The 55,046-nt window shown below is 61.1% G+C and carries 58 protein-coding genes, 1 tRNA gene, 2 rRNA genes and 2 pseudogenes (2 of these 63 cut by a window edge); 43 read left to right on the top strand and 20 right to left on the bottom strand.

All coding sequences use genetic code 11. The features are described from left to right. The 3 genes from ABDK75_RS13305 to ABDK75_RS13295 all read left to right on the top strand — a co-directional run. A 23S ribosomal RNA gene (locus ABDK75_RS13305) occupies nt 1-1,236 on the top strand (it extends 1,501 nt beyond the left edge of the window). 80 nt (nt 1,237-1,316) lie between these two features. Beyond that, nucleotides 1,317-1,431: ribosomal RNA gene (gene rrf / locus ABDK75_RS13300) — 5S ribosomal RNA — on the top strand. Nucleotides 1,432-1,479: 48 nt separating this feature from the next. Further along, nucleotides 1,480-1,556, top strand: a tRNA-Met gene (locus ABDK75_RS13295). Here the strand turns inward: ABDK75_RS13295 and ABDK75_RS13290 are convergent. Then, a complete protein-coding gene (locus tag ABDK75_RS13290) occupies nt 1,513-3,246 on the bottom strand; it encodes a recombinase family protein (protein ID WP_346006188.1) in 1,734 nt (577 codons plus the stop codon). The two genes, ABDK75_RS13295 and ABDK75_RS13290, sit on opposite strands and share 44 nt — an antisense overlap. 12 nt (nt 3,247-3,258) lie before the next feature. Then, entirely contained in the window at nt 3,259-3,453 is a 195-nt protein-coding gene (locus ABDK75_RS13285) for a hypothetical protein (protein ID WP_048846582.1), read from the bottom strand. Between the two features lie 393 nt (nt 3,454-3,846). On the opposite strand from ABDK75_RS13285, the gene ABDK75_RS13280 reads away from it, so the two are divergent. Continuing rightward, nucleotides 3,847-5,904 (top strand): ParB/RepB/Spo0J family partition protein, encoded by a 2,058-nt coding sequence (locus ABDK75_RS13280; protein WP_048846583.1) that lies wholly within the window; start codon nt 3,847-3,849, stop codon nt 5,902-5,904. A 93-nt stretch (nt 5,905-5,997) separates the two neighbouring features. Here ABDK75_RS13280 and ABDK75_RS13275 read toward each other — a convergent pair. Further along, nucleotides 5,998-6,723: pseudogene (locus tag ABDK75_RS13275) on the bottom strand (hypothetical protein). A 224-nt stretch (nt 6,724-6,947) separates the two neighbouring features. Here ABDK75_RS13275 and ABDK75_RS13270 point away from each other — a divergent pair. From ABDK75_RS13270 to ABDK75_RS13250, 5 genes are all read left to right on the top strand, one after another. Further along, the gene (locus ABDK75_RS13270) at nt 6,948-7,208 is read left to right on the top strand and encodes a type II toxin-antitoxin system RelB/DinJ family antitoxin (RefSeq protein WP_003618686.1); all 261 of its coding nucleotides are present in this window, start codon (nt 6,948-6,950) and stop codon (nt 7,206-7,208) included. After that, nucleotides 7,205-7,498, top strand: coding sequence for a type II toxin-antitoxin system RelE/ParE family toxin (locus ABDK75_RS13265; RefSeq protein ID WP_003618711.1), 294 nt, complete (start codon nt 7,205-7,207; stop codon nt 7,496-7,498). Before ABDK75_RS13270 ends, ABDK75_RS13265 begins: the two co-directional genes overlap by 4 nt. Nucleotides 7,499-7,628: 130 nt before the next feature. Continuing rightward, entirely contained in the window at nt 7,629-8,891 is a 1,263-nt protein-coding gene (locus tag ABDK75_RS13260; RefSeq protein ID WP_003618713.1) for a sodium:proton antiporter, read from the top strand. Beyond that, on the top strand, nt 8,891-9,574 hold the full coding sequence (locus tag ABDK75_RS13255; RefSeq protein ID WP_003618716.1) for a YoaK family protein: 684 nt from the start codon (nt 8,891-8,893) through the stop codon (nt 9,572-9,574). Before ABDK75_RS13260 ends, ABDK75_RS13255 begins: the two co-directional genes overlap by 1 nt. Before the next feature lie 254 nt (nt 9,575-9,828). Continuing rightward, nucleotides 9,829-10,902, top strand: a complete 1,074-nt coding sequence (locus ABDK75_RS13250; protein WP_003618718.1) for an alkene reductase — start codon at nt 9,829-9,831, stop codon at nt 10,900-10,902. Between the two features lie 500 nt (nt 10,903-11,402). Here ABDK75_RS13250 and ABDK75_RS13245 read toward each other — a convergent pair whose 3' ends face one another. The 12 genes from ABDK75_RS13245 to ABDK75_RS13190 all read right to left on the bottom strand — a co-directional run bounded on the left by ABDK75_RS13245 (nt 11,403) and on the right by ABDK75_RS13190 (nt 21,637). Next, on the bottom strand, nt 11,403-12,587 hold the full coding sequence (locus tag ABDK75_RS13245; protein WP_346004482.1) for an IS91 family transposase: 1,185 nt from the start codon (nt 12,585-12,587) through the stop codon (nt 11,403-11,405). Between the two features lie 25 nt (nt 12,588-12,612). After that, nucleotides 12,613-13,524, bottom strand: a complete 912-nt coding sequence (locus ABDK75_RS13240) for a tyrosine-type recombinase/integrase (protein WP_346004483.1) — start codon at nt 13,522-13,524, stop codon at nt 12,613-12,615. A 134-nt stretch (nt 13,525-13,658) separates the two neighbouring features. Then, complete coding sequence (gene mazF / locus ABDK75_RS13235; protein ID WP_003618720.1) at nt 13,659-13,988, bottom strand: endoribonuclease MazF; 330 nt, start codon at nt 13,986-13,988, stop codon at nt 13,659-13,661. Beyond that, on the bottom strand, nt 13,989-14,231 hold the full coding sequence (locus tag ABDK75_RS13230) for an AbrB/MazE/SpoVT family DNA-binding domain-containing protein (RefSeq protein WP_003618721.1): 243 nt from the start codon (nt 14,229-14,231) through the stop codon (nt 13,989-13,991). 425 nt (nt 14,232-14,656) lie between these two features. Further along, complete coding sequence (locus ABDK75_RS13225) at nt 14,657-15,841, bottom strand: IS91 family transposase (RefSeq protein WP_346004482.1); 1,185 nt, start codon at nt 15,839-15,841, stop codon at nt 14,657-14,659. A 25-nt stretch (nt 15,842-15,866) separates the two neighbouring features. Further along, nucleotides 15,867-16,778, bottom strand: a complete 912-nt coding sequence (locus ABDK75_RS13220) for a tyrosine-type recombinase/integrase (protein WP_346004483.1) — start codon at nt 16,776-16,778, stop codon at nt 15,867-15,869. Between the two features lie 210 nt (nt 16,779-16,988). Then, the gene (locus ABDK75_RS13215; protein WP_003618723.1) at nt 16,989-18,068 is read right to left on the bottom strand and encodes an ArsO family NAD(P)H-dependent flavin-containing monooxygenase; all 1,080 of its coding nucleotides are present in this window, start codon (nt 18,066-18,068) and stop codon (nt 16,989-16,991) included. A gap of 8 nt (nt 18,069-18,076) precedes the next feature. Continuing rightward, on the bottom strand, nt 18,077-18,775 hold the full coding sequence (gene arsH, locus ABDK75_RS13210) for an arsenical resistance protein ArsH (protein ID WP_003618725.1): 699 nt from the start codon (nt 18,773-18,775) through the stop codon (nt 18,077-18,079). A 21-nt stretch (nt 18,776-18,796) separates the two neighbouring features. After that, nucleotides 18,797-20,092: an arsenic transporter gene (locus tag ABDK75_RS13205; RefSeq protein ID WP_048859141.1), complete on the bottom strand. Its 1,296-nt coding sequence runs from the start codon at nt 20,090-20,092 to the stop codon at nt 18,797-18,799. Then, on the bottom strand, nt 20,092-20,514 hold the full coding sequence (arsC, locus tag ABDK75_RS13200) for an arsenate reductase (glutaredoxin) (protein WP_048859140.1): 423 nt from the start codon (nt 20,512-20,514) through the stop codon (nt 20,092-20,094). The genes ABDK75_RS13205 and arsC overlap by 1 nt, the downstream gene beginning before the upstream one ends. Beyond that, the gene (locus ABDK75_RS13195) at nt 20,511-20,864 is read right to left on the bottom strand and encodes a helix-turn-helix transcriptional regulator (RefSeq protein WP_003618728.1); all 354 of its coding nucleotides are present in this window, start codon (nt 20,862-20,864) and stop codon (nt 20,511-20,513) included. The genes arsC and ABDK75_RS13195 overlap by 4 nt, the downstream gene beginning before the upstream one ends. A 77-nt stretch (nt 20,865-20,941) precedes the next feature. Then, nucleotides 20,942-21,637 (bottom strand): VIT family protein, encoded by a 696-nt coding sequence (locus tag ABDK75_RS13190; RefSeq protein WP_035379753.1) that lies wholly within the window; start codon nt 21,635-21,637, stop codon nt 20,942-20,944. Nucleotides 21,638-21,833: 196 nt separating this feature from the next. Between ABDK75_RS13190 and ABDK75_RS13185 the strand changes: the two genes are divergently transcribed. The 6 genes from ABDK75_RS13185 to ABDK75_RS13160 all read left to right on the top strand — a co-directional run bounded on the left by ABDK75_RS13185 (nt 21,834) and on the right by ABDK75_RS13160 (nt 28,109). Further along, nucleotides 21,834-22,403 carry a cytochrome b gene (locus tag ABDK75_RS13185; RefSeq protein ID WP_040511740.1) on the top strand — a complete coding sequence of 190 codons (570 nt, stop codon included), beginning with the start codon at nt 21,834-21,836 and terminating at the stop codon, nt 22,401-22,403. 164 nt (nt 22,404-22,567) lie between these two features. Next, entirely contained in the window at nt 22,568-23,788 is a 1,221-nt protein-coding gene (chrA, locus tag ABDK75_RS13180; protein ID WP_003618732.1) for a chromate efflux transporter, read from the top strand. A 312-nt stretch (nt 23,789-24,100) separates the two neighbouring features. Next, nucleotides 24,101-25,303 carry a DUF932 domain-containing protein gene (locus ABDK75_RS13175; RefSeq protein ID WP_146892212.1) on the top strand — a complete coding sequence of 401 codons (1,203 nt, stop codon included), beginning with the start codon at nt 24,101-24,103 and terminating at the stop codon, nt 25,301-25,303. An 82-nt stretch (nt 25,304-25,385) separates the two neighbouring features. Further along, the gene (locus tag ABDK75_RS13170) at nt 25,386-25,826 is read left to right on the top strand and encodes a hypothetical protein (RefSeq protein WP_003618738.1); all 441 of its coding nucleotides are present in this window, start codon (nt 25,386-25,388) and stop codon (nt 25,824-25,826) included. Continuing rightward, complete coding sequence (locus tag ABDK75_RS13165; RefSeq protein WP_003618742.1) at nt 25,813-26,859, top strand: toprim domain-containing protein; 1,047 nt, start codon at nt 25,813-25,815, stop codon at nt 26,857-26,859. Before ABDK75_RS13170 ends, ABDK75_RS13165 begins: the two co-directional genes overlap by 14 nt. A gap of 323 nt (nt 26,860-27,182) precedes the next feature. Then, nucleotides 27,183-28,109, top strand: a complete 927-nt coding sequence (locus tag ABDK75_RS13160) for a DUF2493 domain-containing protein (protein ID WP_048858928.1) — start codon at nt 27,183-27,185, stop codon at nt 28,107-28,109. A gap of 9 nt (nt 28,110-28,118) precedes the next feature. On the opposite strand, the gene ABDK75_RS13155 is transcribed toward ABDK75_RS13160, so the two are convergent. Further along, complete coding sequence (locus ABDK75_RS13155; protein ID WP_346006110.1) at nt 28,119-28,406, bottom strand: hypothetical protein; 288 nt, start codon at nt 28,404-28,406, stop codon at nt 28,119-28,121. 85 nt (nt 28,407-28,491) lie between these two features. Here ABDK75_RS13155 and ABDK75_RS13150 point away from each other — a divergent pair, with 85 nt between their 5' ends. Beyond that, nucleotides 28,492-28,932: a hypothetical protein gene (locus tag ABDK75_RS13150; RefSeq protein WP_003618753.1), complete on the top strand. Its 441-nt coding sequence runs from the start codon at nt 28,492-28,494 to the stop codon at nt 28,930-28,932. A 33-nt stretch (nt 28,933-28,965) separates the two neighbouring features. Here the strand turns inward: ABDK75_RS13150 and ABDK75_RS13145 are convergent, their stop codons facing one another. Next, nucleotides 28,966-29,124, bottom strand: coding sequence for a hypothetical protein (locus tag ABDK75_RS13145; RefSeq protein WP_206752373.1), 159 nt, complete (start codon nt 29,122-29,124; stop codon nt 28,966-28,968). Nucleotides 29,125-29,523: 399 nt separating this feature from the next. Here ABDK75_RS13145 and ABDK75_RS13140 point away from each other — a divergent pair, with 399 nt between their 5' ends. The 9 genes and pseudogenes from ABDK75_RS13140 to ABDK75_RS13100 all read left to right on the top strand — a co-directional run bounded on the left by ABDK75_RS13140 (nt 29,524) and on the right by ABDK75_RS13100 (nt 34,556). Further along, on the top strand, nt 29,524-29,850 hold the full coding sequence (locus ABDK75_RS13140; protein WP_034931914.1) for a DUF736 domain-containing protein: 327 nt from the start codon (nt 29,524-29,526) through the stop codon (nt 29,848-29,850). A gap of 339 nt (nt 29,851-30,189) precedes the next feature. Further along, nucleotides 30,190-30,342, top strand: coding sequence for a hypothetical protein (locus ABDK75_RS13135; RefSeq protein WP_170213666.1), 153 nt, complete (start codon nt 30,190-30,192; stop codon nt 30,340-30,342). Nucleotides 30,343-30,499: 157 nt separating this feature from the next. Further along, nucleotides 30,500-30,784, top strand: a complete 285-nt coding sequence (locus ABDK75_RS13130; RefSeq protein WP_026200050.1) for an XRE family transcriptional regulator — start codon at nt 30,500-30,502, stop codon at nt 30,782-30,784. A gap of 11 nt (nt 30,785-30,795) precedes the next feature. Further along, on the top strand, nt 30,796-31,086 hold the full coding sequence (locus ABDK75_RS13125) for a DNA -binding domain-containing protein (RefSeq protein WP_346006109.1): 291 nt from the start codon (nt 30,796-30,798) through the stop codon (nt 31,084-31,086). 111 nt (nt 31,087-31,197) lie between these two features. Next, nucleotides 31,198-31,578, top strand: coding sequence for an IS66-like element accessory protein TnpA (gene tnpA / locus ABDK75_RS13120; RefSeq protein ID WP_346006108.1), 381 nt, complete (start codon nt 31,198-31,200; stop codon nt 31,576-31,578). Next, nucleotides 31,575-31,922 (top strand): IS66 family insertion sequence element accessory protein TnpB, encoded by a 348-nt coding sequence (gene tnpB, locus ABDK75_RS13115; protein ID WP_346006107.1) that lies wholly within the window; start codon nt 31,575-31,577, stop codon nt 31,920-31,922. The genes tnpA and tnpB overlap by 4 nt, the downstream gene beginning before the upstream one ends. Nucleotides 31,923-31,986: 64 nt before the next feature. Then, nucleotides 31,987-33,576 carry an IS66 family transposase gene (gene tnpC, locus ABDK75_RS13110; protein ID WP_346006106.1) on the top strand — a complete coding sequence of 530 codons (1,590 nt, stop codon included), beginning with the start codon at nt 31,987-31,989 and terminating at the stop codon, nt 33,574-33,576. A 214-nt stretch (nt 33,577-33,790) separates the two neighbouring features. Next, nucleotides 33,791-33,931: pseudogene (locus tag ABDK75_RS13105) on the top strand (transcriptional regulator domain-containing protein); the annotation flags it as partial. Beyond that, nucleotides 33,870-34,556, top strand: coding sequence for a DUF2285 domain-containing protein (locus tag ABDK75_RS13100; protein WP_239016127.1), 687 nt, complete (start codon nt 33,870-33,872; stop codon nt 34,554-34,556). The pseudogene ABDK75_RS13105 and the gene ABDK75_RS13100, both read left to right, overlap by 62 nt. A gap of 363 nt (nt 34,557-34,919) precedes the next feature. On the opposite strand, the gene ABDK75_RS13095 is transcribed toward ABDK75_RS13100, so the two are convergent. Then, nucleotides 34,920-36,374 (bottom strand): SulP family inorganic anion transporter, encoded by a 1,455-nt coding sequence (locus ABDK75_RS13095; RefSeq protein WP_003618757.1) that lies wholly within the window; start codon nt 36,372-36,374, stop codon nt 34,920-34,922. A 662-nt stretch (nt 36,375-37,036) separates the two neighbouring features. Here ABDK75_RS13095 and ABDK75_RS13090 point away from each other — a divergent pair. From ABDK75_RS13090 to ABDK75_RS13050, 9 genes are read left to right on the top strand one after another with little or no spacing between them, the layout of a single operon-like run. After that, a complete protein-coding gene (locus tag ABDK75_RS13090; protein ID WP_003618758.1) occupies nt 37,037-37,321 on the top strand; it encodes an AlpA family transcriptional regulator in 285 nt (94 codons plus the stop codon). Beyond that, complete coding sequence (locus ABDK75_RS13085; RefSeq protein WP_048858929.1) at nt 37,321-38,376, top strand: replication initiator protein A; 1,056 nt, start codon at nt 37,321-37,323, stop codon at nt 38,374-38,376. Before ABDK75_RS13090 ends, ABDK75_RS13085 begins: the two co-directional genes overlap by 1 nt. Beyond that, a complete protein-coding gene (gene parA / locus ABDK75_RS13080) occupies nt 38,373-39,011 on the top strand; it encodes a ParA family partition ATPase (protein WP_003618761.1) in 639 nt (212 codons plus the stop codon). Before ABDK75_RS13085 ends, parA begins: the two co-directional genes overlap by 4 nt. Beyond that, on the top strand, nt 39,008-39,751 hold the full coding sequence (locus tag ABDK75_RS13075; RefSeq protein WP_003618763.1) for a site-specific DNA-methyltransferase: 744 nt from the start codon (nt 39,008-39,010) through the stop codon (nt 39,749-39,751). The genes parA and ABDK75_RS13075 overlap by 4 nt, the downstream gene beginning before the upstream one ends. After that, nucleotides 39,748-39,990 carry a hypothetical protein gene (locus tag ABDK75_RS13070; RefSeq protein WP_003618765.1) on the top strand — a complete coding sequence of 81 codons (243 nt, stop codon included), beginning with the start codon at nt 39,748-39,750 and terminating at the stop codon, nt 39,988-39,990. Before ABDK75_RS13075 ends, ABDK75_RS13070 begins: the two co-directional genes overlap by 4 nt. Continuing rightward, the gene (locus tag ABDK75_RS13065; RefSeq protein WP_048858930.1) at nt 39,987-40,451 is read left to right on the top strand and encodes a DUF2840 domain-containing protein; all 465 of its coding nucleotides are present in this window, start codon (nt 39,987-39,989) and stop codon (nt 40,449-40,451) included. The genes ABDK75_RS13070 and ABDK75_RS13065 overlap by 4 nt, the downstream gene beginning before the upstream one ends. Next, complete coding sequence (locus ABDK75_RS13060; protein WP_003618770.1) at nt 40,448-40,990, top strand: S26 family signal peptidase; 543 nt, start codon at nt 40,448-40,450, stop codon at nt 40,988-40,990. Before ABDK75_RS13065 ends, ABDK75_RS13060 begins: the two co-directional genes overlap by 4 nt. Nucleotide 40,991: 1 nt before the next feature. Beyond that, a complete protein-coding gene (locus tag ABDK75_RS13055; protein WP_003618772.1) occupies nt 40,992-41,330 on the top strand; it encodes a DUF736 domain-containing protein in 339 nt (112 codons plus the stop codon). Beyond that, nucleotides 41,317-42,018 (top strand): lytic transglycosylase domain-containing protein, encoded by a 702-nt coding sequence (locus tag ABDK75_RS13050; RefSeq protein ID WP_003618774.1) that lies wholly within the window; start codon nt 41,317-41,319, stop codon nt 42,016-42,018. Before ABDK75_RS13055 ends, ABDK75_RS13050 begins: the two co-directional genes overlap by 14 nt. Nucleotides 42,019-42,234: 216 nt before the next feature. On the opposite strand, the gene ABDK75_RS13045 is transcribed toward ABDK75_RS13050, so the two are convergent. Further along, the gene (locus ABDK75_RS13045; RefSeq protein ID WP_346006105.1) at nt 42,235-42,612 is read right to left on the bottom strand and encodes a hypothetical protein; all 378 of its coding nucleotides are present in this window, start codon (nt 42,610-42,612) and stop codon (nt 42,235-42,237) included. Between ABDK75_RS13045 and ABDK75_RS13040 the strand changes: the two genes are divergently transcribed. From ABDK75_RS13040 to ABDK75_RS13000, 9 genes are all read left to right on the top strand, one after another. Beyond that, a complete protein-coding gene (locus tag ABDK75_RS13040; RefSeq protein ID WP_346006104.1) occupies nt 42,586-44,019 on the top strand; it encodes a DUF3363 domain-containing protein in 1,434 nt (477 codons plus the stop codon). The genes ABDK75_RS13045 and ABDK75_RS13040 overlap by 27 nt on opposite strands. 89 nt (nt 44,020-44,108) lie before the next feature. Next, the gene (locus tag ABDK75_RS13035) at nt 44,109-44,381 is read left to right on the top strand and encodes a type II toxin-antitoxin system ParD family antitoxin (RefSeq protein WP_019086914.1); all 273 of its coding nucleotides are present in this window, start codon (nt 44,109-44,111) and stop codon (nt 44,379-44,381) included. Then, the gene (locus ABDK75_RS13030) at nt 44,378-44,671 is read left to right on the top strand and encodes a type II toxin-antitoxin system RelE/ParE family toxin (protein WP_346006103.1); all 294 of its coding nucleotides are present in this window, start codon (nt 44,378-44,380) and stop codon (nt 44,669-44,671) included. The genes ABDK75_RS13035 and ABDK75_RS13030 overlap by 4 nt, the downstream gene beginning before the upstream one ends. Before the next feature lie 162 nt (nt 44,672-44,833). Next, a complete protein-coding gene (locus tag ABDK75_RS13025) occupies nt 44,834-45,034 on the top strand; it encodes a hypothetical protein (RefSeq protein WP_019086912.1) in 201 nt (66 codons plus the stop codon). Between the two features lie 47 nt (nt 45,035-45,081). Further along, nucleotides 45,082-47,064, top strand: coding sequence for a conjugal transfer protein TraG (locus ABDK75_RS13020; protein ID WP_346006102.1), 1,983 nt, complete (start codon nt 45,082-45,084; stop codon nt 47,062-47,064). Between the two features lie 5 nt (nt 47,065-47,069). Then, nucleotides 47,070-47,522: a CopG family transcriptional regulator gene (locus ABDK75_RS13015; RefSeq protein ID WP_346006101.1), complete on the top strand. Its 453-nt coding sequence runs from the start codon at nt 47,070-47,072 to the stop codon at nt 47,520-47,522. A 142-nt stretch (nt 47,523-47,664) separates the two neighbouring features. After that, nucleotides 47,665-48,576: a tyrosine-type recombinase/integrase gene (locus ABDK75_RS13010; RefSeq protein WP_346006100.1), complete on the top strand. Its 912-nt coding sequence runs from the start codon at nt 47,665-47,667 to the stop codon at nt 48,574-48,576. Between the two features lie 19 nt (nt 48,577-48,595). Further along, entirely contained in the window at nt 48,596-49,786 is a 1,191-nt protein-coding gene (locus ABDK75_RS13005) for an IS91 family transposase (RefSeq protein WP_346006099.1), read from the top strand. A 515-nt stretch (nt 49,787-50,301) separates the two neighbouring features. After that, nucleotides 50,302-52,587 (top strand): ATP-binding protein, encoded by a 2,286-nt coding sequence (locus ABDK75_RS13000; protein ID WP_346006098.1) that lies wholly within the window; start codon nt 50,302-50,304, stop codon nt 52,585-52,587. Between the two features lie 101 nt (nt 52,588-52,688). Here the strand turns inward: ABDK75_RS13000 and ABDK75_RS12995 are convergent, their stop codons facing one another. Then, nucleotides 52,689-55,046: the 3' portion of an AAA family ATPase gene (locus ABDK75_RS12995; RefSeq protein WP_346006097.1), read on the bottom strand. 405 nt of this gene lie beyond the right edge of the window; only the last 2,358 of its 2,763 coding nucleotides appear in the window; its start codon lies beyond the right edge, outside the window; it ends in the stop codon at nt 52,689-52,691.

Below are 55,046 nucleotides of genomic sequence, written 5' to 3'. Positions count from 1 at the left end.
GGACTGGTAGAGAATACCAAGGCGCTTGAGAGAACGATGCTGAAGGAACTAGGCAAATTGCTCGTGTAACTTCGGGATAAACGAGACCCAATCGTGGGCAACCATGGTTGGGTGGCACAGACCAGGGGGTAGCGACTGTTTAGTAAAAACACAGGGCTCTGCGAAATCGTGAGATGACGTATAGGGCCTGACGCCTGCCCGGTGCCGGAAGGTTAAGAGGAGATGTGCAAGCATTGAATTGAAGCCCCGGTAAACGGCGGCCGTAACTATAACGGTCCTAAGGTAGCGAAATTCCTTGTCGGGTAAGTTCCGACCTGCACGAATGGCGTAACGACTTCCCCACTGTCTCCAGCATCGACTCAGCGAAATTGAATTCCCCGTGAAGATGCGGGGTACCCGCGGTCAGACGGAAAGACCCTATGAACCTTTACTGCAGCTTTGCAGTGGCATCAGGAAAATCCTGTGTAGGATAGGTCGGAGGCTTTGAAGCCGGGGCGCCAGCACCGGTGGAGCCACCCTTGAAATACGACCCTGAATTTTTCTGATGTCTAACCGAGACCAGTAAGCCTGGTCCGGGACCCTGCATGGTGGGCAGTTTGACTGGGGCGGTCGCCTCCCAAAGTGTAACGGAGGCGCGCGATGGTGGGCTCAGGCCGGTCGGAAACCGGCTGTCGAGTGCAATGGCATAAGCCCGCCTGACTGCGAGAATGACAGTTCGAGCAGAGACGAAAGTCGGCCATAGTGATCCGGTGGTCCCACGTGGACGGGCCATCGCTCAACGGATAAAAGGTACTCTAGGGATAACAGGCTGATCTCCCCCAAGAGTCCACATCGACGGGGAGGTTTGGCACCTCGATGTCGGCTCATCACATCCTGGGGCTGGAGCAGGTCCCAAGGGTTCGGCTGTTCGCCGATTAAAGTGGTACGTGAGCTGGGTTTAGAACGTCGTGAGACAGTTCGGTCCCTATCTGCCGTGGGTGTAAGAGACTTGAGAGGATTTGTCCCTAGTACGAGAGGACCGGGATGAACATACCTCTGGTGCACCGGTTGTCACGCCAGTGGCACAGCCGGGTAGCTAAGTGTGGACGGGATAACCGCTGAAAGCATCTAAGCGGGAAACCCACCTCAAAACGAGGTCTCATAGAGCCGTGACAGACCATCACGTTGATAGGCCGGGTGTGAAAGTGCAGTAATGCATGCAGCTAACCGGTCCTAATCGCTCATACTTCTCACATCAAACACATGCACAGAAATCAGCCACACTCATAAAACACCAACCTCCACCCACTCTCAAAAAGACTGGGTGGGCTAGAAGACCTGGTGGCCATTGCGAGGGCCCTACACCCGATCCCTTCCCGAACTCGGCCGTGAAATCCCTCAGCGCCTATGATACTGCACCTCAAGGTGCGGAAAAGTCGGTCGCCGCCAGGTCCCCTAGCCCACTCATCACTCCCAAAACACCAACATCACCATTACCACCGCGGGGTGGAGCAGCCCGGTAGCTCGTCAGGCTCATAACCTGAAGGCCGTAGGTTCAAATCCTACCCCCGCAACCAACGACGCTTGCGAATGACCATTCGCCACATTTCGCCGTGATCGTAGTGTGCGGTTCCCCGCAACCAACGATACTTGCGATACGAACGCATCGAGAACGCCACTGTCCGGATGGACCGTGGCGTTTTTCTTGTGCGCCGCGAACTGCAGGATCGCCGCTAGGTCGCCGCGCAGGATGATCGTCAGTTCGCCGTCGGTCGGCTGGAGCGTGATCTGCGAGACCAGTGTGCGCAGGCGCTCGGCAGCCTCGGTCTTCGTCTCTTCGGCCTGAAGGCTCTCATAAAGAGACGTGATCCGCTGCTGGTAGATCTCCGCCATGTTCGGATGGAGAAGGGGAGGCGGCTCCTCGGTATTGGCGACTTTCTGTTCCAGTTCCTCCTTGCGGGCTTCGAGCGTCGTCATTTTTTTCATGACCCGCTTGGATGCCTCAATGTCATCTGAGGCAAGGATAAGATTCAGAAGCTTATCCAGTTCTCTGTCGATGCGGGGAATTTCATTCCGCATTGCTGCGAGATCGGCACCCAGTTCCATGCGCAGTCGGTTCACCTCGCGGGTGAACTCGTTGCAGAACTCCTTGAACAGGTCCGGTTCCATCAGATGCGTGCGCAGCCCGCTCAGCACTGATGCTTCGAGGGCGTCGCGACGGATGTTGAGCCGATTGTCGCAGGTGCCCTTGTTGCGTGCTGTCGAGCAGCCGAGCAGATCTTTTGAGATCATGCTGTAACCACCACCACAGCAGCCGCAGCGGATCAGCCCGGCAAAGAGATGGCGGGGACGCCGTTGCGCGCTGAGGGCCTCGTTTCCCCGTGCCGGCTGGCTGAACGTCGTTTCGGCCTGGCGGGCCTTTACGGCATCCCACAGATCCTGTTCGACGATCCGTAATTCCGGCACCTCCTGGATCACCCATTCGGATTCAGGATTGAGGCGTGAGACGCGCTTGCCGCTATCCGGATCCTTCAGATAACGCAGCCGGTTCCAGACCAGGCGCCCGACATACATCTCGTTGTTGAGGATACCGGTGCCGCGTTCCCGATTGCCGTGAATGGTGGACGGTCCCCAATCACGTCCCTGCGGACCCGGAACGCCGTCCCGGTTCAATTCCATGGCGATCGTGCGGGACGACTTTCCCCGTGTGTAATCGGTGAAGATCCGTCTGACTGTGCGGGCCTCCTCCTCGTTGATGGTCCGGTCGCCCCGGATGCGCTCGCCTTTCGCATCGAACTGGCGCACGACATCATAGCCATAGGAATTGCCGCCGCCGGACTTGCCGTCCTCAATACGCCCGCGCAGCCCCCGCCGAACCTTCTCGGCCAGATCCTTGAGGAACAGGGCATTCATGGTGCCCTTGAGGCCGATATGCAGGTGGGTAACGTCGCCCTCGGAGAGGGTGATGATCCGCACGCCAGCGAACGTCATCCGTTTGAACAGGCCGGCGATATCTTCCTGGTCGCGCGACAGCCGGTCCATGGCTTCGGCCACGATGATCGTGAAGCGGCCGCGCGTAGCGTCCTGGATCAGTTCCTGAATACCTGGGCGGAGCAGGGAAGCACCGGAGATGGCACGGTCGGTGTAGCTGTCGATGATCGTCCAGCCCTGTTTCTCCGCATGAAGCCGGCAGAGGCGCAACTGATCCTCGATCGACGCATCGCGCTGGTTGTCGGATGAGTAGCGGGCGTAGAGCGCGACTTTCACAATCCCATCTCCTTAATCCTGGAGATCGCGTCGCCTCGCGGCCTCCACTTCAGCGTTGACGAAATCCCGTGCGGCCTGACGGGCCAGAAGCCGGACCAGACTGACCAGCCGAGGATCGGCTCCATTGCGTAATGGTGTCACGTTGGCCTCCGGGGCGTCGAGAACGAGCCGCACCTTGCCCGCTATCGTATCGCGTTGGCGTGCCATCTTCCCGTCCTTTCTGCATGGACCTGTGAGTGGTTCTGACAGCACTGTGGAGGTCGGACGGGATAGGCGTGAACAGAAAAATACGTGGAAACAGGGAGATGCGCCGTGCAGAGAGGGCTTGGGGATACGCGCGAACATTCGCGGCTATCATGGTCGGCACTATCACAAATCAGTGATTGAACGACTATAATGGTCGTATTTTATCGTGACGCGTGTCGACTCGCAGATCGACTGGAGCAGATGTAGCTTCCGTAAAGTCGTGTCCGTGCCATTCCGTGGATGCGGTTTGACCTCTCGTGGGGCCGGGAGAGAGGAAGAGGGACGTGGGGTTTTTCGTGACGGATTCAGGGGTGGGAGAGAGGCTTCCGCCCGTCCGTTACGGAGTGTCCTGCCATGGCGAGCGCCATCCAGAAAATCGCCCTCAATGCGTCCCGTGATATTCCTTTCAACAAGCTGGTGCTGTCGCAGTCCAATGTGCGGCGTGTGAAGTCCGGTCTGTCGATCGAGGAACTGGCCCGCGACATCGAACGCCGCGGCCTGCTGCAGAGCCTGAACGTCCGTCCCGTCCTGAATGGTGAGGGGGCGGAAACCGGTGCCTACGAGGTGCCTGCTGGAGGGCGCCGGTTCCGCGCCCTCGAACTGTTGGTGAAGCAGAAGAAACTGGCGAAAACCGCCCCGGTGCCTTGTGTCGTGCGTGAGGCAGGATCGGCCATTCTCGCCGAGGATGATTCCCTGGCCGAAAACGTCCAGCGCGTGGCCCTGCATCCGCTGGACCAGTTTCGGGCTTTCCGTGACATGCTGGAGAAGGGCATGTCCGAGGAAGAAATCGCGGCCGCGTTCTTCGTCGTGCCCACCGTGGTCAAACAGCGTCTGCGCCTGATGACCGTGTCCGACAAACTGCGCGAGATCTACGAGCAGGATGGCATGAAGCTCGACCAGCTCATGGCCTTTTCGATCAGCGATGACCACACCCGTCAGGAACAGGTCTGGGAGATTATTGCCCAGAGCCACAATCGCGAACCCTATCTGATCCGCCGCATGCTGACGGAGAAAACCGTGCGGGCGTCAGATCGCCGGGTGCGCTTTGTCGGGCTGGACGTCTATCTTGCCGCCGGCGGTCCCGTCATGCGTGACCTGTTCGAGGCAGACGACGGCGGCTGGCTGCAGGATCCGACCCTGCTCGATCAGTTGGTGATGGAAAAGCTGCAGGAGGCGGCCGAACAGGTCCGTGCCGAAGGCTGGAAATGGGTCGAGACGGCGCTATCCTTCCCCTGGGGGCACACACGGCACTTAGCGGAGATCGACGGTGTGCCAGTGGTGCTCTTGGAAGAAGAAGCCGCCCGCCTGACCGCGCTGCACAGCGAGCAGGAAACGATCGAGGCGGAATACGCGCAGGCCGATGAATTCCCCGAAGACGTTGATATCCGCCTGGGCGAGATCGAGCAGGCCATTGAGGCGCTGGAAGAACGCCCTGTGTCCTTCGATCCGGTGGACATGCAGCGAGCCGGCGTCTTTGTCAGTCTCGATACCGACGGCACGTTGCTGGTCGAACGGGGCTTCGTTCTGCCCGAGGATATGCCGGTGGAGCCCGAGGATGGTCACGATGAGTCCGAGGGATATGATGACACGGTCGTTCATCACGGCACGGGTGACGATGTCGAAGGAATTGGGATGGAAGATACCTTCGATACCGAGCCCGAAGAAGAAGACGGACTCAAGCCGCTTTCCGACCGCCTGCTGACCGAACTGACGGCCTGGCGCACGCTGGCCCTGCGCGATGCGTTTGCCGGCAATCCGCATATCGCGCTGACGGAACTGCTCCACACGCTGATGCGCGACCTGTACTGGCAGGTCTCGGGCGCGGACTGCCTGGAAGCCTATGTTCGGGAAATCTCCCTGCCGGTGCATTCCCCCGACATGCCGGGCAGCCTGCCGGCTCATGCGCTGCGCCAGCGCAACGAAGGTTGGAAGCACGATCTGCCGGAGGATGAGGACGCGTTGTGGCGCTGGATCGACGGACTGGATGACACCAGCCGTCTGGCCCTGCTGGCGCATTGCCTGTCTTTCGGGATCAACGCGTTGCATGAATCGTCCCATGGCCCGTCTCTGGCACGCAGCGTCAGGGAACGGCTGGCGCGAGCCGACCGCCTCGCCACTGCGCTTACGCTTGATCTGGTCGAAGCGGGCTGGCAGCCGACGGTGGAGAACTATCTGGGCCGCGTCACCAAGGCCCGTATTCTCGAAGCCGTGCGCGAGGCGCGGGGAAGTGAGGCAGCCGAGCGTATTGCACATCTGAAAAAGAACGACATGGCGCAGGCGGCCGAAAGGCTGCTTGAGGGCGCCGGCTGGCTGCCCGAGGCTCTGCGGACGGCGAACGTGCCGGAGCGAACTGAAAGGGAAGAAGGGGCGGCGCGTATGACCGATAGTCATGATGCGGTCGCAGCCGAGTGAGATCTGTCGATGAATATCATGGGCGGCTTCCGGTCTCCGGGAGCCGCCTTTTGTATTGGAGCGATATCGCGCCGGAGTGGAAGCCGGCAGTCGTTAGTGATGGGTCACCGGTTGCAGGTGACGGTCCGTTTCAAGGCTGAGGGCTACTGGCCATAAAGGCGTTTTGGTATAGAAATCCGGTCTGCTGAAGCCGGAGCCTGTTCGGTGCTCGTTGAGCAGTCCTGCCCAGCACAGCGGTCGCAGGACATGGACGTAAAGACTGGCGGTCAGCTTGAAATCCCGGCGACGGATATCATCTTCCTCGCCCCCGTAGAGAACCGAACACAGCCGCTCTTCGGTGACGGCAACCTGAGCTTCGATATTAATGACGTTGAGAAAGATGTCCCAGTTGCCGAGCAGTGGCTCTTCGCTTCGGGTGTATGGACTGTGGTCGATGACAAAGAGAAGATGAGTCGTCAACAGCATCCAGAGCCGGGCTGGCTCCGATTTGAGCTTTCTCGCCAGGTCGGTCAGCCGCAGGGTTCCCTTGAAATGCCTTGCGAGCTTCGCACTGAGCAGAACCTCATGCAGGATCACCAGCGGCGGGAAATCATGTTCATTGAGGACTTTATTGACGGCATAGAGGTCTTCAACCGTATAGCCGGGCCAGTCAAATGCCTCGGCGGCTCATGCGACAAAATAGCGTTTCAGCGCCTTGCTGGGCGTGAGGCCGATCGGGCCGTGTTCCTCGATATAGCCGATCGTCAGCAGCGCGGCCTTCAGTATGAGGGCATGCGACAGGGGGAGGTCGCCGTCGTTGGGTGAATGGAATGGCCGCATCGGGTAAACAATGAACCAGACTGGTGCGAGTTGCCAATCTGGATTTGTGACGTGGAGCTCATCTCAGCTCAGTCTCCGTCGTCGTAATGTCGGCTTACGCCTCTTTTCTGCCGTTTCCGCAACCGATCAGGTTTCTCGAATGCAGACATCAGCATCGACCATCTTTCGCTTCATTTGTACCAACAACTGTGATACATATGTGCATACACGCAAGGAGGCTTTGTATGTCTGCTGTTACATTCCGGGTAGATGAAACGCTGAAGGCAGCCGCAGTTAAGAAGTTGTCGGCTCAAGGCATTTCACTTTCTGACGCACTGCGCGATACGCTCGCGTATATTGCTGAAACGGGTCGCTCTCCCGTCAAGCGGAGGCTTGTCACAGACGAGGATGCGGAGCTTATCGAGATTGTGCGCGAACGCCTAAAAAACCCTGCCCAAAAGCATCGTATGACTTTTGCAGAGCTTAAGAACCGTCATCGCGAATGAAAGAGTATTGTCTTGAATTCGACGACAGAGCGCTCAGAGAGTGGGATGCTCTTGACGGCAGCGTGCGTAAGAAATTTGAAAAGAAGCTGGAAAAGCTGATCTGGAACCCTCACTCTCCAGGAAACGAACTGCATCGCGACCTATCAGGGTTTTATAAGATCAAGCTTCTGAAAGATGGTTACCGCCTTGTTTATCAGGTCATCGACGAACGGATCGTCATCTATGTAATTGCCGTTGGCCGGAGAGCCGATAATGAGATTTATGAACTGGCTTCGAAGCGAACAGAGTGAATTTACTTTCTTGGTAGAAAGTCAGCTCCCGCCTCATTTTTGTCATTCAATGCCCGGTTAAGCTTCTCGAATAGCGGACTATTTTCGGTTTTTCTTGACGTAAGGAGCCTGAGCAGTCAGCGGTGAGGTCATGGATACCATCAGCCTTCTTGCTCTACTCCTGACGCTCTCGGCAGGCTTCAGCATTCTCAACCACCATACGTTGCGTGTTCCTGTCACGATCGGCGTTCTGGTCTTCTCATTGCTGACCTCGCTTCTGGTCATGATCCTGAACCCTCTGATCCCGGCCTATGACCTTCAGGCTCTCCCACGGTCTGTACTCGGCGCGATCAATCTGCCTGCGGCACTTCTGAACGGTGCCCTGTCGCTGCTGCTTTTTGCGGGAGCCATGCAGGTGGATGTCGGGCATCTGCGAGCAAAGCTGATGTCTGTGACCGCTCTCTCCATTCTGGGAACCGTTCTGGCCGTGGCGTTTCTGGCGGTCGCGGCGTGGTGTGTTTTCCCGCTGCTGGGCCATGCCGTTCCCTTTACATGGTGCATCGTGCTCGGCGCTATCCTCGCTCCGACAGACCCGGTTTCGGTCGTGGGAATGCTGAAACGTCTGGGACTGCCAGGACCGCTACAGGCCGTCTTTGCGGGCGAGAGCCTGTTCAATGACGGCGTGGGCGTCGTCATTTTCGGTGTGACGATCGGGCTGGCGACTGGAGACAGTCAAGGGGTGGGCGCTTCTGAGATTGCCATGAGCTTCTGCCGCGAAGCGCTCGGTGGTGGTCTTCTTGGAGCGATAACCGGGTGGATTGCTCTTCGTGTGCTCAAGGGACAGCGTGACCCGCATATTGATCTGCTGACCTCGCTGGCTCTGGCGACCGGAACCTTCAGCATCGCCAATCAGTTGGGGATGTCCGGTGCGATTGCCGTCGTCGTGGCCGGTCTCTGCTTCGGAACCAGCTACAGCCATTCCATTTTCGATGAAGTATCGCGCAAGGAACTCGACATTGCATGGACGCTGATTGACGAAGTGCTGAACGTCCTGCTGTTCATGCTCATCGGCTTTGAAATACTGGAGATCACGCCGCATCTGTTCACGGTTCTGGCGACGCTTGCCGTGATCCCGCTGTCCATTGCCGTGCGGGCATTGAGTGTGCTGTTCTCCACCCTGCCGGTTCATCTCCGGCAGTGGGAGCGGGGCCGTGTCCTCGGCATCCTGACATGGGGCGGCCTGCGTGGCGGCATCTCGGTTTCTCTGGCGCTTGGCCTGCCGCACGGAGACCTGCGTGATCTGCTGCTGCCTGTCTGTTACGGTGTCGTGGTGTTCACCATCATCGTGCAGGGGCTGACCATGGAGCGGGTCGCCCGCAGGCTCTATCCGTCAATCGTCTCCCGGCCGCAGTAATGCCGTCTTCCCTTCTTCCCGTCTCGATTTCCGCCCGGCGGGTTCTCATTCTCGGGCTTGTCGCAGGCTATGTGGATGCCCTGAGTTTCGTCGATCTGAGCGGTGTCTTTGCCGGCGCGATGACCGGCAATACCACGCATATGGGCGCCTCGTTTATCAGTGGGAACTGGCAGCACGGCCTGCTTCTGATGGGTGTGCTGGGCGTATTTTTTCTTGCCGCTATTCTGGCCAGCCTGATGCGGCTGTTATGGTCGCCAGCTTGCGGGGTCATGGTCATGACGATCTTCATGGTTCTGGCGCAGGCGGTTCAGGGATCGTCCCTGCGTTACTGGGGAGAATTTCTCGTGCTTCCGGCACTTCTGGCCGTGCAGGGCGAAACGATCGCGAAATTCTCCGGCACGCCCATGCCCACGATCGTCGTGACGACAAACCTGTTAAAAGCCGCATCGGGAATTGCGGAATGGATGGCGTCATGGATTGCGCCGGACAGGAACATTCGCCCTATCGCAGGAAGCATTTTTCTGCCGCTACTTTCGTGGGGGGCTTTTCTGGCAGGCGTGATGGCCGCCGCTACGGGGCTGGCCCTGCACGGTAGTTTTCCGTTCCTCTGGCCCGTCCCTTTCCTTGTCTTTCTATACCGGGATATCTGGAAAACGGAGCGTTCCGGGCAGGACGATAATTGAACACCCTGTCTGACAGGTCAGGATCAGACGCAGGACGTAACGCGTTTATGATGCGAATCTGCCTCTCGGTCAGGTCAGATTTTCATGCCTGACAGCCGACATTCAGCTTCCCCCCCAAATCTGCCTGTCGGCTTCACCAATTCAGCAGACAGGCAGTGCTCACCTCAAGTCAGACGAGGTTGTAAGCCTTCTGTTGTATTCCTCGTGAGGCTTCCCAAATTCATAGGAACTGCATCTTTTAAGAAGGATCTGTCATGACCAGCCTGTTTGAGCCGATTGAACTGGGAAGCATTTACGCCAAAAACAGAATTCTCATGGCGCCGCTGACACGCGGTCGGAGCACCCGTGATCATGTGCCCACCCCCATCATGGCCGAATATTACGCGCAACGGGCCGGAGCCGGTCTGATCATCTCAGAAGCGACCGGGATCAGCCGCGAAGGTCTTGGCTGGCCGTATGCGCCGGGCCTGTGGTCGCAGGAACAGGTGGAAGCCTGGAAGCCCATCACCGCCGCAGTTCACGCCAAGGGTGGAAAGATTGTGGCCCAGCTCTGGCATATGGGTCGGATGGTTCATTCCAGCGTGACGGGCCAGCAACCTGTGTCCTGCTCGGCGACAAAAGCGCCTGAAGCCCTCCATACGTACGATGGCAAGCAGGCTCCCGAAGTCGCCCGCCCTCTCACCAAGGAGGACATTGCCCGCATCCTGAACGACTACGAAAATGCTGCTCGCAATGCCCTTCAGGCAGGCTTTGACGGTGTGCAGATTCATGCCGCCAACGGTTATCTGATCGACGAATTTCTGCGGGACGGCACCAATCATCGTTCCGACGAATATGGCGGTTCGCCGGAAAACCGCATCCGCTTCCTGCGTGAAGTCACCGAACGCGTGATCGCAACGATTGGCGCGCACAAAACGTCAGTAAGGCTGTCCCCCAATGGCGATACGCAGGGCTGCATCGACAGTCATCCAGGGCAGGTTTTTGTGCCGGCCGCAAAGCTGCTGAATGACCTCGATATCGCTTTCCTTGAACTGCGCGAGCCCGGACCGAACGGCACGTTCGGCAAGACCGACCAGCCCAAGCTGCATGGTCCGATCCGCGAAGTCTTCAGGAAGCCGCTGGTTCTGAATCAGGACTACACACGGGAAGAAGCGATCGAGACAGTCGCTACCGGTGTTGCGGACGCCATTTCGTTTGGTCGGCCTTTCCTCGCCAATCCGGACCTCGTGCGTCGTCTGGAAGACAATCTGCCCCAGAACAAGGACGATATCCGCACCTGGTACTCGCAGGGTGCAGAAGGCTATACGGATTATCCGCTTGCTCGCTGATACCCTATTTTTCCCGCAAGTTCCTTCCAATGGAAGGAACTTGCATTTGAACTATAGAAAATATTTAGCCGCCGACGTGATACTTGTCGTGAAGTAGGCGAAATCACCTGAATAGTTCTACTCCCTGCCATGAATGTGAACACTGCGAAAGGCTGTTTTCGGTAACTCTATCCCGATAGCCGACTGTCTGTTTCCCTGAAGGGTTTCGGGCGCCGCGAGGCGTACGAAAGTCTGGGAAGAACGAACCCGCGACACCGGGACTCAGTTATGGGGAATTTGCAACTGGTGCGGGCCTGAGGCGCCCTAGAGCGGGGTCACGTGAAGACATTCGTGACGCGATAAAGGGCATTTCCCTCGGATCCTACGGATGATGATGACAGGACCATCGGTTCCAGGTGCCCATTTTCTGCCGTTTTTTCGCATTTTGCGCAGGTCTGTCGGTGTGCCGGAACGAGACGGTTCCGACAGGCATCGGGTCATGCTGTGGTCTCTGCGGGCTGTCATGGTGATCCTCCGGTCGGATCAGTTGTCCGTGGCGGCCCTCGGGGCTGGCACCATCGGGGAAGGATCTGGATGACGATCATCGGACCACCACAGCATGGGCACGGAAGTGGCATGACCGTTTCAGCTTCCGGGATTTCTGACGCTGGTATGACCTTGAGCAGTTCCCGCACTCGGGCGAGGCTGGCCTTGCGGCTGGAACTGGCCAGAAGGCCATAATGGCGGATACGATGAAATCCCCGTGGCAGAACATGCAGCATGAAGCGGCGGATGAACTCATCCGTGGCCAGTGTCATGACCTGCTGCTGATGCGCGGTATCCCGGCGGTAATCCTTATACCGGAACGTCACGCCTCTTTCATCGAACGCCAGGAGACGGCGGTTCGAGATGGCGACACGGTGGGTATAGCGCGACAGGTAGGCCAGCACCGCTTTGGGCCCGGCAAAAGGGGGTTTAGCGTAGACGACCCAGCGTCTGCTGCGCACAGGGGCCAGATATCGCACAAAGGCACGACGCTCTGCCAAAGAGGCAAGCTGCCCCCGAAAGACCAGCCGGTCGGCATCGAACAGTGCGCGCAGCCGGGTCAGGAACAGGCGGCGGAACAGTTTCCCTAGCACACGGACGGGCAGCAGGAAGGCCGGGCGCGATGAAATCCAGCGCTGGCCATCGGGGGACAGGCCGCCGCCTGGTACGATCATGTGTACATGGGGATGGTGGGTCAGCGCCGACCCCCAGCTATGCAGAACGGCGGTAATACCAATGCGCGCGCCCAGATGCCGGGGGTCGGCGGCGATCGTCATCATCGTCTCCGAGGCAACCTGGAACAGCAGGGCGTAGAGAACGGCCTTGTTCTGGAGCGCGATGTCGGCGATCCGCGCCGGCAGGGTGAAGACGACATGGAAATACCCGACCGGCAGGAGATCGGCCTCCCGTTCGGCCAGCCATGTCCGTGCGGCGTTTCCCTGACAGCGCGGACAGTGACGGTTGCGGCAGCTGTTATAGGCGATCCGCCAGTGTCCACAGTCCCCGCAGGCCGCGACATGGCCACCAAGGGCTGCCGTGCGACAGTGTTCGACCGCCGACATGACCTTGAGCTGCTGCAGGGGGAGACGGCCGGCATGGGCTACCCGCCAGGCAGGACCGGCAGCCCTGAAGATATCGCCAAGTTCGAGCGAGGCGGACATGACGGTGCCCACCGAGGCCCAGGGATCAACCGTCGGGCCTCGCCTGCGTGGTCGTCAGCATGCCCAGCCTGTCGAGCGGACTGATGACGGCCCGCACGGTCCGTGTCGCAACTTTTGTATAAAGAGCCGTGGTCTCCAGACGGGAATGACCCAGCAAAACCTGGATCACGCGGACATCGACACCATCCTCAAGCAGGTGCGTGGCAAAGCTGTGCCGCAGAGTATGAGGCCCCACACGTCTGCTGATCGCAGCGGCCCGTGCTGCCTCGACAACCACGCGATGGAGTTGCCGTGTGCTGATGGGCTTCATGGTATCCTGCCCGGGAAACAGCCAGCCTTGAGGGTGCATCACGCCCTGCTGGCGTCCGGCCTTCCACCACTCCCGTAGCAGGAGCAGAAGATCTGCCGGAAGCATGGCGTTGCGATATCGTCCCCCTTTGCCCCGCTCGACCCTGAGCAGCATACGCTCGCTGTCGATATCACTGATCTTGAGAACTGCGACTTCGGCCACCCGCAGACCTGCCCCATAGGCAACCGACAGGGCGGCCTGATGCTTGAGGCATATGGTCGCGTTAAGCAACCGGGCAACCTCATCGCGGCTCAGCACGACGGGCAGGTTGCGGGGCTGCGCCACCCGGACCAGCCTGCGTGCAAGGTCGGGGCGGTCGAGCGTCTGGGTGAAGAAAAACCGCAGCGCGGACACGATGGCGTTCATGGTCGGTGTCGGCATGCCAGCCGCGTTCTGCGCAATCTGAAACTGGCGCACATCCTCGGCTGTTGCCGTATGGGGTGAGCGCCCCAGAAACGTGGCGAAACGGCCAACATCACGAAGGTAATTGCGCTGCGTCTCCCGGGAGAACCGTCGCACCGCCATGTCATCAAGCAGACGCTGGCGAAGGGGACTGATTGCAGCAATGCACAGGGACTCTGTCATCATCCGGCTCCTTCTGGGGGGAAGAAGCCAGAATGCTTGACCAAATCAGGAGAGTTCCAAACAAAACAGATCGCTCACGCCGTGGTGATAGCCTGCACACCGCACCAATCCCGCGCAGCGGGTTCGTTCTCCCCCAGTCACCCGACGAGTAGTCTTGTTCGTTCGCGCACCGCTTCCAGTTCTCTTTCGGAGACCCGACCTTTATGCTTTGCTCGTCTGGCGCGCCAATCAAGACTGCGAACCTGATCAGAGAGAACCACGCTTGTCGGCTCTCCTGTCAAAGGCACTTCAAAGGGATACCCTTTGATTTTTGTCGTTGTCGGGCAACAAACAATCATACCAGATTTTTTGTTGTAACTAACTGGCGAAAGCACCACAGCCGGGCGATGCCCAGATTGTTCACGCCCTGCCTGAGGATCAAACTCCAGCCAGACGATGTCTCCGCAATCTGGCACCCATGCTGACATTTACCAGATCTCTCCGCCAATTTCAGGCCCAAAACTCACTTCACCGTGACGGTTATCATCCGTGATGGCGGCAGTCAGGGTGTCCAGCGAAAGGACAGCAGGGTGAACCGGTTGAATGATGATACGCCCATCTTCTTCCCGGACATCAACAGCCTGATTGATCTGTAGGTGAACCGCTTCAAGGATATTGGCTGGTAGACGGATGGCAGCGCTGTTCCCCCATTTGCGAACGGTCCCATGCATTGGATCTCTCCTTTGTGTGTCTACATTGTAGATACACCTTCGGCCACTTCTGTTTCAAGCTAAAAGTAGCCAATGTCCGCTTCCAATGAGCCAGGTATGCAAACCGGACCTTCTGCATTCCTGAAGGGTTTCGGGCGCCGCGAGGCGTACGAAAGTCTGGGAAGAACGAACCCGCGACACCGGGACTCAGTTATGGGGAATTTGCAACTGGTGCGGGCCTGAGGCGCCCTAGAGCGGGGTCACGTGAAGACATTCGTGACGCGATAAAGGGCATTTCCCTCGGATCCTACGGATGATGATGACAGGACCATCGGTTCCAGGTGCCCATTTTCTGCCGTTTTTTCGCATTTTGCGCAGGTCTGTCGGTGTGCCGGAACGAGACGGTTCCGACAGGCATCGGGTCATGCTGTGGTCTCTGCGGGCTGTCATGGTGATCCTCCGGTCGGATCAGTTGTCCGTGGCGGCCCTCGGGGCTGGCACCATCGGGGAAGGATCTGGATGACGATCATCGGACCACCACAGCATGGGCACGGAAGTGGCATGACCGTTTCAGCTTCCGGGATTTCTGACGCTGGTATGACCTTGAGCAGTTCCCGCACTCGGGCGAGGCTGGCCTTGCGGCTGGAACTGGCCAGAAGGCCATAATGGCGGATACGATGAAATCCCCGTGGCAGAACATGCAGCATGAAGCGGCGGATGAACTCATCCGTGGCCAGTGTCATGACCTGCTGCTGATGCGCGGTATCCCGGCGGTAATCCTTATACCGGAACGTCACGCCTCTTTCATCGAACGCCAGGAGACGGCGGTTCGAGATGGCGACACGGTGGGTATAGCGCGACAGGTAGGCCAGCACCGCTTTGGGCCCGGCAAAAGGGGGTTTAGCGTAGACGACCCAGCGTCTGCTGCGCACAGGGGCCAGATATCGCACAAAGGCACGACGCTCTGCCAAAGAGGCAAGCTGCCCCCGAAAGACCAGCCGGTCGGCATCGAACAGTGCGCGCAGCCGGGTCAGGAACAGGCGGCGGAACAGTTTCCCTAGCACACGGACGGGCAGCAGGAAGGCCGGGCGCGATGAAATCCAGCGCTGGCCATCGGGGGACAGGCCGCCGCCTGGTACGATCATGTGTACATGGGGATGGTGGGTCAGCGCCGACCCCCAGCTATGCAGAACGGCGGTAATACCAATGCGCGCGCCCAGATGCCGGGGGTCGGCGGCGATCGTCATCATCGTCTCCGAGGCAACCTGGAACAGCAGGGCGTAGAGAACGGCCTTGTTCTGGAGCGCGATGTCGGCGATCCGCGCCGGCAGGGTGAAGACGACATGGAAATACCCGACCGGCAGGAGATCGGCCTCCCGTTCGGCCAGCCATGTCCGTGCGGCGTTTCCCTGACAGCGCGGACAGTGACGGTTGCGGCAGCTGTTATAGGCGATCCGCCAGTGTCCACAGTCCCCGCAGGCCGCGACATGGCCACCAAGGGCTGCCGTGCGACAGTGTTCGACCGCCGACATGACCTTGAGCTGCTGCAGGGGGAGACGGCCGGCATGGGCTACCCGCCAGGCAGGACCGGCAGCCCTGAAGATATCGCCAAGTTCGAGCGAGGCGGACATGACGGTGCCCACCGAGGCCCAGGGATCAACCGTCGGGCCTCGCCTGCGTGGTCGTCAGCATGCCCAGCCTGTCGAGCGGACTGATGACGGCCCGCACGGTCCGTGTCGCAACTTTTGTATAAAGAGCCGTGGTCTCCAGACGGGAATGACCCAGCAAAACCTGGATCACGCGGACATCGACACCATCCTCAAGCAGGTGCGTGGCAAAGCTGTGCCGCAGAGTATGAGGCCCCACACGTCTGCTGATCGCAGCGGCCCGTGCTGCCTCGACAACCACGCGATGGAGTTGCCGTGTGCTGATGGGCTTCATGGTATCCTGCCCGGGAAACAGCCAGCCTTGAGGGTGCATCACGCCCTGCTGGCGTCCGGCCTTCCACCACTCCCGTAGCAGGAGCAGAAGATCTGCCGGAAGCATGGCGTTGCGATATCGTCCCCCTTTGCCCCGCTCGACCCTGAGCAGCATACGCTCGCTGTCGATATCACTGATCTTGAGAACTGCGACTTCGGCCACCCGCAGACCTGCCCCATAGGCAACCGACAGGGCGGCCTGATGCTTGAGGCATATGGTCGCGTTAAGCAACCGGGCAACCTCATCGCGGCTCAGCACGACGGGCAGGTTGCGGGGCTGCGCCACCCGGACCAGCCTGCGTGCAAGGTCGGGGCGGTCGAGCGTCTGGGTGAAGAAAAACCGCAGCGCGGACACGATGGCGTTCATGGTCGGTGTCGGCATGCCAGCCGCGTTCTGCGCAATCTGAAACTGGCGCACATCCTCGGCTGTTGCCGTATGGGGTGAGCGCCCCAGAAACGTGGCGAAACGGCCAACATCACGAAGGTAATTGCGCTGCGTCTCCCGGGAGAACCGTCGCACCGCCATGTCATCAAGCAGACGCTGGCGAAGGGGACTGATTGCAGCAATGCACAGGGACTCTGTCATCATCCGGCTCCTTCTGGGGGGAAGAAGCCAGAATGCTTGACCAAATCAGGAGAGTTCCAAACAAAACAGATCGCTCACGCCGTGGTGATAGCCTGCACACCGCACCAATCCCGCGCAGCGGGTTCGTTCTCCCCCCCTAGTCCGCCTGTCTGCTCAGTGATGTAGGAGCAGACAGGCGGCAGTCGCCTACATGTCGGTCGTAAAGAGAGTCGCTCAAGGTTTTGGTAAGCGGACATCCTGTGTCGGCGACGCAAGCCAGCCCGCCAGTTGCCGGACCATGGATCTCGCGACACGGCCCGCCCCCAGGAGGGTTGCGGATGCGGGGCCGCACCAGGAACCATACCCCAGCAGCCACAGGCGTGGCTCCCTGATGGCCTGCTGCCCGTTCACGTGAATCAGCCCGTCCGGCTCGATCACGTCGAGTGGTGCAAATGCAGAGAGCGCGGGACGGAAGCCTGTACACCAGATGATCGCGTCAATGGCTTCTTCCCGCCCGTCGGGCCAGACGACGCCCGTTGCCGTCATGCGCACGAACGGCCGTACCGCGTGGAGTACGCCGCGCGCCTTGGCGGCCCGCACGGGTGGCACCATGACGATATCGCCAAAGCCTCCTGTCGGCATGGCGCCGGCGTTGCCCAAAACACGTGCGGTCGCCCGTTCGAACAGAACCCGTCCGTCCACATCGTCGGGCAGGAATACCGGATCCTCCAGCGTCACCCACGTTGCGTTCGCGAGCAGTGACACTTCCGGCAGGATCTGCGCCCCGGAATTGCCGCCACCGACCACGAGCACGCGCCGACCGGCAAAAGGTGCGGCGCTCTGATAGTGCGCGGAATGGATCTGCGTCCCGCCAAAGAATTCATGCCCCGCGACATCAGGAACGAACGGGACCGACCATGTGCCGGTCGCACCGATGACGGCACGGCTCAGAAAATCGCCCGCGTTTGTGCGGATATTCAGGAATTTCCCACCGGCCCGTTCCACGCGCCCGACCGTTACAGGACGGCGGATCGGCGGCGCATAGCGCGCCTCGTAGCGGTGCAGATAGTCCAACACCTCGTCACGGGTCGGATAGCCGCCATCCGGCGTGTCTGGCATCGGCCAGCCGAGCAGCGAACTGTAGGACGCGGGTGAAAACAGATGCAGGGAGTCCCAGCCATGCACCCATGCACCACCCGCCTGCGTCCCGTTATCAAGAATGACGTAACGCAGTCCGGTCCGTCGTAGAAAATACGACGCGGCGAGGGCCGCCTGACCGCCTCCCACGATCACAACATCGAACTGTTCCGCCATTGCCCGGCTCACAGACTTTCCGGGAGACGGAATTCCGCCTTGCGTTCGCTGTAGCGATCAACGAGGTAGTCGGCCCGGTCGCGCAGCAGCCATGTGAACTTCATCAGCTCCTCCATGACATCTACCATCCGGTCATAGAGGGGAGACGGTTTCATCCGGTCGTCGTCACCGAACTGGGTATAGGCCATCGGCACACTGGACTGGTTGGGGATGGTGAACATCCGCATCCACCGGCCCAGCACCCGAAGGGCATTGACGGAATTGAAGCTCTGCGATCCACCCGAAACCTGCATGACGGCCAGCGTGCGGCCCTGCGTCGGGCGGATCGAGCCTTCGAACAACGGCAGCCAGTCGATCTGGTTCTTGAACACGGCAGTGATGTTGCCGTGCCGTTCGGGGCTGCACCAGACCTGACCTTCCGACCAGATCGAGAGTTTCCGCAGTTCCTGCACTTTCGGATGGGTCGCGGGCACGGAATCCGCTACCGGCAGGTCGGTCGGGTCGAACACCCGTGTCTCGGCGCCGAGGACTTTCAGAATGCGCTCTGCCTCCAGCACCAGCAGGCGGCTGAACGAGCGGGGACGCAAAGAGCCATAGAGCAGAAGGATACGCGGCGGATGGTCCACACGCGGTTGCGGTTCCAGCCGCGCGAGATCGACCGGTTCAAGATACTCCGGATGCAAGGCTGGCAGCTCAGGTTCGGTCATATATATCGGTCCTGTCGTGTATTACGGGTGACTGATCCGGGGCAGCCATAGGGCCAGCGCCGCGAGTGTTGCCAGCAGGACGGGCGGGGTGATCACCAGTCCGACCTTCATATACTGCCTCCATGTGACCCGATGATTTTTGGATGCCAGCACATGCAGCCAGAGCAGTGTCGCGAGACTGCCGATCGGCGTGAATTTCGGCCCGAGGTCGCAGCCGATGATGTTGGCATAGACCATCAGGTCGCGTGTCAGCGGCGTGATGTCGTGAGCCTGCTGGATCGCCAGTGCCCCGACCAGCACACTCGGCATATTGTTCATGATGGACGACAGAACAGCCGCCAGAAAGCCGGCGCCGATGGTGGCGATGAACGGCCCCTGATGGCCAAGCCAGACCAGTGCGGCCGCAAGGTAGTCGGTCAGCCCGGCATTGCGCAGGCCATACACCACCAGATACATGCCCAGCGAGAAGATCACGATCTGCCATGGTGCGCCTATCAGCACCTTGCGAACAGGGATCACCCGGCCATATCCGGCGACGAGCAACAGGGTTCCGGCGGCCAGACAGGCTACAACACAGACCGGGATATGAAACGGCGCTGTCAGGAAATAGGCCGCCAGAACGAGGACCAGCAGCGGAAATGCCGCCCGAAATACATGGTGGTCACGAATTGCCGCAGCGGGTGCTGGCAGTTCGGCGACGGGATAGGTCGCAGGCACCTGCCGCCGGTACCACAGCCAAAGCACAGCCAGCGTCGCGCCCAGCGCCACCAGATCGACAGGGACCATGATCGCGGCATAGCGATCAAACGCAATGCCAAAGAAATTGGCGCTGACGATGTTCACCAGGTTGGAAATGACAAGCGGCAGGCTGGTGGTATCCGCGACGAACCCAGTGGCGATAATAAAGGCCAGCGCCGCGCCATGGCTCAGGCGCAGTTGCGTCAGGATAGCGATGACAATGGGCGTCAGCAGCAGCGCCGCGCCGTCATTGGCGAAAACCGCTGCAATGGCCGCTCCCAGCACCACGATCAGCGGGAATAGCGTCCGGCCTCGCCCTTTGCCCCAGCGTACGACGTGCAGGGCGGCCCAATGGAAGAACCCTGCCTCATCCAGCAACAGCGAGATGACGATCAGCGCGATAAAGGTGAAGGTCGCGTCCCAGACGATGTGCCAGACGACAGGAATATCGTGCCAGTGGATGACATCGGTCGCCAGTGCCACGGCGGCACCGGCCATCGCACTCCAGCCGATGCCGAGACCCCGTGGCTGCCAGATGACGAAGACCAGCGTTGCAATGAAAATGGCGAGGGCCAGCATCAGACGATCCGCTTTCCGGCCTCATCCACGATCTTCTCGCCGTCCTCCCTGGCGAATGCGCCGCGCTGTGGGGAGGGAAGAATATCCAGCACCGTTTCGGACGGACGGCAGAGCGCAACACCGAGTGGCGTTGCGACGATGGGCCGGTTGATCAGGATCGGGTGTGCGATCATGGCGTCGATCAGCGTATCATCGCTCAGGGCCGGATTATCGAGGCCGAGCTCGTGAAAGGGCGTGCCCTTTTCCCGCAGGACCGCGCGCACCGGAACCCCCATACGGGCGATCAGATCGAACAGTTCCGCGCGGCTCGGTGGGGTTTTCAGATATTCGATGATCCTGGGCTCCTCGCCGCTATTGCGGATCAGTGCCAGCACGTTGCGCGACGTGCCGCAGGCCGGATTGTGGTAGATGGTGACGGTCATGGGCAGGAGGCCGGGCTCGGGCTGCAGGAAGACAGGTTCGCGATCAGGGGCGCGCAGAGTTCGGGGCTGCCCGCACAGCAGTCCCTGACGAGGAAAAGCATCAGGTCGCGCAGGCGCGGAAGACACGCACGATAGACGATCAGCCGGCTGTGGCGCTGCGAGGTCAGCAGGCCGGCACGGGTCAGGGTGGCAAGATGGGCCGAGATCGTGTTCTGCGGGACATCGAGATGCCGCGCGACGTCTCCGGCGGGTAGTCCGTCCGGTTCGTGGCGCACCAGCAGGCGGAAGATCTCCAGCCGCGTGGACTGGGACAGCGCGTTGAGGGCCGAGAGTGCGGATTCTGTATCCATAAATCGACGATCACAGATATATGGGATGAAGTCAAGACTACCCAGGACATGCCTCGTTCAGAGCTTGGAACGCGGCTTCACACGCCGAACAGGCGGCCGATCCCGCCCGTGACGATCATTGCCACAATACCCCAGAACGTCACACGCAGTGCTGGGCGCAGAGGCGCTGCGCCGCCGGCAATCGCGCCAACGACCCCCAGAACAGCGAGAACCACGACGGACGTCAGGGACACGCCCCAGGACACCCACGCCACGGGCGTCAGAACCGCCGCCAGCACAGGCAGTAGTGCTCCGGATGAAAAGGCGGTTGCTGAGGCGAATGCCGCCTGTATGGGTCGTGCCGCCGTGGCTTCGGACAGACCCAGTTCATCCCTTGCATGGGCACCGAGCGCATCATGCTTCATGAGGGCAACGGCGACCTTGCGCGAGAGGTCTTTATCCAGCCCTCTCTTCTGATAAATCCCGGCCAGTTCGGTGACTTCGCCCTCCCAGTCCGTGACCAGTTCCTGTTTCTCGCGGGCGATGTCGGCGTGTTCGGAATCGGCCTGGGAACTGACCGAGACATACTCGCCCGCCGCCATGGACAGGGCGCCCGCGACAAGCGCGGACAGTCCCGCGACGAGAATGCTGCCGCGTGTCGCATGAGAACTGGCAACGCCGACGATGAGGCTGCCGGTCGACAGCGTTCCGTCATTGGCGCCGAGAACAGCCGCACGCAGCCATCCCAGTTTCTCGACGGCATGACGTTCGGCCAAAGGATGGAGACGCGACATAAGATGACCTGCTGCTTCTGGTGAATACAAATAAAGGTTAAGATGCATCATTTGCCGCGACAACAGATATTTCATTCTGATATTGCGAGTTATTTTCAATATTGTTTATGTTTTAGGAAAATCTGTTCTGTTCAGAATCCTGTCAGGTAAGCATGATACGGAAGTGGATTCAGGGTTCTTTTTTGCCGAGACGTATATGCCTTATTCAACGCCGGACATCACAGATAGCCTGCTGCGTTACGACAGGCCGACGATCATCCTTCACTGGATGACGGCCTTTCTGGTGCTGCTTCAGTTTGCTCTTGGCGAAACCTGGAACTGGCCAACAAAACCCGTCCATCATCTGATGGTGGTCGCGCATCTGACAGCCGGCATCCTGCTGACCGCAATTATGGTGTTCCGCATTGTCTGGCGTCTGACGAAAGGCCGGCATCTGTCGGACCTTCTCGTGCCTGTGGACCGGGTATTCGCCCTTGGAGCAGAGTACACGCTCTATGTGCTGCTTCTGGCGGAAATCTTGCTGGGCTATCTCTGGCGATGGGGTGCCGGGCAGACGATGAGTTTTTTCGGCCTCCTGATTCCATCCCCGTTCGCGCGGTTCCCGGCGGAAACCGTGACGTGGTTTCAGACGCTACATTACTGGAACGCCTGGTTGATTATGGGTCTTGCGACAGGCCATGGCGCGGCGGCGCTTTTTCATCAGTTCGTCCTGAAGGACAAAGTTCTCGGGCGCATGTTGCCGCAGTGTTTCTTGCTCCGTCAGTGAGGCGGTCAGTATCCTGTCTGATTGTATGACTGGGCACACCGTGATGCTGGGTCGCCAACAAGCCAGAAGTGATGATTTTTTTGTTGTCATCAGCAGCTCCACATGAATGCCGGTTCATGGGAATTGTCTCCTGTCGAACGGGAAAATAAGAAAGTATCGACCCAATGACGATCGTGCCGCGTGGCGTGGGACCAGAAAGACCGGGGTCGGCTCTTGAGGTGCTCCTCATCTTTCTCAGGCTGGGCGTCACCTGCTTCGGCGGGCCGATCGCGCATATCGGGTATTTCCGGGACGAATTCGTCGTCCGACGCCGGTGGCTCAATGAGCGCGCCTATGCCGATCTCGTCGGGCTGTGTCAGTTCCTGCCCGGTCCCGCGAGCAGCCAGGTGGGATTTTCCATTGGCCTGATGCGGGCCGGTTATGCAGGCGGTTTTGCGGCGTGGGCGGGGTTCACCCTGCCTTCGGCACTTATACTGGTCCTCTTCGCCTATGGCGCGAACGCGCTTGCCGGCCCGACTGGTGCAGGCCTTCTGCATGGACTGAAACTCGTCGCCGTCGCCATCGTCGCACAGGCCGTATGGGGCATGGCGCGCACGCTGTGTCCGGACCGGACGCGAGCTTCGATCGCGGTCACGGCCGCGCTCATCGTTCTGTTCGCCATCTCACCGCTTGCCCAGATCGCGGCCATCGTTCTCGGGGGCCTCGCCGGCTTGTGGCTTTGCCGCTCTGTGCAGACGTCAGATGGCGAGCATATTACAGTGCCCGTATCGCATCGTGCAGGGATCGTCGCACTGGCTCTCTTTCTGGCGTTGCTCTTCGGTCTGCCCGTTCTCGCCCGCCATGGCGCACCAGAGGGCGTTTCCCTGTTCGACGCCTTCTACCGGTCAGGCGCGCTCGTGTTCGGTGGCGGTCATGTCGTGCTGCCCTTGCTGCACGAGGCTTTCGTGACATCGGGCTGGGTCAGCGACGACACCTTTCTCGCCGGTTATGGCGCGGCACAGGCGGTTCCGGGGCCGCTTTTCACGTTCGCGGCCTATCTCGGCGCGGTCGTCGGGCAATCTCCCCACGGTGTTGCCGGTGCCGCTTTCGGTCTTTTCGGCATCTTTCTGCCGGGCATCCTGGTCCTGATCGGAGCTTTGCCCTTCTGGGACACCTTCCGCAGCCAGCGGGCCGTTCAGGCGACGATGCGCGGCGTCAACGCAGCGGTCGTGGGCCTGCTGGGGGCGGCGCTCTATACACCGGTCTGGACGAGCGCGGTCAGGTCGGCGGCGGATTTCGGGATCGTGCTGGTCGGTTTCGTCCTGCTGACCGTCTGGCGGGCGCCACCCCTGGTGGTAGTCGGTATCAGCGCGCTGGGAGGGGTCGTCATTGGGCAGGCAGCATAATGAAATGTTCAGTCAGCGACGTGCATCGACGCGTGATCGCCATACCGTTTTTCAACGCACACTTCAATAATGGCGCGTCGTTATAAGGGCCATGTTTCGGCCGTTTCCTGTGTAAGTCAGCCAGAAAACGGACAGGCAGTTTACCCCCCGTTGCCGTCGTGATTTCGGCGAGGCTGCGGCCTCGCCGTGTTGCGGAACGAGGGGCAGGGTGTCTCCGTGGTCGGATGGGGTCCCGCGCGGGAAGTAGTCATAGGAGGAAGAGGGTGGTTTCGCCTCTGGTGCCGAATAACCGGTATCAGAGGAGAGTTTTCCATGACCACAACCACCATCCTGCCCCCTGCGTTCCGTGGTGCGGCGTCCGGCGGCTTCCGGATCGATCCTTCGCGCGGGGAGCGTAGTGCCCGCGTCTCGTCCGAATGGTTCTCGCGCCCCGATGACGAGCGGTATCTGTCCCTATCTGATTTGCACGCGGCCACTCTTGGCCGTGCCGAGCGCGCCACGGCCCGCACGGTAGAAAGCCGCGCCATCCGAGTGGAGGCGAGCCGCGACAATGCCGAGCGCCTGACCCTGACCGTGCCGGGGCAGAATGACCCGATTGCTCCCACACACTGGTCCTTTGGCCAGATGTGCAGCCTGGTTGGTGCCCCCTCGTCGTACCTGCGCAATCTTCCGGCTCCGCTGGCGGCAATCAACCTGCAGCACGGGTTGCTGTCGCACCGGGCCGAACTGGTCAAGACGCTGGAAACCGAGGACGGGCGTGTGGAACTGCGCGCCGTCACGGGGCCGGATTACGGCCGCATCTGGGACCATGAGCTGGTTGGGGCGGTGCGCAAGATCGCCGGCGATGGCACCGGCGATACCAACTGGAAGGTGCCGGGTGTGATCGACTGGGCGACCATGACCCATAATCCGTACGTGGACATCACGAAGGAAACCACGACACTCTACGCGTCAGACAGGGACGTTTTTTTATTCCTCGTGGATGATACGCATCCGATCGAGGCGGGACGTCTGCCCAACGGTGATCCCGATCTCTATTTCCGGGGTTTCTACGCCTGGAATTCCGAAGTCGGCAGCAAGAGCCTCGGCATCGCCTCCTTTTACCTGCGCGGAGTGTGTCAAAACCGCATGCTCTGGGGCGTGGAAAATTTCGAACAGATCACGATCCGGCATAGCAAGTTTGCAGCATCCCGTTTCGTGCATCAGGCGACACCAGCGCTACGGAATTTCGCCACGGCCAGCCCGGCCTCGTTCGTCTCCGGCATTCAGGCTTCGCGCAAGGCGCTGGTGGCCAGAACCGATGAGGACCGCGAAAGTTTCCTGCGTCGTCGCGGGTTCTCGAAGCCAGAGACGGCGAAGATCATCGAAACCGTGCTGCATGAGGAAGGGCGCAAGCCCGAGAGCGTGTTCGATTTCGTGCAGGGGATTACCGCACTGGCCCGCACCAGGGCCAATCAGGATACGCGGCTGGATCTGGAAGAGAAGGCCCGCAGGCTGATGGAACGGGCTTCCTGAAAGCCGACTGCACGCTTTTCCGCCAATACGTTTTTACGAGCCCGGCCACCGCGCCGGGCTTTTTCGTTTCGGGAGTTTTCCGATGGCTGATTTCTTCACGCATTTTTCCTGCGTTCTCGATGTGGGCACAGTGGACAATGCCGCAAAGGCGCTCGACCTCTACAATGAATTCATCGACGAACTGGCGGCGGAAGACCCGCCCTCTGACGGTTTTGTCCTGTCGATCGTGCCTGAATATGGTGGCACGAAACTCTGGATGCACGATGAGACAACCGGCGATCCGCATCAGGTGGTGGATTTCGTGCTACGCTGTGCGCGGGCATTCCGGCTGCGGGGGCGATGGGGGTTCCAGTGGGCCAATAGCTGTTCACGTCCCCGGATCGGCGCCTTCAGCGGAGGCGCGCATCTGCTTGACCTTGGCAGGCGCAAGACGATTTCATGGATGACCACCGATCGCTGGCTGGCGATCGCCCTGGACGGAGGCAATCCCGACACAGGAGGGCAGGGCGATGACCTTGCATGACGCGGGCGATCTGGCCCGCCGTCTGGCGGAGAACGCAGAGGCGGTGTGCCGTCGGTATCTGTCCGCTGGTCGTCGTCACGGCAATTACTGGCTGGTCGGTGACGTACGCAACACGCCCGGCCGGTCGCTGTTTGTCCGGCTGCACAACACCGCCAACGGCAGGGCGGGAAAATGGACGGACGCGCAGTCCGCTGAACATGGCGACCTGCTGGACGTGATCCGCGAAAGCCTCGGCCTGGTGGATTTCCGCGACGTGGCCGACGAGGCGCGCGCCTTTCTCAGCCTGCCGCGTCCCGATCCGGTACCGTCGTCACAGGACCGTCCGGCCCGTGAGCGTGGCTCTGCCAGTTCTTCTGAAGCCGCACATCGGCTCTGGGCCATGTCCGGGCCGATCGTGGGTACATCCGTAGAAGCGTATCTCCGTAGACGCGATATTACGCTTTTGCACGGAGCCGGCGCCCTGCGCTTCCATCCGCGCTGCTTTTACCGCCCGGACGAGGACAGTCCGACCGAGACCTGGCCCGCCATGATCGCCGCCGTCACCGATCTCGACGGCACTCTGACCGGTGTGCATCGCACCTGGCTGGCGGCGGAAGGGCGCGGCAAGGCGCCGGTCGATCATCCGCGTCGCGCCCTGGGCGGGCTGCTCGGCCATGCCGTGCGCTTTGGGGTGGCATCCGATGTGCTCGCCGCCGGGGAAGGCATCGAGACGGTGCTGTCGCTGCGGCAGGTTCTGCCCGATCTGCCATTGGCCGCATGCCTGTCCTCGGCGCATCTCGCCGCCCTGATCTTTCCGCCGCTGCTGCGCCGGCTCTACGTGCTGCGCGACGATGATCCGGCCGGGGATCAGGCGCTGGCGACGCTGCACGCCCGCGCGGATGACGCCGGGATCGAGGTGATCGGGCTGTCGCCACGGCTGGGCGATTTCAACGATGATCTCCGGGCGCTCGGACGCGGCGCACTGCGGGCGATCCTGCATCCGCAACTTGCGCCACCGGACGTGGCACGGTTTCTGGAGACTGCCGGCACATGAGCGGGCCGGAAAGAGGGGCGGGCGGTTTCCGTCTTCTATCGGCGGTCCTGTCGTGCCTCCCGTTCGGCAGGTTCGCGCCCCGGCCTTTCAAGTGGGGAGCGGGCGTCAGCCGGGCCGGGCCTTCAATGGCGTGAGCCAGCTATTTTCCGTCGCGCCCCTTTGGGGGCGCTTTACATCGCGAAGCAAAATAGCCGGCCCCCTGCCATCCTTCGCTGTGCTGCGGCCGCGCGCGAGCGCGCGGTTCCGGCCCGTCCCTGGTCTGCCGCTATCCGCCCCCGGAAAGGCCGCGAAGGGCGCGGCCGGAGACCTGGGAGGACCGCATCATGACCCGCACCGATGATTTTGAACCGCCGCACGCCGCTTCATCCACCGCCCATGTGCTGGCTGAACTTCAGATGTATGGCTACCGTCCCTTCGAGGACGAGCCTGATCCAAGGCCGCTGCCCGAAGCTCCGCGCATCGGGGGTGCTGTGGCCGACATCTTCGACGCCGTCGCCGCGACGCTGACTGACACACGGCTGGAACCGGACCTCGAAGCGCTGCTCTGGTCCACCGTGAACATCTTCCACCGCATGGTCGGCCAGGTCGAGCGTGAGCTTGACCGCAACGAGCAGGCGCAGAAACGCAGCCAGCAGGATCAGGATGGCAGCGAGATCCGCTCGGTGGAACTGGAGCGACTGATCGCCGAAGGGCTGACACTGATCGAACGCCGCAACGCCTACGAGATCTTCCGCGACGAGGCGCAGGAGCAGTTCGAGCGGCTGACCCTGAGCGCGTGGCGGCCGAAGACCGGCTCGCTGGTATCGCGGCGGACCATGACGGCCTCTATGATCGACAGCCGTGACTTTCTCAACGCCCGACGCCGCGCCGAGAGCGAATTGCTGGTCCCGCCCGGCCCCAAGGTCGTCGTGACCGGGGGGCTGGACTTCGACGACCATATCCTGATCTGGGACCGGCTGGACAAGGTCCGTGCCAAGCATCCCGACATGGTGCTGCTGCATGGTGGTTCGCCCAGGGGCGCGGAGTTCGTCGCGTCTCGCTGGGCTGATCACCGCGAGATCGTGCAGATCGCTTTCAAGCCGGACTGGACGAAGCATGCCAAGGCCGCGCCCTTCCGCCGCAACGACGCCATGCTCGATACCTTGCCGATTGGCGTCATCGTCTTTCCCGGAACCGGTATCCAGGAGAATTTGGCCGACAAGGCGAAGCGCCTCGGTATCCCGGTCCTGCGGTTCGGAGGCGGCGCGTGAGCGCCGTCTTCAGTCCGGATTACCCGTGACGGCGATCCGCGCGGAACGGGCATAGAAGGCCAGCTCGGTATCGCCGGGCGCCAGAAGGTCGAGCAGGCCCTTCATGTCCTGCATGTCCGAATAGGACTGAAACGGCCCTGGTTGCTGTTCAATGGCCAGCACTGCAATGGCGAGCGCCTTTTTGACCAGATGCAGTTCGCGTCCCGTGATGTCCGCCATGACGTTGTCTCCCTGAGCAGCCCCACGATGCACGTCCGCTTGGCGGACGTCAGTACGATTCTCGTTCCGTCGATACATCGTTTTCTCTATGATGCGGATTGCGCCGTGGTGGTGGTGGCAGGCGTGACCGTCAGATCATGTCATCTTTACGGGAGCCGCCACCATGGTGATCTTCGCACCGTTCCTGATCGTCGCCGGCATCGGATTTTTCTGCTGGCTCATGTTCACGCTCGCGGTCTTCGCCTTGCCGTTTGCTGGCGGGTTGTATGCCGGGCTCTGGGCGTTTCATACCGGTGCCGGAGTGATTGGCGCCCTGATCGTCGGCGTCGTGGCGGGGATAGCGACTTTCGTCGCCGGTCAGATCGCACTCGCCTGCGCGCCGTGGATCTGGCTGAGAGGGCTGATCGTCCTGCTCTATACCGTGCCCGCCATCATTGCCGGTTATAGCGCCACGCACGGTCTCGCCGAGATGATGATGCCGTCCGTCGTCTGGCAGCTCTTCTTTTCGGTCATCGGCGCCATTGCGGTCGGCATCACCGCGTTCGTCCGCTTTACCGGCATGGCCCCGCCCGAACCGGCCAACGGGAGCGTCGCGCGGGTCTGACCGCCTGCGCGGCAGCCGGCGGGCAGGCATGGATCAGGTACCTGCCTGTCTTTCCACGTCATCGAGAGGCGGGGAGCGATGGGCAGCGAAGCGCGGATGCGACGCGCTGTTCCAGATACGGTCCGCCTGTTGAAGCAAACGAACTGGCGCTCTGATTTCCCGCAGGCCGATCGCAACGGGGAAGCCGGGCATGTCCGGTGAGGCGCAGTCCCGGAACGGGCCGGTTCGGTGGGCTGGTATGGAGGGAGGATGACGCCGTCATTCTGGTTGCCGCCGGATCTCGTGCGCTGTGCCGGTCGCCATAGTCTCCGTGATGTGTGCTCTGTCGGGCCGCGCACGCATGCTGCCTCTCAAGATGGCTGATCTAGCCGAAGGCCGGCTACGCCTCGATCGGCTATGGCGCAACAACGGGCCATAATTTTCTTCCCCTGCCGGCTGCGCCGTCATTCCTCGCGCACCAAGAAAATTCTGTCCCGCCGTCCTCCGCTGCGCTTCGGCCCCAAGGGATGCGCCGCCGCTCGCCTCCGTCTGTCCGATCGCCATCGAGGCCGCAATGGTGCGGGCTCGATAACAGAGATCACGGAGAGTATCATGGCCACCATCGGCACCTTCAAGAAAGTCGGCAACGGGTATAACGGCGAGATCGTCACCCTCTCGCTCCAGACCCCCAACGTCCGTATCGCTCCCGAGACCACGCGCGCGAACGACAACGCCCCCAGCCACCGCGTCTTCGTAGGCAGGGTGGAGATCGGGGCGGCCTGGTCCCGGCGCTCCAACGAGGGGCGCGACTATCTGAGCCTCAAGCTCGACGATCCGAGCTTCAACGCCCCGATCTTCGCCAATCTCTTCGATGACGAGGACGGCGAGGGTTACAGCCTGATCTGGTCCCGCCCCAATGGTCGCCGCAACGGCGACTGAAGTGCCCGCGATCCCCGCCCGGCCGGTCCGGGCGGGGCCTTCGCATGACCGGTTGGAAACCAGCGGGCGTGCGCAGCAGTCGCGCTCCTCTCGATCTGCCGGGGTGCGGGCAAGAAAGGGGAACAGGGCTTCCCTCAGTCTTCCCATTATACCATGCCCGGCGTGAACCGCCTCAAGGACGCGCGGTCCCCCCAATTTTGCCCGGCGCACCCTACGGGCACACCGGACAAAATCGGCTCCCCCGGGCGCCGCTGGCGCGGTCGCCTGCGGCGATCCCTGACCCGGCTCCCGCGTGCATGAGGCGGAGTCCTGTCTTCGAGAAACGAAAGGAGCAGGACGATGACCACGCTACACGACCATATCCAGATGCTGCGCGCCGAACTGACCAGCTTTTACCTGAGCCACGGGGAGCGCCGACGGATCGAACGAGAACTGAAGCTGGCATGCGCGCAATTCGCGGCGGACCGATACGACGAGACCCCCCCCGCATAGAGCGGGGGGCTTTTCGTATGGTCGCCCGTGCCATCGGATATCCAGGCGCCGATTCCACTTTGCCATCCTCCTGAAAGAACGTTGTTGAATCTCTCTAACACGACTATTATAGTCGTATTACTGGTGTGCATGCCCCGCGTGTCGGATGTGATCATGGATGATCACTGGCCGACAGGTAAGGGCGGCACGGGCACTCCTGAACTGGACACAGGAGATGCTCGCTGAAAAAGCCCTCGTAGCACTGACCGCGCTCAAGCGCCTTGAATCCGAACGCGGTCTCGGCGTTCATGAGGGCACGACCGACCAGGTTCGCCGCGCGCTGGAAGCGGCGGGCATCCTGTTCATCGAGTCCGGACAAGGGCGTGGCGTCATGTTTCTTAACGAGACTTCCGGCATCGAAACGCGGCAGGCTAGGGTGCGTCGCGTTCGTTCTCCGACCTGATCGACTCCATCATGCAGAAGCCCCCGCTCGACCCGTCTGTCGCCGACAGCGCTCCGGAAGCGTCCTGTCTCACCGGCTACGACGAACAGCATCTGATTACCTATCTCCGCCTGCTGGATGCCGAGGCCGACGGCGCCGACTGGCGCGAGGTCGCCCGCATCGTGCTCCACCGCGACCCGGTGGTTGACCCCGAGGGCGTCCACCGCTGCTGGCACAGTCATCTGGCGCGGGCGCACTGGATGACCGGTAAGCTCCCGGCGGCTGACGCCTTGCTGAATATTTCTGGTATGGTTCAGCTATGAAGCATGAGCGATTTAAGAGATAGGGACGCGGTACTACCTGCGAGTGTCGCAGGTAGTACCGCACAGAGGCTCCAAAGGAGCGGTAGAGAGACAGGAGAGTTGGACAGGCTGGTGGACGCCTCGCGGGTCGAGATCGTTTCGGATCGGCGCCGCTGGCACGCCCCTGAATTTCGCGCGCGAGTGGTCATCGCGTCCTACGAGAGCCGGCGCCCCATAAAGGAGGTGGCTGCACAGTATGGCATCCATCCCAGTCTGGTGTTTCGCTGGCGGCGAGAGGCTCGGGCCAAAGCGCAAGCCAAAGGCGGGACATCGTTCATCCCTGTCATGGTGGCCCCGCCCCCCGAGCCGCAGCCATTGGAGCGTCGGAGAGAACAGGGAACGCTGTCCGGCCAAGCCCTCAGCCTGGTCTTTCCGGACGGTGTGCGGCTGGAGTTCGACACAGGGCTGTCCGCTGATCGTCTGCGTGAGATTGTGGGTGCACTACGATCATGATCCCGCTTCCTTCCACGCTGAGGATATGGCTGGCGGCTGGTGTAACCGATATGCGCCTGGGGATGCCCGGGCTGGCGTTGAAAGTCCAGGAAGCACTGGGTCGTGACCCTTTCGCGGGTGACGTCTACGCCTTCAGGGGCCGACGCGGCGATCTGGTGAAACTGATCTGGCACGATGGGATCGGCCTTTCCTTATATGCGAAGCGGATCGAGCGCGGGCATTTCCTGTGGCCTTCGGCAAAGGACGGAGTGATCCATCTCTCCCCGTCACAATTGACCTGTCTGCTGGAGGGTGTGGATTGGCGCAATCCGCAGAAAACATGGAGACCTGAATTGGCGGGATAATAAAACCGCGCCAGGTCAGCATATACTGGTACCCTTTTGAGCGCCCATGTGATCAACTGCCTTCATGACGGGAGACACGGAGGACATCATCGCCTTGCGCGCGGCACTTGCCGCAGCCGAGGTGCGTGCCCAGGTCGCCGAACTCCGGGCCGCTGATGCAGAAGCGCGCGCGGCCAGCGCCGAAGCGCAGATTGCCCATCTCAAACATCTTATCGCGCGGATGCGCCAGGACCGTTTCGGCGCCTCGTCGGAGCGGGGGCGCCGCCTGCTGGCCCAGCTCGAACTCGAACTGGAAGAACTGGAGACGACGCTCGCCGAGGACGCGCCCGAAAATGCGGCGGATCCCGCCGTCCGTGCGACAGCACCCAGGAGCAACCGGGGGCGCCAGCCCCTGCGTGCCGATCTGCCGCGCGAGCGGGTCGTCATCCCCGCACCGATACAGTGTCCGTGCTGTGGCAGCGATCGTCTGAGCAAACTGGGGGAGAGCGTCACCGAGACGCTGGAGGTGATCCCGCGCCAGTTCAAGGTCATACAGACGGTGCGGGAGAAGTTCACCTGCCGGGACTGCGAGAGCATCACCCAGCCACCCGCCCCCTTCCATCCGATCGCACGCGGACGTGCCGGCCCATGGCTGCTATCGACCATCCTGTGCGACAAATTCCTGCAACATCTGCCGCTGAACCGCCAGAGCGATGCCTTTGCCCGCGAAGGGATCGATCTCGACACGTCGACACTCGCCGACTGGGTGGGGGCCTGCACCGCGACGCTGGCCCCCCTGACGACGCTGATCCGGGCGCATGTGCTGGCGGCACAACGCCTGCACGCGGACGACACCACCGTGCCGGTTCTGGCGAAAGGCCGGACAGTCACCGGACGATTGTGGAATTATGTGCGCGACGATCACCCCTTTGGAGGCACGGCACCGCCAGCCGTCTGGTTCCGTTATTCCCGGGACCGCAAGGGCGAACATCCCACGGATCATCTCACCGGCTGGACCGGCATTGTGCAGTCAGACGCCTATGCGGGTTACAACACTCTGGCGAAGCCGGGACGCCAGCCCGCGCCGGTCGTCTCCGCCGGATGCTGGGCCCACGGACGTAGAGGGCTGTTCAAAATCGCCGAAAAGGACAAGGCTCCACTGGCGATCGAGGCGGTGCGCCGGATCGACGCCATATTCCAAGCCGAGCGCACCATCAACGGCACGCCCCCGGAACACCGGATGGCAGTCCGTCAAACAGACATAGCCCCTCTCGTCGACGATCTGTTCGACTGGATGCGGACGTGTTGCCGGCGCATGTCGACCAAAAATCCCGTTGCCCAGGCCATGAACTATTTTCTACGGCATGCCGATACATTCACATGTTTCCTCACAGATGGCCGTATCTGTCTGACGAACAATGCAGCAGAACGCGCCCTACGCGGCATCGCCCTGGGCAGGAAAGCCTGGTTGTTCGCTGGTTCCGATCGTGGCGGAGAGCGCGCCGCCGCCATGTATTCCCTGATCGTCACCGCGCGCCTGAACAATGTCGATCCTCAGGCCTGGCTCGCCGATGTCCTGGCACGGATCAATGACATCCCCAATCCACGCCTCTATGAACTTCTTCCCTGGAACTGGAAAACCAGCCAGCACGTCCACAATACCATCGCCGCCTGAATATGACCGCGTCTCTCGCCGGATGCTTACGATGACCGAGCATGGCTACCAGCATCTGCTGCGCGGCGGCGCGCCCCACTGACACCCTGAATCGTTGCGTGACCTGCAAGACCTGTTGCAGGTGCGGGGCGTAGCGGGCAACGGGACGGTCTGGCATACTCTCGCGAGCAAGTACTTGCCCTGTTCCCACCCGTTACGCATCGGAGACGACGCCATGAGCCGCGCCAACTGGCGGTCGGCGGGCGCGTACGAGGGCCTGCGGTCGCTCGACGCTCCTGCCTTTGCCTTGCAGTTTGTCAGTCGCAATCGGGACTTTATCCGTGATCGTGCCGCCCTTCAGCGCGCCGCGCTCCGGGCCGCGCTGTCCACGTCAGACGCCGAAGCCTTCGCCCGGCGCTGGGGGTTGCGATTTCGAGAGTGTCCGCACGGCCCTCAATCCGCGTACCGCCCGCTGGACTGTTGCGGTATCGCCGGCCGTGATTGCGGTTGTCCGCCTGCCGACAGCACTGGCTGACGCGGCGTATCATCCGGTCTCCCTCGCTCGGGCAGAACTGCCGCCTGATATGGCGGGAGAAGTGCTGGTCGAGCAGGGGGAGATGATCCTGCGGCTGTACGTCTTGCCGCCTGACGGGGCTCAGCTCGGCGTGCTCCTGCCGCTCGACGCGCTGTTCGAGGTGCGTGTCCAGGCCGCCCTGCGGCTCTGGCGCGTGCTGATGGATCGGCGTCCCGGTCGTGATCCGGCCTGCCTGTCATCCGATCGCATCCGCAGGCTGATCCTGGCGCTCCGGACGCTCGATGGCCTGGACGACGGGGTGTCGCAGCGCGAGATCGCCGGCGTCCTGTTCGGTCGGGAGGTTTCCGCAGGGGACTGGCTCTCCCATGATCTGCATTTCCGCATGAAACGGCTGGTGCGTTTTGCGCGGGGACTGACTGACGGAGGATATCGGCGCCTGCTACTGCACCCGTTTCGGGGACGATAGTGGATGATGAATGTCTTGTAGGGCCGGAAGAACAGAACAAGGAGGCTGATAGTATCCATGGCCTCACTGCTGGCCGCTCCGGTGCTTTGTGTCGAGGAAAACCGAAAATGGTCCGCTATTGGAGACGCGTGACGGTTCGTTGAAAAGAAGAAGTGAGGCTTCAGATACATAAGGAGAAAATAGTCCATTCCTGAACATTATACGTCAAAAGATAACGTTGACACGAGCCATCGCATGTTTGCATCGGGAATGTTTCTGCAGGGGCAGTTATTTTGTAATCGAATACCGCAACCCAGATATGGAAAACCTGCCCGGAAAAATTGGCCTGACGGCGAATTTTTCCGGACATTTATTCGAAGTTTATCAGGTGGTCAGGAGCTTTTCACTGGTCAACCGCATGACGATGCCATGCCGGAGCGCATGCAAGCCCTCGATTTCAACTTCAATGTCGCGAGCCTTGAGTTTGGATACGATCTTCTCAATCATAGCCACCGAGGTCACGTCCCAGAAATGGGCGTTGTTCAGCCTGATGACGACCCGGCGCGCATTGGTCCTGAAGTCGATCTGATCGTGAAGAAGGTCAGACGAAGCAAAGAAAACCTGTCCCTCAACCTCGTAGATATCCGTACCCTCTTCTCTGATCTTTTTGACGTGCATCAAATGCGTCATAGACCAGGCAAAGAACACACCACTGAGCAGAACACCGACGAGCACACCTAGAGCCAGATCCGAGGATGCGACAGTCACGGCAACGGTTACGACCATGACGAGGCTTGAGAGCTTTGGAAAACGCGCAAGATCACGCAGGGATGACCACGAGAATGTGCTGATTGAGACCATGCACATAATGGCGACAAGGGCAGCCATTGGAATGCGGGCGACATAAGTATGCAGCATGACCATCAGAAACAGCAGGAAAGCGCCGGCAGTAAAGGTCGACAGACGTCCTTGGCCGCCGTACCGAAGATTGCCGACTGTCTGCCCTACCATACCGCACCCGGCGATGCCGCCGAACAGTCCTACAAACACATTCGAGACACCAAGACCTACGCATTCCATTCTGGGATCACCGTGCGTGTCGGTCTCATCATCCACGACACCTGCTGTCATTAGAGATTCAAGGAGGCCCACAGATGCCATCGCAAGGGCATAGGGAAACACAATTTTCAGTGTGGCCAGATTGAATGGTACGTGGGGGATCGTAAAAGCAGGAAGGCCTGTCGGCAGCGTGCCCAGATCAGAGACAGTGTGCACCGGCATTGGATACCACATCGTGATGCCTGTCAGAACTACGATACAGATCAGGGGCGACGGTATCAGGGTTGATATCCGTGGCATGAGATAGATGATGGCAAGCCCAAGGGCAATCAGTGCATACGTGTGCCACGTCACATGAAGCATTTGTGGTAACTGTGCCGAAAAGATCAGGATCGCGAGAGCATTCACAAAGCCGGTGCGGACCTCAGCCGATACGAAGCGCATAATGACCTGAAAGCCAAGCGCACCGAAAATGATCTGTAGTCCGCCAGCCAGTAATGTCGCGACGAGAAGGTATTGAAGCCCGTAGCTATGCACGAGGGCCGCGGCTACGAGGGCCACGGAACCCGCCGCCCCTGAGATCATTCCCGGGCGGCCACCGGTGATGGAAATGGCGACGCTAATGACAAATGACGCGAAAAGGGAGACGGCGGGAGAGACGCCGGCAACGTAGGAGAAAGCAATGACCTCGGGAATGAGGGCGAAGGTGCCGACCATTCCGGCCAGCACTTCGCGCAGCGGGTTATAAGCCCACTGCGACCGATAAGTCGCAAAGTTCATGGCGTTTTTTCGAAACCTCTCTAGGTAGTAAGCACGCTCAATAAGGTTTCGTCGTATTGTGGCCCGACGCGGCAATGGTGCTTGCAGGGTAGTCAGGTCGTGAGGTCGATGCAACCCGAGAAGACAGACCAGCCAACACAACGTTGACTGCTGCAATGGCGTGATCGTCTTGTGAGGACCGACATCCCAACGTCCCAGAACGTATGGACTGTAGACCGCTGCCCCACTGTTGAACCCGGCTTTCTTTCTCTGTTGGCTGAACCGGACGGCGACACGATGCAGTAAGCGGTCCAGGCCCCATGTCCTTGGCTACTGGGTCATGGGGCCCGGCATGGGCTAAGTTCGCAATTTGCTGAGAGCAGACCATATGGCATGGGTTATGGTTCAGAAACTGGCAGACTGGCTCGTGTCATCGCAGCATGATGTCCGCTTACCGAAACCTTCAGCAGAACTTTGTATGATTGGGACGAGGGCGAAAGCCGAAATCCAGTTGGTTCGGTCGCCCGGTTCGAGGCGGCCGCGTCGCCATCTCCCGCCAGTCAAGGACCGATCTCGCCCCCCGATGAGATCGGTCCTAGTCCCGGAAGACCTCGCTCCGCCACGCTGATCCCTGCTGGCCGCATCTGTCCCGCGGCCCCAGCCAGCGACCACGGAGCCACCTCATGTCCGCCAATTACAGCGATCTGCCGCCGCGCTATCTGCGCACGCCCGACGCCTCGCGCTTCGTCGGACTATCTATTCGCACACTGGAGAAACACCGGATCTACGGCACCGGACCGCGCTACTCGAAGCTCGGTGGCCGCGTGGTCTATCGGGTGGATGAGTTGCAGGCCTGGGTCGAGAGTGGTGCCCGCGCCCATACCTCGGACACCACTGCCGGCGTCGTGCCGGCGGCCGCGCGGCAAAGTCCGCTGATTCCGCCGACATCACGCGGGAGCCGTCGCTGATGCCTCCGCCCGGCAGGGCGCGCTCCGAGCGCGAGCAACTGGAACTCTTCCACGCTATCGCGGGAGATTTCGCTCCTCGTGACGCACAGGATCTGATGGCGTTTCCGTTCTTCAGCCTCGCCAAATCCCCCCGCATGGTCCCGATCGATTACCGGACCCCGGACGTCACCATCCGGGTCGAGGCGTCTGCCGAACATGGCATGGCCACGATCTGGGATGCTGACGTGCTGATCTGGGCCGCCAGCCATCTCGTTGCCGCGCGTGACGCCGGTCGGCGCACGTCGCGGCTGATGGTGGCCAGCCCGCGCGAGATCCTGACCTTCATCGGTCGGGGCGACAGCGCGCGGGACTATGAGCGGCTGGAAGCGGCCTTCGACCGGCTGCAATCCACCACGATCAAGACGTCGCTGCGGCAGACCGGCAAGGGGCAACTGCACCGCTTTTCCTGGATCAACGAATGGAAACGGCATACCGCGCGGGAAGGGCGCACCCGCGTGATCGAACTGATCCTGCCCGACTGGTTCTACCAGGCGGTTCTCGATGACGCGCTCGTGCTGACCATCGACCCGGCCTATTTTGGCCTCACCGGCGGTCTGGAGCGCTGGCTCTATCGCATCGTGCGCAAGCATGGCGGTCGCCAGCGTGCGGGCTGGGCCTTCGGCCTGCGCCATCTCTACGAAAAATCCGCCAGTCTTTCCCCCTATCGGCGCTTTGCCTTCGAACTGCGCGACATGGCGAAGCGGCAGCCCTTTGCCGGCTATCGGCTGTCGGTGCGTCCCGACCGCAACGGCAATGACACGCTGGCCTTTGCACCTGTCAAATTATCCACAGGCGTCTGTGGACAAGCTGTGAGTTCATCCGTGCTATCAGTTGTGGATTTATCCGTGCCATCACTGCCACGGCATCCGTGCTATCGTTTGCGGAAAACGCCGAATCATGACATTGAATCAATTGGTTACGACGCCCTTAACTTAGATTCTAACTTAAAAGAGTCTAACTTTAAGGATGTTGGCCCCCCTGCCGATCCGTGGAAAACCCCCGGAGAGGGGCCATGATCGTGGCTTTCCTCAACCAGAAGGGCGGCGTCGGCAAGACGACTCTGGCGCTGCATCTCGCCGGCCAATGGGCTCGGGAAGGCCAGCGCGTGACGGTCATCGACGCCGATCCGCAGGGTTCGGCGCTGGACTGGTCGGCGCAGCGCGCGCGGGAAGGACTGCCCCGGCTGTTCGGCGTGATCGGGCTGGCACGCGACACACTCCACCACGAGGCGCCCCAACTAGCTCAGGGGGTGGATCACGTCGTCATCGACGGTCCGCCTCGGGTGGCGGCATTATTGCGCTCCGCTCTGCTGGCTGCCGACCTGGTGCTGATTCCCGCGCAGCCTTCGCCGTTCGACGGATGGGCTTCGGCCGAGATGCTGCGGCTGCTGGAGGACGCGCGCTTCTTCCGTCCCGGCCTGCTGGCCCGCTTCGTGCTCAACCGCTGCGCCGCGCGCACGGTCATCGCCCGCGAAACCCGGCTGGCGCTGATGGGGCATGAGCCTGCCGCTCTAGCGGCGCGGATCGGCCAGCGGGTTGCTTTCGCCGACGCCGCGCGCACCGGCCGCCTGGTCTGCGACCTGCGCCCGCACGGGATTGCCGCCCGCGAAATCGCCGCCCTGACGGCCGAGATCGGGGGGCTGGTGCCATGACCCTCCTGACCGGCGACAGCGCGCTCCTGATGCCCTGGCACGGCCCCTACGACATGATCCTGGTCGACCCGCCCTATGGCGATACGTCGCTCGCCTGGGACCGGCGCGTGGCGGACTGGCCCGGCAAGGCACTCGCCGCCCTGAAACCGAGCGGCTCGCTCTGGGTCTTCGGCTCCCTGCGGAGCTTTCTCGCATCCAACGCGGCATTTCGGAATGCGGGCTGGAAATATGCTCAGGAACTGGTCTGGGAGAAGCAGAACGGTTCCAGCTTCCATGCCGATCGCTTCCGCCGCGTGCATGAACTGATCGTCCAGTTCTATCGCGACGATACGCCCTGGCGCGCCGTCTACAATGTTGTTCCCACCACGTCCGATGCGCGGGCGCGCACGGTAAGGCGGAGACACCGGCCGCCCCACATGGGCCGGATCGATGCCGGCCATTACGTGAGCGAGGATGGCGGCCCGCGCCTGATGCGCTCCGTGATTCCGGTCCGCAATGCGCATGGGCGCGCCATCCATCCCACCGAGAAGCCGGTGGCACTGCTGGAGATCCTGATCCGCACGAGCTGCCCACCAGGTGGCCTGGTGGGCGACTGGTTCGCCGGCTCGGGCGCGGCCGGTGTCGCCTGCCGGCTCGCCGGTCGGCGCTATGTCGGCTGCGAGATCGATCCAGTCATGGCGCAAAAGGCGCGCGACCGCATCGCCTCCGTGCTGCCGCTCGGCGAAGGAATTTCGCCATGACGGAACGTCGCACGCCGCCCGGCTTCGCGGCGCGTCCCGCCGATCCCGAACGCTGGGTCAGGGCGCCGGACAAGCCTTCGACCATCAACCGCTTTACCGCCCGGCTGACCATCGACGTCACGCCGGCGCTGCGCGCGCGGCTCAAGGTCGCGGCGTTCCAGCGCGGCATCACGGTCGCCGACATGCTGCGCGCGCTGCTGGCCCGCGAGTTCCCCGATACTGCTGGAGATGTGCCATGACCGACACCCTCGCTCATGTCGAACTGACCTGGATCGAGAAGCGCATCGAGCACTGGATCCGCTTCGGCTCTGTCGCCCATGAGCAGATTCTCGATCGTCGTCGGCGGATACTGAGCTTTCCGCCGGACACCGTATTCGCCTTCCTGCGCTGGGCAGCGAACGATTACGGCACGGTGGTGTCCTGCATCGACATCGTGCGCGTCACCCGTCCCGGCGAGCCGTATCAGACGGTGCCGTTCGTGCGCCCCGGCGGGGAGAGCCTGTTGCGCCAGAGCGGTTGGCCGAAGGTCCGTCTGGTGCTCGAAGCTGTCGATCGTATCGAAGCTATCGGCATCGACCCCGTCGACGTGGCGCCCGAGCATTGGCGGCATCTGCACAATCGGATGCTCTCCGGGCAGGCGGCACGCTCCTACACGCGCGACCGCCATCAGGCCTGGCTGCGCCGGAGGGCGGTGTCATGACGCGCCTTGGTTGGTTCTTCACCACGTATTTCGCAATACTCGGTGTTGGCACGTCAGTGGCGATTCATCCGGCGCCCCGGCTGATCTGGAATGCCACCGCCAGTACACCGGTCGGATTGTATCGCCTGCAATCGGTAAGCACCCTGCATGTCGACGACCTGATCGCGATCCGACCACCGGCCGACATTGCCACGATGCTGGCGCACGGCGGCTATCTGCCCCTCGGTGTGCCGCTGCTCAAGCCGGTTGCCGCACTGCCGGGGCAATTGGTCTGCCGGATCGGTACTGCTGTTTCGGTCGACGGCAAGGCGCTTGGCGAGGCACTCGCCTACGATCATCGCGGTCGTCCGCTGCCGATCTGGCAAGGCTGTCGGCACGTCCTGCCCGGCCAGATTTTCGTCATGAACGCAGCAGTCCCGACCAGTCTTGACGGTCGCTATTTCGGCATCCTGCCGGTCGCTGCGGTGCTCGGCCGCGCGCAGCCGCTGTGGCTCGTGCCGTCACCGATGTCTCCCACCCCCAAGCAGAAACGAGGCTGACATGGCCCAGATCGGAACTTTTACACGCACGGCTGACGGCTTCGCCGGTCGGCTGCGCACGCTCGCCCTCGACGTCGAACTAACGATCGTGCCGGCGACATCGTCGGACGCCGAGCATGCGCCCGATTATCGCGTCCATCTCGGTGACGCCGATGCCGGACCAGAGGTCGGCGCGGCCTGGAAACGCACCGGCGAGAAGGCGGGCACCTATCTCTCGCTGGTTCTCGACGACCCCATGCTGGCGCAGCCGATCCGCGCCAATCTGTTCCAGTCCGATCGTCAGGGGCGTGCCTTCCATCTGGTCTGGAGCCGCCCGGTGAAGCGTGATGACCGGCGGTAAGGCGGCGCTCCGTCTGCTCGGTGTCGTGCTTCCGGCCGTCGTTTCATTGACGGTGCCGACGCATAATGCGGTTGCCGATCCCTACGCCGACATGATCGCGGAAGCCGCCACGCGCGCGCAGATTCCGGCCTCATGGATTGCTGCCGTGCTGCACGCGGAGAGCAGGGGCGATGCGCATGCCGTGTCGTCGGCGGGTGCGATGGGGCTCATGCAGGTGATGCCCGGAACATGGGCCAGCCTGCGTACGTCGCTCGGCCTCGGCGACGATCCGTTCGACCCGCGTGACAACATTCTGGCTGGTGCGACCTATCTGCGCTGGATGCGGGATCGCTATGGCGAAGCCGGATTTCTGGCTGCTTATAATGCCGGTCCCGCGCGCTATGACGAGCATCTCGCAACCGGCCGACCACTGCCTGCCGAGACGCGGGATTACGTTGCATCGGTCAGCGCGCGGCTGGCTCTTCCGCCTGCCGATGACATCGTGATCGGTGCTTCGGAGACACCGTCCTGGCAGAGATCTTCACTCTTTCCGGCGTCATTCCTGCGCACAGGAAATGCCCCTCGGCATGGCGAGAGCGCGCATGATCCGGTGCATGCCGATGACGCTCGCCCGACAGACTGGACGGCACTCGCACCGCAGTCGGTCGGGCTGTTCATCGCCTCAGGGCATGGGGAAGCACGTCGATGACCCCCGTTCCGGTCCATCGGGCGTTGGCGGGCCATGGGTGCCTTTGGGAGGGGGCGCTGGGGGGAGGCTGGCAACGGAGGGAAGGACGGCAAGGTAAAAGCAGCGCCCGTTCGGGGCTGCATGTGGTTGGTTTGATTGGAGAATTTGTCCTGTCACCACGCACCGCCTGCGGCTCTTCGTCCATTTTCTACAATGTTTTCAACGATCCGGGCGCCGTCAGGGGTGAAACGGAGCGGAGAGCGGGCCATGGCAACACGCGATGACGGCCTGACTGTCCGGCCCGGCCGCATCCAGCATGGCAATCAGGGCGCACGCCCGAAATCCTTCGTTGGCGAGGTCATGCGTGCCGCGAAGAGGGCCGGTCATACCGGCACCCGGTTCGGAGCGAAGGGCAGGGGAGGCGGTGGCGGCTCCCGTTTCGGGCGCGGCCGACGCGCGGCCCTGTCCATGCGGCTGCGCAGCAATGCCCGTCGGGTCGTGGTCAAGGCGCGCGTCATCCGTCAGCAGGGCACGCGCTTCCGCTCCGCGCCGCTCGCCCGCCACATCGCCTATCTCAGACGCGAGGGCGTGACCCGCGACGGTGCCAAAGCCCATCTGTTCGATGCCGGCTCCGACGAAGCGGACAGCAAGGCCTTCGCGGAACGCTGCGCCGACGACCGCCATCATTTCCGTTTCATCGTCTCGCCCGAGGATGCGGCGCGGATGGAGGACCTGCGGGGTTTCGTGCGCGAACTGATGCAGGACATGGAGCGCGACCTGGGCACCAAGCTGGACTGGGTCGGGGTGGATCACTGGAACACCGACAATCCGCACATCCACATCCTGGTGCGCGGGGTTGCCGATGACGGCAAGGATCTGGTGATCAGCCGCGCCTATATCAGCCAGGGCCTACGCGACCGTGCTGCCGAACGGGTGACGCTGGAACTTGGCCCGCGCAGCGAGCAGGAGATCCGCACCGCCCTGGACACCGAGATCGGCGCCGATCGCTGGACCAGCCTCGATCGAGCGTTGCAGGACATCAGCGATGAGGGCGGCGGCATTGTCGATCTCCGTCCCGGCGCCGGTGCCGAAGACCCGGAACTGCGGCGTCTGCTGGTGGGGCGGGCGACCAAGCTGGAGGGGCTTGGCCTGGCCGAGCGGGTCGGGGTGGCACGCTGGACCCTCAAGCCGGGGCTGGAGGCGACCCTGCGCGATCTCTCCATCCGGGGCGACATCATCAAGACCATGCACCGCGCCATGTCCGGTGGCGGGGCGGAACCCGATGTCGCGGGTTTCGCGATCCATGGCGAGAAGCTGGCCGATCCCGTCATTGGCCGGCTGGTCGAGCGCGGGCTGGATGACGAACTGAAGGGTTCGGGGTACGTGGTCATTGCCGGCACCGACGGGCGGACGCATCATGTCCGTTTCCCCGATCTGGACCTGGCCGGCGATGCCAGGACCGGTGCGATCGTCGAAACCCGAGCTTGGGAAGACGCCAAAGGACAACAGCGCCTGTCACAGGCGACCCGATCGGACTTCACGCTGGCCGAGCAGGTGACGGCACCCGGTGCGACCTGGCTCGACCGCCAGTTACTCGCGAAGGATCCGGCGCTGGCCAATGCGGGTTTCGGCGGAGAAGTCCGCGAGGCCATGGCGCAGCGGATCGATCATCTGGCGTCCGAGGGGCTGGCCCGACGGCAGGGCGAGCGCGTGGTGTTCGCACCCGACCTGATCGGCACCCTGCGTCAGCGCGATCTCGATCAGGCGGTCGCCAGATTGGCGGCGCAGAACGGGCTGGAGCACCGCCCCGCGAAGGAAGGTGAGATTGTCTCGGGGGTCTATCGCCAACGGGTCAATCTGTCCTCTGGCCGCTTCGCGATGGTCGATGACGGGCTGGGCTTCCAGCTCGTGCCGTGGCGCCCGGCGCTGGAGCAAAAGCTCGGACGGCAGGTTTCCGGCACCCTGTCGCCGGGCGGGTCGGTGGACTGGAATCTCGGGCGCAAGCGCGGGCTCGGGATTTGATGTTGGCTGGCCCGCCTGCAGGTTTTCGGCTGACAAAGCGGGTGCTTCATAAGTATGATGAAGTATGCTCGCTTGAAAGGAGCCGTCTCATGTCCACAATCGAACGTATGACCATCACCGTGCCGTCCGAAATGGCCGCGATCCTGCGCCAGTCCGTCGATGGGGGCGAATATGCCTCGACCAGCGAGGTGGTGCGCGAGGCATTGCGCGAGTGGATGCGCCGGCGCGATACCGACCGTCGTGATCTCGACGCCCTGCGGGAGGCGATCCGGCTTGGCGATGAGAGCGGGTCGAGCATCCCGGCCGAAACCGTCTTCGCCGAATTGCGCGACGTGATCGCTCGGCGTCGCGCGCAGGGATGAAACGGCTTGGCTTCGCTCCGGCCGCGCGCGCCGACCTTCTGGAGATCGCGCTCTACATCGCCGAGGACAATCCCGAGCGGGCCATGAGTTTCGTGGCCGAACTGGAGGCGAAGGCCGCCACCGCGGCGCAGCATCCGGGGAGCTTTCCGGCGCGCGATGAGATCAGTCCCGGATTGAGGGTCATTGTTCACGGCCGCTACCTGCTGTTCTACCGTGAACTGGCCGACGAGGTGCGCATCGTCCGTGTGCTTCATGGCGCACGGGATCTGCCGCAGATATTCGACTCGTAAAGTCAGTGGTTTCCTTGGGATCGCGGGCAGCGGCCGTCACTGACGATGAACTTCGCCGCCATCACGATGATCAGAACGTAGAGGCGATCATCAGGCGGAGGCATTTTTACCGTACCGGCTTCTTCTCCACATGCGACGACAAGGCAATCGGAGTTTCTCAGCATGACAGGGCGAAATAAGGTGCCATCGACCTGTTATCCGGCCACTCGTCAAGATGAGCGCACGCTTGTCGAGTTGCTGGAACAGGGCGAGCGAAGCGGCGTCAGCAAGCGCACGATTCTCGATATTTTTGCCGCCGTGCAGGCGGACAGGCAGGCCGTCCGTTTATTGTCCGCGCCTATCCGGCGGCCCGAGACGTCATAATTAGACCTTGAACGCTGGCGAAGCGAGCCGTTTGGTCGGTTCCTGTCATGAACCAGACCAAGATCCTCTGGGGATCGGTGTTTGCCGTCAGCACCGTGATCCTCGCTTTCACCTGGACTGCTACCCAGTGGACCGCCTGGCATCTCGGCTTCCAGCCGCAGCTTGGCGCTCCGTGGGTCACGCTGCTCGGCTGGCCGGTCTATTACCCGCCGGAGTTCTTCTGGTGGTGGTTCGCCTACGACGCCTACGCTCCGGATATCTTCACCACGGGCGGTTACATCGCTGCATCGGGTGGCATTGCTGCTGTCATCGTCGCGATCACAATGTCCGTCTGGCGCGCCCGCGAGAAGAAACGCGCCACCACTTATGGTTCGGCGCATTGGGCCGACCCGCGCGAGATCCGTCGCGCCGGATTACTCGCCCCCGATGGCGTGGTGCTGGGCCGCTCGGCCGATGCCTATCTTCGCCATGACGGGCCGGAACATGTGCTGTGCTTCGCTCCGACCCGCTCGGGCAAGGGCGTCGGTCTGGTGGTGCCGACACTACTGACCTGGCCAGGTGCGGCCATCGTTCATGACATCAAGGGCGAGAACTGGACATTGACCGCCGGGTGGCGCGCGCGCTTTGGTCGGGTGTTGCTGTTCGATCCAACCAATCTTGCCAGTGCGGCCTACAATCCGTTGCTCGAGGTCCGGCGCGGTGAGCGGGAAGTCCGCGACGTGCAGAACATCGCCGATGTGCTGGTTGATCCCGAGGGCGCCCTTGAGAAGCGCAACCATTGGGAGAAGACCAGCCACGCCCTGCTGGTCGGCACCATCCTGCATGTCCTTTACGCGGAGGAGGACAAGACCCTAGCCGGGGTCGCCAATTTCCTCTCCGATCCGAAACGCGCGATCGAGACCACGCTGCGCGCTATGATGACCACTCCCCATCTCGGGGCGAAAGGCGTGCATCCGGTGGTGGCCAGTTCGGCACGGGAATTGCTCAACAAGAGCGACAATGAACGCTCCGGCGTGCTGTCCACCGCCATGTCGTTCCTCGGCCTGTATCGCGATCCGGTCGTGGCGCATGTGACCCGGCGCTGCGACTGGCGGATCCGCGATCTTGTTGCCGGCACCCATCCGGCGACGCTCTATCTGGTGGTGCCACCCTCGGATATCAGCCGCACCAAGCCGCTGGTGCGCCTGGTGCTGAATCAGATCGGCCGTCGGCTGACCGAGGAACTGGAGGCAAAGCGGCGTCATCGCTTGCTGCTGATGCTCGATGAATTCCCGGCGCTGGGACGGCTGGATTTCTTCGAGAGCGCCCTGGCCTTCATGGCGGGCTATGGGATCAAGAGCTTCCTGATCGGCCAGAGCCTGAACCAGATCGAGAAAGCCTATGGCCAGAACAACTCGATCCTCGATAATTGCCATGTCCGGGTCAGCTTCGCGACCAATGATGAACGGACGGCGAGGAGGGTATCGGACGCGCTGGGCACCGCGACCGAGATCCGTGACGCCAAGAACTATGCTGGACACCGTCTGTCGCCGTGGCTCGGGCATCTGATGGTGACGCGCCACGAAACCGCGCGGCCGCTGCTGACGCCCGGCGAGATCATGCAGCTTCCCCCTGACGAAGAACTGGTACTGGTCTCGGGCTGCCCGCCGATCCGGGCGCGCAAGGCGCGGTATTTCGAAGACGCCGAACTGGCCGCGCGCGTCCTCCCGCCACCCAGGTTCAAACCACCGCAGTCTCCAGAGGGAACGCCGCCCATCGGACCGCAGCCGCAGGGGGACTGGGCCGACGTAGCCCAGCCGCCTCCTGCCAGCAATGCGGATGATGATCCTGCCAATGCCGGCATTCGCCGTGAGCCGGAATTGCCGGAACAGGAAGAGGTGGTGCAGGCGCCGAGAAAGCCGGTGCATGAATTCGACCCGCCCGAGGCTGAGGCTGAGGACGATGCGACGCGAGCACAGACCTTGCGGTGCGGCGAGCGGGCTCTCGCACGGCAGGTCTCCCTCGATCCCGCGGACCGGATGGGGCTGTGACCGCCATGCGGATCAAACACACGATCCGGCTACCCGCTGACCTTAGTGTCAGGCTCGCCGATTACGCCGCCCGCAAGAAGGTGCCGCGGGCGCTGATCGTGGAAACGGCATTGGCGTCGTTCCTGTCGCCGGATGGGCCGGAGCGGCTTGAAGCGGCGCTCGCCCGTCGGCTGGATCGGATGACGCGGCAGTTGGAGCGCATGGAACGGCGGGTGACGATCTCCAATGAATCGATAGCTGTGTTCGTGCGGTTCTGGCTGACCAGCACGCCGCCGTTGCCGGATGCTGCTTTGGCTGCGGCGCAGAGCAAGGGGCGGGAGCGGTATGACGGGTTCATTGAAGCGGTGGGGCGCAGGCTTGCCAGAGGGAAGACGCTGGACGATGAGATGAGGGCGGACGTGGGGCTAGGTGAACGGGGGCAGGACGCCCCTGATCCGCCAGGCAATCTTGTAACGTGATGTCTGGGCTGGGATGAACGAACCCGCTGCGCGGGAATGGTGTAGCGTGGCTGTCAGTCACTACGGCGTGAAACAGGTGTTTTATTTGAAGCTGACCTGATGGTCCGCCGCACTCTGGCTTGTGTCCAACACAAGGAGCCAGATGATGACGGAGCTTATTTCTGTAGTCGCGATCAGCCCTCTTCGCCAACGCCTGATTGACGACATGACGATGCGCGGGTTCTCGCGCGAGACGCAGCGCAATTATATCCGTGACGTTGGTCGGTTTGCGACCCATCTGGGCCGTTCTCCGCACACAGCGACGGCGGAGGAGGTCCGCCAGTTCCAGCTCGAACAGCACGAGGTCGGCCTGCCGATACCGACGATGAACAGTATCGTGTCGGCGCTGCGGTTTTTCTTTACTTACACACTCGACCGGCCTGATCTTGCGCGCAAGCTGGTTCGTGCCAGACATCCCCGCAATCTGCCTGTCGTGCTGAGCCGCGACGAGGTTGGTCGCCTGCTCAACGCGACCACATGCCTCAAGCACCAGGTGGCGCTCTCGGTCGCCTATGGGGCCGGTCTACGCGTTGCCGAGGTCGCGGCTCTCAAGGTGAGCGATATCGACAGCGCGCGCATGCTGCTGCGGGTCGAGCGAGGCAAAGGGGGCCGTTACCGCAACGCCATGCTGCCGGCCGATCTGCTGACGTTGCTGCGGGAGTGGTGGACACTCGGCCGTCAGCAGGGCGTGATGCATCCTCAGGGCTGGCTGTTTCCTGGCCAGCACGCGACGAAGCCCATCTGCACCCGGCAACTGCATCGTGTGGTCGTCACCGCAGCGCATGCCGCGTCAATCAGCAAGCGGGTTGGTCCACACACATTGCGGCACAGTTTCGCGACGCACCTGCTTGAGGATGGTGTCGATATCCGCGTGATCCAGGCCCTGCTGGGTCACGCCCGTCTCGACAGCACGGCGCTCTATACAAGGGTCGCCACCCGCACGGTGCGGGCGGTGACCAGCCCGCTCGACACATTGGGCATGCTGGCGACGGCGCAGGCAAGGCCCGACGGGTGATCCCGGAGCGGGAGCGGTCATGTCTGCCTCGCTCGAACTGGGTGACATCTTCCGGGCCGCCGGTCCTGCCTGGCGGACAGCCCATGCCGGCCGTCTCCCCTTGCAGCAGCTCAAGGTCATGTCGGCGATTGAACACTGTCGCACTGCGGCCCTTGGTGGCCATGTTTCGGCCTGTGGAGACTGCGGACACTGGCCCATTGCCTATAACAGCTGCCGCAACCGTCATTGTCCGCGCTGTCAGGGGAACGCCGCACGCACATGGCTGGCCGAGCGGGAGGCCGACCTGCTGCCGGTCGGCTATTTCCATGTCGTCTTCACCCTGCCTGCGCGGATCGCCGACATCGCGCTCCAGAACAAGGCCGTTCTCTACGCCCTGCTGTTCCAGGCTGCCTCGGAGACGATGATGACGATCGCCGCCGATCCCCGGCATCTGGGCGCCCGTATCGGCATCACCGCCGTGCTGCACAGCTGGGGGTCGGCGCTGACCCACCATCCCCATGTGCACATGATCGTGCCAGGCGGCGGTCTCTCGCCCGATGGCCAGCGCTGGATCTCATCGCGCCCGGCCTTCCTGCTGCCCGTCCGGGTGCTGGGCAAACTGTTCCGCCGCCTGTTCCTGACCCGGCTGCTCACACTTTTCGACGCCGACCGGCTGGTCTTCCGAGGACAGCTTGCTGCCCTGGCAGAGCGTCGTGCCTTTCTGCGATATCTGGCGCCTGTGCGCAGCAGGCGCTGGGTCGTCTATGCCAAGCCGCCTTTTGCCGGTCCCAAAGCGGTGCTGGCCTATCTGTCGCGCTATACCCATCGTGTTGCCATCTCGAACCGCCGCCTTCTGGCGTTCAACGAAAACGGCGTGACGTTCCGCTACAAGGATTACCGACGGGACACGGCCCACCAACAGCAGGTCATGACGCTCGCCACGGATGAATTCATCCGCCGCTTCATGCTGCATGTCCTGCCACGGGGATTTCATCGCATCCGCCACTATGGCCTGCTGGCCAGTTCCAGCCGCAAGGCCAGCCTCGCCCGGGTGCGGGAACTGCTGAAGGTCATACCCACACCAGCGCCAGAAGTCCCGGACGCCGAACCGGTCACGCCACCGCCGTGCCCATGCTGTGGTGGTCCGATGGTCGTCATCCAGATCCTTCCCCGATGGTGCCAGCCCCGAGGCCCACCACGGGCGACCGATCCGGTCGGAGAATCAGCATGATGACCGGCAGACATGACCGTATAACCCGATGCTTGTCGGACCCGCCTCGTTCCGACAAACCGATAGACTTACGCAAAACGCGAAAAAACGGCAGAAAGTACACGCTTGGTACTGGCGATCCTGTCATTCCCATGCATGAAATCAGCGGGAAAAGCCCTTCGTCGCACCACGAAGGCCGTCATGTGACCCCGCTCAGGGGCGCCTCAGGGCAGCGCCAGTTGCAAATTCCCCATACCTGAGCTCCGGTGTCGCGGGTTCGGTCCTCCCCGACTTTCGTACGCCTAACGGCGCCCGAAACTCTTCAGGGGAGCGGAATGTCGGGTATTGGGAAGATATGACCGAAAACAGTCATTTGTGCCATTGATGCAAATGACGCTACCTGCCAACTTGAGCCACTTCGCCTGACGGTAGAAAACGACCACTATCAGGATATGCTATCGTTCGAACGAACTTGATCAGATACCCTTGGCGACGCTTCGCTGCGTATCGACCTAGACACATTTAGCGGTAAGATCGTGACATACAGTTTCACCTCCCTCTCTCCAGCCGATTTTGAAGATCTTGCACGAGACTTGTTGGGCGAGGAATTAGCTTGTCGATTTGAGGGGTTTGGCCCTGGTCCCGATGGAGGTGTTGACGGACGCCACGCAAAATCTGGAGCAACCACGATCCTTCAGGCGAAGCACCTTCGCATGTCAGGCTTCGCAGCATTGGCAAGGCAAATGCGGAATGCTCGACCATCGATCGATCAAATACAGCCTGACCGCTATATTCTCGTCACTTCGGTTTCTCTCACGCCCGCTAATAAGAAGGCGCTCGCGGATATCATAGGCCCAAGCCTGATCAACGCATCTGATATATTGGGTTTTGAAGACCTGAACTCGCTTCTTCGAAAGCATGACGATGTCGCTAAAAGCCACGTCAAACTTTGGCTATCCGATACGGCTATCCTCGAACGAGTTTTGCAGTCCGCATCACATAACTTCACGACAGTCACCCGAGCGGAGATCACCGCAAAACTAAACGTTTATGCCGAAAACCCGAGCTTTGGTCAGGGACGAAAAGTTCTCGAAAGCCAACGCATTTTGATCATTTCCGGACCTGGAGGCGTGGGAAAGACAACTTTGGCCGAAATGCTGGCGTATGCCTACATCGGGGAAGATTGGGATCTCGTCGCGATCCGAAGTCTCGACGACGGATTTGCGCGGATAAATGACAGTCGCCGGCAGGTGTTCTTTTTTGACGACTTTTTGGGTCGCATCGCGCTCGACGAAAGAGCCTTATCTACCCAAGACACCGAGCTTGGCCGGTTTATTGCGCGAGTACGTCGCACGCCCACAGCAAGGTTTATCCTCACGACCCGTGCACCAGTTTTTCAACATGCAAAACTTGTGTCTGATGTCCTTGCCGATCACAGGCTCGACGTGGCGCAATATCTGCTTGATGTAGGTATTTATACTCGCCGAATACGGGCTCGAATTCTTTACAATCATCTCGTCGTCGCTGGCGTACCAATCGAACATATTCGAGCACTCTATGATACCGGAACGATCAAGAAAATTATTGATCACAAGTTCTATAATCCGCGAATCGTAGAATGGATGACTGACGCATCGCATATCGAAGATGTGGCAGCCGAAGATTATCCTGAAATATTCATTAATAAGCTAAATGATCCAGAGTCAATCTGGGACAAGCAATTTCAGCATCATATACCACGTCGGTGTCAGCATCTTTTATTTTCTCTCTATTTTGGGTCACAATATGGCGCAGAAATTGAAGATATTCAGGAAATATTTGAAGGACTGCATCCACTTTTGTGCCAGAAATTCGGCATAGCTTGGGACGCTAAGGATTTTGAGAGCAGCGTAAAAGTGTTGGAAGGCGGCTTTATCGCCGTCGCAAACGGCCGCATATCATTTATTAACCCATCTGTTCGTGATTATCTCTACCGCTATCTGCTCGACAGAAAATTGTTGGTAACGATGGCGGCAGGAGCCCCCACGCCCTCGTGCGCGATGCGAATAGTCGATCAGTTCAAAAAGTTATCCGACCTAACGCCTAATGACTGGAGGACATTCTTGGCGGGTTTCTCGGCGCTTGTGCAACGGCTCAACACGATACCGAGATGGAAGCGTATTCCTTCGAACCCTACCAATTTCCGTGCCTATGACACGACAACATCAGACCGTATCAATATGCTGCTTCTATGGTGGAAGTTGAGCGGACTTAAGATATTTTTGGAAACGGCGGTCGCAATCGCAACCAACCCAACAGACCAATTCAAATCATGGGATGATGCTCGGGCGCTGCCCACCATCCTCGCCAACCTGCTATCTGCACCTCAGAACGAAAAAAAAGATACAGGCCCGTTGGCCGTCGCTATCGAGAGCGCCATTCGCAAAATGCTCGGCGGCTCTCTCGATCCTGATGACCTCGAACGCGTTGTGACATCGATCGACACCAACAAGGCCAATCTCGGACATATGTTCGATAATGAAATAAATACGGCAATTCCTGAAATGATCGAGAATGTAAGCGACAATCTCGGGCATGTGGACTCAGATTCAACTCTCTCTGACTACATTTTGACTGTTGAAAAACTCGCCAATCGTATCGGGTACAACTCACAGGCAGTGGAGAGCGCTAAACGTGCCATTCAAAGCCGGATTGAAGAGGTCAATGAGAATGCCGCGCAGGATGAAGAGTTGTCGGTGACCGGTGAGGATGTGCGGGAAGATACTTTCGACGATCAAGATTTGAAAAATCTCTTTGAGCCTCTTCTCGCCGAAGAAGATTAGGTCAGTGAAGGGTGGTGGGGGCTTGCCGCCCGCCTGCAACACGCCTTCATTCCCGCCGCGCAAGTCCCTGTCCGATTTCCCAAAAATTCCGTTCGCATGCCTCACTGCTGCTGCGACAGCGTCTTGTAATATCGCCGGGGCGCGCCAGGTGCAGGCTCGAAGGTGAAGCAATCACAATAGTCGTCAATGGCTTGCATCACGCCAAGCAAGGACGGCCCGGAGAACGCTGCAGTTTGGCCAGTGCCCCAATGACTTAGGAAATTTCCGACAATCGTTATCATATTGGTGTTAAGACCAACTTCCTGTGCCGAGGCCAGCGTGAGTATATTAGCCGCCTTGTGCAGCTTAACCGCAGCTTCGATCGCTTTCAGAAACTCATGTGACAGGTGCTTGTCGTCGTTAAAGGCGATATCGACTGGCACAGGGATCCGGAGTTTGCTGATGAGATCACTTAAGCGGTACTCCAGGTATTGCCGCACTCCTTCCTTGGCAAAGTCCACCTGACCAGCCTGAAGCATTGATATTGTGCGGTCCCGGACCTTATTGACTGCTCCGGCTTGCGGAAGGACGGCCACTTGGGGCGATCCTTCTATTCGTTGATGCCACCACGTTCCTGTGCCGGTGTGCTTGTTGAAAAGCTTTTCGAGCATGGTGTCATGGCTCAAGAGTATGACCTGTGGGCCTGCGGCGTTGCCAGGCCGCGCAAATGTTGTCCTGATAAGTTCAACAAGAAAGTTCTGATGACCGGCATCAAAGCTTGACGTCACGTCGTCGAGTACGATGAATTTCGGCAGACCGCTGTAGAGTGATGCGGCGGCCAGATAGAGCGATATAGCGAAGGCGTTCCGAAAGCTCTCGGAGAGGAGCGCCTGCGGAGAGACATTCGTCAGCCCATAGAACTGGGCAAGGTTAATGCGGAGTTCCTCGCTGTTCACCTTCTTGGAGACAGCTGGTTCCACTCCGTAGAACGACATCTTCTTAAAATAGTTTTTGAAGATGGGTTCGACTGCCGCAAGCCGGGCGCTGCTCATGCCAGCCTCAGCTGTCGCAAAGGCGCTGGATGTGCCCTTCAAGAAGCTCCTGATCCGGTCAACGCAATCTTCCCTCTCTTGCTCTGCAACCAATGCCTTCTGTGACAGATCGAGCTTGCTCCAATTCTCCTGCAAACGTCGCGCGGTCTCCACCTTCTTGGTAACTTCCACCGATGACGGTGGCAGTTCCCGCTCGAGCTGAGCCTGTTCCCTCTCGAGCTGCTCATCAAGCTCCGTTGCTTTCGAGCGCAACGTTGCCAAGTATTGCACCAAAGTCTCTGCTTCAGCCTGTGTGATTGTGCCAGATCCGGCACGGGCCTGGTGCCCAGCGAACAGGCGTTTTTCTGGAACGGTCTCAATGACTGCTTCAAGTTGTATTAGCTCTGTCCACCCGGCTTCATTCCATTCGGCCGCAAGTAAGGCGGTCGCTTTGTCCAATGCTTCAAATTCGGAAAGCCGGAAGGCGAGGTGTTCTTTTAGGCTACGGGGTGCCTTTCCATCACAGAGCGGGCAAAGGTGCGTGTCCTCCCACTGTCCACTTTCGATAACCTTTGTACCGGCTTGATAAAGCTGGAGCATCAAGTCGCCAGCGGTTCTTTCCAGTGCCTCCGCCCGCTCGGTCGCGCGAGTAACCAACAGCTCGGCACGTGCCGTGTTGGGAGCGTCGTGGTTGACCTTTGCGAGGCCTCCACGCTCGCGGATACAGGCACCGAGCCGTTCGCGCTTCGGTCCACCCTCAGCATCTTTGATAGCCTCGATACAGGCATCGATGTTGATGGTATCGAACGCCTTTCCCTGGCACACCGGTTTGAGCGGGGCGATCTGGGTCAGCGCTTCATTACACTTTTCTTTTGCAGTCGTCGTATCCAATGTTCCGATGGCGGTACCAACCAGTGTCTCGTAGTCGTTGGCGATCGCCCTTGATAACTCGCCTACTGTCCGTTCCTCACGGGTTTTAGCTTGTGTATGGGCAGTGATGCCGAAATGACTGTTGAAGGCGCGAGTGTTCGCCAACCCCGCCAGTGCTTGGCGAAGGTCGCTGTATGCAGATAGGCCGAGAAGCCCAGAGAAGGTACGCCCGCGAGCCAGCGGTGCAGCCTCGATGAATCTCTGAAATGTCGGACCATCAAGAAATACGAACTCACGATTGAGTCCAGCCAGTATCGCTGTCGCGTCCCACGGTGTGGGGGCACTAACCGCGCGCTGCCCCAACGAGTTCCGAATTACCGTGATCTCGCACTTCTCGGAGCCTGGTTCAGCGACGAGTTGAAGCTTGATGGTTGATTGCCCGGTAGAATGAAAGCGATTCTGGTAATAATCCTTGTCCCGTTCGGTAGCAGGAAGGTCGTCGAGCCAAGGCAGCTTTCCGGTAATCGCATAGCGCACTGCGTCGTAAACGGACGTCTTTCCAACACCGTTGACCGCAGA

The organism is Gluconobacter sp. OJA, from assembly GCF_039638325.1.
GTDB lineage: Bacteria > Pseudomonadota > Alphaproteobacteria > Acetobacterales > Acetobacteraceae > Gluconobacter > Gluconobacter cerinus.
Note: the sequence above shows the minus strand (reverse complement) of the source record. Positions and strands in the feature narration are given on the sequence as shown.

Bases quoted from the DNA above. Each gene is read 5' to 3' on its own strand.
- ABDK75_RS13285 (WP_048846582.1), bottom strand. From the start codon at position 3,453: ATGGCACGCCAACGCGATACGATAGCGGGCAAGGTGCGGCTCGTTCTC.
- ABDK75_RS13280 (WP_048846583.1), top strand. From the start codon at position 3,847: ATGGCGAGCGCCATCCAGAAAATCGCCCTCAATGCGTCCCGTGATATT.
- ABDK75_RS13270 (WP_003618686.1), top strand. From the start codon at position 6,948: ATGTCTGCTGTTACATTCCGGGTAGATGAAACGCTGAAGGCAGCCGCA.
- ABDK75_RS13265 (WP_003618711.1), top strand. From the start codon at position 7,205: ATGAAAGAGTATTGTCTTGAATTCGACGACAGAGCGCTCAGAGAGTGG.
- ABDK75_RS13260 (WP_003618713.1), top strand. From the start codon at position 7,629: ATGGATACCATCAGCCTTCTTGCTCTACTCCTGACGCTCTCGGCAGGC.
- ABDK75_RS13255 (WP_003618716.1), top strand. From the start codon at position 8,891: ATGCCGTCTTCCCTTCTTCCCGTCTCGATTTCCGCCCGGCGGGTTCTC.
- ABDK75_RS13250 (WP_003618718.1), top strand. From the start codon at position 9,829: ATGACCAGCCTGTTTGAGCCGATTGAACTGGGAAGCATTTACGCCAAA.
- ABDK75_RS13245 (WP_346004482.1), bottom strand. From the start codon at position 12,587: ATGTCCGCCTCGCTCGAACTTGGCGATATCTTCAGGGCTGCCGGTCCT.
- ABDK75_RS13240 (WP_346004483.1), bottom strand. From the start codon at position 13,524: ATGATGACAGAGTCCCTGTGCATTGCTGCAATCAGTCCCCTTCGCCAG.
- mazF (WP_003618720.1), bottom strand. From the start codon at position 13,988: ATGTCAGCATGGGTGCCAGATTGCGGAGACATCGTCTGGCTGGAGTTT.
- ABDK75_RS13230 (WP_003618721.1), bottom strand. From the start codon at position 14,231: ATGCATGGGACCGTTCGCAAATGGGGGAACAGCGCTGCCATCCGTCTA.
- ABDK75_RS13225 (WP_346004482.1), bottom strand. From the start codon at position 15,841: ATGTCCGCCTCGCTCGAACTTGGCGATATCTTCAGGGCTGCCGGTCCT.
- ABDK75_RS13220 (WP_346004483.1), bottom strand. From the start codon at position 16,778: ATGATGACAGAGTCCCTGTGCATTGCTGCAATCAGTCCCCTTCGCCAG.
- ABDK75_RS13215 (WP_003618723.1), bottom strand. From the start codon at position 18,068: ATGGCGGAACAGTTCGATGTTGTGATCGTGGGAGGCGGTCAGGCGGCC.
- arsH (WP_003618725.1), bottom strand. From the start codon at position 18,775: ATGACCGAACCTGAGCTGCCAGCCTTGCATCCGGAGTATCTTGAACCG.
- ABDK75_RS13205 (WP_048859141.1), bottom strand. From the start codon at position 20,092: ATGCTGGCCCTCGCCATTTTCATTGCAACGCTGGTCTTCGTCATCTGG.
- arsC (WP_048859140.1), bottom strand. From the start codon at position 20,514: ATGACCGTCACCATCTACCACAATCCGGCCTGCGGCACGTCGCGCAAC.
- ABDK75_RS13195 (WP_003618728.1), bottom strand. From the start codon at position 20,864: ATGGATACAGAATCCGCACTCTCGGCCCTCAACGCGCTGTCCCAGTCC.
- ABDK75_RS13190 (WP_035379753.1), bottom strand. From the start codon at position 21,637: ATGTCGCGTCTCCATCCTTTGGCCGAACGTCATGCCGTCGAGAAACTG.
- ABDK75_RS13185 (WP_040511740.1), top strand. From the start codon at position 21,834: ATGCCTTATTCAACGCCGGACATCACAGATAGCCTGCTGCGTTACGAC.
- chrA (WP_003618732.1), top strand. From the start codon at position 22,568: ATGACGATCGTGCCGCGTGGCGTGGGACCAGAAAGACCGGGGTCGGCT.
- ABDK75_RS13175 (WP_146892212.1), top strand. From the start codon at position 24,101: ATGACCACAACCACCATCCTGCCCCCTGCGTTCCGTGGTGCGGCGTCC.
- ABDK75_RS13170 (WP_003618738.1), top strand. From the start codon at position 25,386: ATGGCTGATTTCTTCACGCATTTTTCCTGCGTTCTCGATGTGGGCACA.
- ABDK75_RS13165 (WP_003618742.1), top strand. From the start codon at position 25,813: ATGACCTTGCATGACGCGGGCGATCTGGCCCGCCGTCTGGCGGAGAAC.
- ABDK75_RS13160 (WP_048858928.1), top strand. From the start codon at position 27,183: ATGACCCGCACCGATGATTTTGAACCGCCGCACGCCGCTTCATCCACC.
- ABDK75_RS13155 (WP_346006110.1), bottom strand. From the start codon at position 28,406: ATGTATCGACGGAACGAGAATCGTACTGACGTCCGCCAAGCGGACGTG.
- ABDK75_RS13150 (WP_003618753.1), top strand. From the start codon at position 28,492: ATGGTGATCTTCGCACCGTTCCTGATCGTCGCCGGCATCGGATTTTTC.
- ABDK75_RS13145 (WP_206752373.1), bottom strand. From the start codon at position 29,124: ATGCCCGGCTTCCCCGTTGCGATCGGCCTGCGGGAAATCAGAGCGCCA.
- ABDK75_RS13140 (WP_034931914.1), top strand. From the start codon at position 29,524: ATGGCCACCATCGGCACCTTCAAGAAAGTCGGCAACGGGTATAACGGC.
- ABDK75_RS13135 (WP_170213666.1), top strand. From the start codon at position 30,190: ATGACCACGCTACACGACCATATCCAGATGCTGCGCGCCGAACTGACC.
- ABDK75_RS13130 (WP_026200050.1), top strand. From the start codon at position 30,500: ATGATCACTGGCCGACAGGTAAGGGCGGCACGGGCACTCCTGAACTGG.
- ABDK75_RS13125 (WP_346006109.1), top strand. From the start codon at position 30,796: ATGCAGAAGCCCCCGCTCGACCCGTCTGTCGCCGACAGCGCTCCGGAA.
- tnpB (WP_346006107.1), top strand. From the start codon at position 31,575: ATGATCCCGCTTCCTTCCACGCTGAGGATATGGCTGGCGGCTGGTGTA.
- tnpC (WP_346006106.1), top strand. From the start codon at position 31,987: ATGACGGGAGACACGGAGGACATCATCGCCTTGCGCGCGGCACTTGCC.
- ABDK75_RS13095 (WP_003618757.1), bottom strand. From the start codon at position 36,374: ATGAACTTTGCGACTTATCGGTCGCAGTGGGCTTATAACCCGCTGCGC.
- ABDK75_RS13090 (WP_003618758.1), top strand. From the start codon at position 37,037: ATGTCCGCCAATTACAGCGATCTGCCGCCGCGCTATCTGCGCACGCCC.
- ABDK75_RS13085 (WP_048858929.1), top strand. From the start codon at position 37,321: ATGCCTCCGCCCGGCAGGGCGCGCTCCGAGCGCGAGCAACTGGAACTC.
- parA (WP_003618761.1), top strand. From the start codon at position 38,373: ATGATCGTGGCTTTCCTCAACCAGAAGGGCGGCGTCGGCAAGACGACT.
- ABDK75_RS13075 (WP_003618763.1), top strand. From the start codon at position 39,008: ATGACCCTCCTGACCGGCGACAGCGCGCTCCTGATGCCCTGGCACGGC.
- ABDK75_RS13070 (WP_003618765.1), top strand. From the start codon at position 39,748: ATGACGGAACGTCGCACGCCGCCCGGCTTCGCGGCGCGTCCCGCCGAT.
- ABDK75_RS13065 (WP_048858930.1), top strand. From the start codon at position 39,987: ATGACCGACACCCTCGCTCATGTCGAACTGACCTGGATCGAGAAGCGC.
- ABDK75_RS13060 (WP_003618770.1), top strand. From the start codon at position 40,448: ATGACGCGCCTTGGTTGGTTCTTCACCACGTATTTCGCAATACTCGGT.
- ABDK75_RS13055 (WP_003618772.1), top strand. From the start codon at position 40,992: ATGGCCCAGATCGGAACTTTTACACGCACGGCTGACGGCTTCGCCGGT.
- ABDK75_RS13050 (WP_003618774.1), top strand. From the start codon at position 41,317: ATGACCGGCGGTAAGGCGGCGCTCCGTCTGCTCGGTGTCGTGCTTCCG.
- ABDK75_RS13045 (WP_346006105.1), bottom strand. From the start codon at position 42,612: ATGGGCTTTGGCACCGTCGCGGGTCACGCCCTCGCGTCTGAGATAGGC.
- ABDK75_RS13035 (WP_019086914.1), top strand. From the start codon at position 44,109: ATGTCCACAATCGAACGTATGACCATCACCGTGCCGTCCGAAATGGCC.
- ABDK75_RS13030 (WP_346006103.1), top strand. From the start codon at position 44,378: ATGAAACGGCTTGGCTTCGCTCCGGCCGCGCGCGCCGACCTTCTGGAG.
- ABDK75_RS13025 (WP_019086912.1), top strand. From the start codon at position 44,834: ATGACAGGGCGAAATAAGGTGCCATCGACCTGTTATCCGGCCACTCGT.
- ABDK75_RS13020 (WP_346006102.1), top strand. From the start codon at position 45,082: ATGAACCAGACCAAGATCCTCTGGGGATCGGTGTTTGCCGTCAGCACC.
- ABDK75_RS13015 (WP_346006101.1), top strand. From the start codon at position 47,070: ATGCGGATCAAACACACGATCCGGCTACCCGCTGACCTTAGTGTCAGG.
- ABDK75_RS13010 (WP_346006100.1), top strand. From the start codon at position 47,665: ATGATGACGGAGCTTATTTCTGTAGTCGCGATCAGCCCTCTTCGCCAA.
- ABDK75_RS13005 (WP_346006099.1), top strand. From the start codon at position 48,596: ATGTCTGCCTCGCTCGAACTGGGTGACATCTTCCGGGCCGCCGGTCCT.